General features: G+C 38.3%; 38 protein-coding genes, 5 pseudogenes and 1 riboswitch (1 of these 44 running past the window's edge). Of the genes and pseudogenes, 17 read left to right on the top strand and 26 right to left on the bottom strand.

What is annotated here, in order from left to right:
* From EJF25_RS20425 to EJF25_RS20410, 4 genes and pseudogenes are all read right to left on the bottom strand, one after another.
* Window positions 1–716 carry the 5' portion of a MalY/PatB family protein gene (locus EJF25_RS20425; protein WP_125042497.1) on the bottom strand. The gene continues 466 nt to the left of window position 1, outside the view, so only the first 716 of its 1,182 coding nucleotides appear in the window; its start codon is at window positions 714–716; its stop codon lies beyond the left edge, outside the window.
* A 110-nt stretch (window positions 717–826) separates the two neighbouring features.
* Window positions 827–2,179: a sulfatase family protein gene (locus EJF25_RS20420; RefSeq protein WP_125042496.1), complete on the bottom strand. Its 1,353-nt coding sequence runs from the start codon at window positions 2,177–2,179 to the stop codon at window positions 827–829.
* A gap of 390 nt (window positions 2,180–2,569) precedes the next feature.
* Entirely contained in the window at window positions 2,570–3,949 is a 1,380-nt protein-coding gene (locus tag EJF25_RS20415) for an arylsulfatase B (RefSeq protein ID WP_125042495.1), read from the bottom strand.
* Between the two features lie 350 nt (window positions 3,950–4,299).
* Window positions 4,300–5,277, bottom strand: a pseudogene (locus EJF25_RS20410) (IS982 family transposase).
* Window positions 5,278–5,761: 484 nt separating this feature from the next.
* Between EJF25_RS20410 and EJF25_RS20405 the strand changes: the two are divergent.
* The gene (locus tag EJF25_RS20405; protein ID WP_125042494.1) at window positions 5,762–6,196 is read left to right on the top strand and encodes an ISAs1 family transposase; all 435 of its coding nucleotides are present in this window, start codon (window positions 5,762–5,764) and stop codon (window positions 6,194–6,196) included.
* Window positions 6,197–6,753: 557 nt separating this feature from the next.
* Window positions 6,754–6,948: a helix-turn-helix transcriptional regulator gene (locus EJF25_RS24970; RefSeq protein ID WP_125042493.1), complete on the top strand. Its 195-nt coding sequence runs from the start codon at window positions 6,754–6,756 to the stop codon at window positions 6,946–6,948.
* Window positions 6,949–7,113: 165 nt separating this feature from the next.
* On the opposite strand, the gene EJF25_RS20395 is transcribed toward EJF25_RS24970, so the two are convergent.
* From EJF25_RS20395 to EJF25_RS20370, 6 genes are all read right to left on the bottom strand, one after another.
* Window positions 7,114–8,181 carry a uroporphyrinogen decarboxylase family protein gene (locus EJF25_RS20395; protein ID WP_125042492.1) on the bottom strand — a complete coding sequence of 356 codons (1,068 nt, stop codon included), beginning with the start codon at window positions 8,179–8,181 and terminating at the stop codon, window positions 7,114–7,116.
* Window positions 8,182–8,208: 27 nt separating this feature from the next.
* A complete protein-coding gene (locus EJF25_RS20390) occupies window positions 8,209–8,919 on the bottom strand; it encodes a vitamin B12 dependent-methionine synthase activation domain-containing protein (RefSeq protein WP_125042491.1) in 711 nt (236 codons plus the stop codon).
* 11 nt (window positions 8,920–8,930) lie between these two features.
* Window positions 8,931–9,932 (bottom strand): uroporphyrinogen decarboxylase family protein, encoded by a 1,002-nt coding sequence (locus EJF25_RS20385; protein ID WP_125042490.1) that lies wholly within the window; start codon window positions 9,930–9,932, stop codon window positions 8,931–8,933.
* Between the two features lie 10 nt (window positions 9,933–9,942).
* Window positions 9,943–10,611 carry a cobalamin B12-binding domain-containing protein gene (locus EJF25_RS20380; RefSeq protein WP_125042489.1) on the bottom strand — a complete coding sequence of 223 codons (669 nt, stop codon included), beginning with the start codon at window positions 10,609–10,611 and terminating at the stop codon, window positions 9,943–9,945.
* Window positions 10,612–10,640: 29 nt separating this feature from the next.
* On the bottom strand, window positions 10,641–13,127 hold the full coding sequence (locus tag EJF25_RS20375) for an alpha-L-rhamnosidase-related protein (RefSeq protein ID WP_125042488.1): 2,487 nt from the start codon (window positions 13,125–13,127) through the stop codon (window positions 10,641–10,643).
* Between the two features lie 282 nt (window positions 13,128–13,409).
* Complete coding sequence (locus EJF25_RS20370; protein WP_125042487.1) at window positions 13,410–14,801, bottom strand: FAD-dependent oxidoreductase; 1,392 nt, start codon at window positions 14,799–14,801, stop codon at window positions 13,410–13,412.
* Between the two features lie 324 nt (window positions 14,802–15,125).
* On the opposite strand from EJF25_RS20370, the gene EJF25_RS20365 reads away from it, so the two are divergent.
* From EJF25_RS20365 to EJF25_RS20340, 6 genes are all read left to right on the top strand, one after another.
* A complete protein-coding gene (locus tag EJF25_RS20365) occupies window positions 15,126–15,914 on the top strand; it encodes a Cof-type HAD-IIB family hydrolase (RefSeq protein WP_125042486.1) in 789 nt (262 codons plus the stop codon).
* 21 nt (window positions 15,915–15,935) lie between these two features.
* Window positions 15,936–17,933: a tetratricopeptide repeat protein gene (locus tag EJF25_RS20360; protein WP_125042485.1), complete on the top strand. Its 1,998-nt coding sequence runs from the start codon at window positions 15,936–15,938 to the stop codon at window positions 17,931–17,933.
* Window positions 17,934–18,021: 88 nt separating this feature from the next.
* Complete coding sequence (locus EJF25_RS20355; protein WP_125042484.1) at window positions 18,022–19,833, top strand: S8 family serine peptidase; 1,812 nt, start codon at window positions 18,022–18,024, stop codon at window positions 19,831–19,833.
* A 20-nt stretch (window positions 19,834–19,853) separates the two neighbouring features.
* Window positions 19,854–20,837: a PorV/PorQ family protein gene (locus tag EJF25_RS20350; RefSeq protein WP_125042483.1), complete on the top strand. Its 984-nt coding sequence runs from the start codon at window positions 19,854–19,856 to the stop codon at window positions 20,835–20,837.
* A 39-nt stretch (window positions 20,838–20,876) separates the two neighbouring features.
* Window positions 20,877–23,393 (top strand): AsmA-like C-terminal region-containing protein, encoded by a 2,517-nt coding sequence (locus tag EJF25_RS20345; RefSeq protein WP_125042482.1) that lies wholly within the window; start codon window positions 20,877–20,879, stop codon window positions 23,391–23,393.
* 15 nt (window positions 23,394–23,408) lie between these two features.
* Complete coding sequence (locus EJF25_RS20340; protein ID WP_125042481.1) at window positions 23,409–24,023, top strand: L-threonylcarbamoyladenylate synthase; 615 nt, start codon at window positions 23,409–23,411, stop codon at window positions 24,021–24,023.
* Window positions 24,024–24,110: 87 nt separating this feature from the next.
* Here the strand turns inward: EJF25_RS20340 and nagB are convergent, their stop codons facing one another.
* The 3 genes and pseudogenes from nagB to mnmL all read right to left on the bottom strand — a co-directional run bounded on the left by nagB (window position 24,111) and on the right by mnmL (window position 27,193).
* Window positions 24,111–24,923 carry a glucosamine-6-phosphate deaminase gene (gene nagB, locus EJF25_RS20335; RefSeq protein ID WP_125042480.1) on the bottom strand — a complete coding sequence of 271 codons (813 nt, stop codon included), beginning with the start codon at window positions 24,921–24,923 and terminating at the stop codon, window positions 24,111–24,113.
* A 32-nt stretch (window positions 24,924–24,955) separates the two neighbouring features.
* Window positions 24,956–26,163: pseudogene (locus tag EJF25_RS20330) on the bottom strand (FprA family A-type flavoprotein).
* 55 nt (window positions 26,164–26,218) lie between these two features.
* On the bottom strand, window positions 26,219–27,193 hold the full coding sequence (gene mnmL / locus EJF25_RS20325) for a tRNA modification radical SAM protein MnmL/YtqA (RefSeq protein WP_125042479.1): 975 nt from the start codon (window positions 27,191–27,193) through the stop codon (window positions 26,219–26,221).
* Between the two features lie 681 nt (window positions 27,194–27,874).
* On the opposite strand from mnmL, the gene EJF25_RS20320 reads away from it, so the two are divergent.
* Together EJF25_RS20320 and EJF25_RS26670 are read left to right on the top strand one after the other, a co-directional pair.
* Window positions 27,875–30,079, top strand: coding sequence for a glycoside hydrolase family 3 C-terminal domain-containing protein (locus tag EJF25_RS20320; RefSeq protein WP_125042478.1), 2,205 nt, complete (start codon window positions 27,875–27,877; stop codon window positions 30,077–30,079).
* Between the two features lie 574 nt (window positions 30,080–30,653).
* A complete protein-coding gene (locus EJF25_RS26670) occupies window positions 30,654–31,088 on the top strand; it encodes a WG repeat-containing protein (RefSeq protein WP_370685734.1) in 435 nt (144 codons plus the stop codon).
* 202 nt (window positions 31,089–31,290) lie between these two features.
* Here the strand turns inward: EJF25_RS26670 and EJF25_RS20305 are convergent, their stop codons facing one another.
* The 5 genes from EJF25_RS20305 to EJF25_RS20285 all read right to left on the bottom strand — a co-directional run bounded on the left by EJF25_RS20305 (window position 31,291) and on the right by EJF25_RS20285 (window position 35,772).
* A complete protein-coding gene (locus EJF25_RS20305; RefSeq protein WP_125042477.1) occupies window positions 31,291–32,103 on the bottom strand; it encodes a LytTR family DNA-binding domain-containing protein in 813 nt (270 codons plus the stop codon).
* 3 nt (window positions 32,104–32,106) lie between these two features.
* Complete coding sequence (locus EJF25_RS20300) at window positions 32,107–32,892, bottom strand: LiaF transmembrane domain-containing protein (protein WP_125042476.1); 786 nt, start codon at window positions 32,890–32,892, stop codon at window positions 32,107–32,109.
* A gap of 128 nt (window positions 32,893–33,020) precedes the next feature.
* Window positions 33,021–33,320 carry a hypothetical protein gene (locus tag EJF25_RS20295; protein WP_125042475.1) on the bottom strand — a complete coding sequence of 100 codons (300 nt, stop codon included), beginning with the start codon at window positions 33,318–33,320 and terminating at the stop codon, window positions 33,021–33,023.
* Between the two features lie 27 nt (window positions 33,321–33,347).
* Window positions 33,348–33,899 (bottom strand): energy transducer TonB, encoded by a 552-nt coding sequence (locus tag EJF25_RS20290; protein WP_125042474.1) that lies wholly within the window; start codon window positions 33,897–33,899, stop codon window positions 33,348–33,350.
* Window positions 33,900–34,299: 400 nt separating this feature from the next.
* Entirely contained in the window at window positions 34,300–35,772 is a 1,473-nt protein-coding gene (locus EJF25_RS20285) for an SUMF1/EgtB/PvdO family nonheme iron enzyme (RefSeq protein WP_160119431.1), read from the bottom strand.
* 252 nt (window positions 35,773–36,024) lie between these two features.
* A riboswitch (cobalamin riboswitch) is annotated at window positions 36,025–36,247 on the top strand.
* Between the two features lie 193 nt (window positions 36,248–36,440).
* On the opposite strand from EJF25_RS20285, the gene EJF25_RS20280 reads away from it, so the two are divergent.
* From EJF25_RS20280 to EJF25_RS26780, 6 genes and pseudogenes are all read left to right on the top strand, one after another.
* A complete protein-coding gene (locus EJF25_RS20280) occupies window positions 36,441–38,126 on the top strand; it encodes a PKD-like domain-containing protein (protein ID WP_125042472.1) in 1,686 nt (561 codons plus the stop codon).
* A gap of 17 nt (window positions 38,127–38,143) precedes the next feature.
* Window positions 38,144–40,186 (top strand): hypothetical protein, encoded by a 2,043-nt coding sequence (locus tag EJF25_RS20275; RefSeq protein WP_125042471.1) that lies wholly within the window; start codon window positions 38,144–38,146, stop codon window positions 40,184–40,186.
* Window positions 40,187–40,822: 636 nt separating this feature from the next.
* Window positions 40,823–42,229 carry a PTS galactitol transporter subunit IIC gene (locus tag EJF25_RS20270; RefSeq protein WP_125042470.1) on the top strand — a complete coding sequence of 469 codons (1,407 nt, stop codon included), beginning with the start codon at window positions 40,823–40,825 and terminating at the stop codon, window positions 42,227–42,229.
* Window positions 42,230–42,248: 19 nt separating this feature from the next.
* Window positions 42,249–43,169 carry a 5-dehydro-4-deoxy-D-glucuronate isomerase gene (kduI, locus tag EJF25_RS20265; protein WP_125042469.1) on the top strand — a complete coding sequence of 307 codons (921 nt, stop codon included), beginning with the start codon at window positions 42,249–42,251 and terminating at the stop codon, window positions 43,167–43,169.
* Between the two features lie 263 nt (window positions 43,170–43,432).
* Window positions 43,433–44,731 (top strand): annotated as a pseudogene (locus tag EJF25_RS20260) (MFS transporter); the annotation flags it as partial.
* Between the two features lie 318 nt (window positions 44,732–45,049).
* Window positions 45,050–45,187, top strand: a pseudogene (locus EJF25_RS26780) (MFS transporter); the annotation flags it as partial.
* A gap of 375 nt (window positions 45,188–45,562) precedes the next feature.
* Here EJF25_RS26780 and EJF25_RS20255 read toward each other — a convergent pair.
* From EJF25_RS20255 to EJF25_RS20220, 8 genes are all read right to left on the bottom strand, one after another.
* Complete coding sequence (locus EJF25_RS20255) at window positions 45,563–48,907, bottom strand: AAA domain-containing protein (protein WP_125042468.1); 3,345 nt, start codon at window positions 48,905–48,907, stop codon at window positions 45,563–45,565.
* A gap of 115 nt (window positions 48,908–49,022) precedes the next feature.
* A complete protein-coding gene (tatC, locus tag EJF25_RS20250) occupies window positions 49,023–49,880 on the bottom strand; it encodes a twin-arginine translocase subunit TatC (RefSeq protein WP_200832956.1) in 858 nt (285 codons plus the stop codon).
* A gap of 11 nt (window positions 49,881–49,891) precedes the next feature.
* Window positions 49,892–50,107, bottom strand: coding sequence for a Sec-independent protein translocase subunit TatA/TatB (locus EJF25_RS20245; RefSeq protein ID WP_025074964.1), 216 nt, complete (start codon window positions 50,105–50,107; stop codon window positions 49,892–49,894).
* Window positions 50,108–50,262: 155 nt separating this feature from the next.
* Window positions 50,263–52,767: a bifunctional UDP-N-acetylmuramoyl-tripeptide:D-alanyl-D-alanine ligase/alanine racemase gene (locus tag EJF25_RS20240; RefSeq protein WP_125042467.1), complete on the bottom strand. Its 2,505-nt coding sequence runs from the start codon at window positions 52,765–52,767 to the stop codon at window positions 50,263–50,265.
* On the bottom strand, window positions 52,743–53,732 hold the full coding sequence (locus EJF25_RS20235) for a GSCFA domain-containing protein (protein WP_125042466.1): 990 nt from the start codon (window positions 53,730–53,732) through the stop codon (window positions 52,743–52,745). Before EJF25_RS20235 ends, EJF25_RS20240 begins: the two co-directional genes overlap by 25 nt.
* Window positions 53,733–54,053: 321 nt before the next feature.
* A complete protein-coding gene (locus tag EJF25_RS25180) occupies window positions 54,054–55,643 on the bottom strand; it encodes an alpha/beta fold hydrolase (RefSeq protein WP_200832955.1) in 1,590 nt (529 codons plus the stop codon).
* 12 nt (window positions 55,644–55,655) lie between these two features.
* On the bottom strand, window positions 55,656–56,753 hold the full coding sequence (locus tag EJF25_RS20225) for an alpha/beta hydrolase (RefSeq protein WP_125042465.1): 1,098 nt from the start codon (window positions 56,751–56,753) through the stop codon (window positions 55,656–55,658).
* A 10-nt stretch (window positions 56,754–56,763) separates the two neighbouring features.
* Window positions 56,764–57,309: a transcriptional regulator gene (locus tag EJF25_RS20220; protein ID WP_125042464.1), complete on the bottom strand. Its 546-nt coding sequence runs from the start codon at window positions 57,307–57,309 to the stop codon at window positions 56,764–56,766.
* Window positions 57,310–57,441: 132 nt separating this feature from the next.
* Between EJF25_RS20220 and EJF25_RS20215 the strand changes: the two are divergent.
* Window positions 57,442–57,671: pseudogene (locus EJF25_RS20215) on the top strand (AraC family transcriptional regulator); the annotation flags it as partial.

Below are 57,671 nucleotides of genomic sequence, written 5' to 3'. Positions count from 1 at the left end.
GGCATATTAAATGCTTTACTTGGTGACATGAAAACAAGTGAATTCATCCGTGCCTTCTCTGAAATCAAAGCAAAAGTAGGATGCTTAAATGGTGGTAAAGTCAAGTCTGCATGAATTTCATCAGAAATGACCAAAGTACCGTTATCATAGCAAATATCAGCAATCTGTGACAACTCTTCTTTCGTCCATACACGTCCTCCGGGATTGTGAGGATTACTCAAAATAAGTAACTTACAGCCCTGTACATCTTTCCTGAATCTATCAAAATCGATATGATACTGACCATCTTTTAAAATCAACGGACTGTACACAACTTCACGTTCATTCTTCTGCGACACCAGAAAGAAAGGGTGATAAACGGGAGGCATTACCATCACTTTATCTCCTTTTTCTGTGAAACATTGGATAGCAAATGCCAATCCACGAACAATACCAGGGGTAAAGGTTAGCATTTCTTCCCGTATTGTCCATCCATGACGTTCTTTTAACCAATTAATAATAGACTCTGCCCATTCTTTGCAAGCAAATGTATAACCCAGAACTTCATGTTCCAAGCGTTCCCTCAAAGCCTCGACAACAAAAGGTGCTGTGCGAAAATCCATATCGGCTACCCACATTGGAATCAGGTCGTTGCGTCCCCAACGACCTTCCACAGCATCCCATTTTAGGGAATTTGTACCCTTACGGTCTATTATTTCATCAAAATTATAGTTCATATGACGTTATACTTTTATGTTAGATACAACAAAAGTAGCACAAATTTCTAAGTTTACAGCATCTTGTACTTATGATTGACAAAAGTATAAGATTACCTTAACTCCTAACATTATTGGCGAACTTTTCTTTTTGTAAAATACCAGTTAATCACTTTATCACTTAACTGCTTACACAATTCCGGATATTTATCCGCAATATTAGTTGTTTCATTAGGATCTTTTTTAATATCGTATAATTCCAGTCGGGTTCGGTCGGAATTTATCAATAACTTATAATCTCCTCTTCGGATAGCTAAGTGAGGACTTTGATGATGCGGTTGAGGCGGGCGACCAAAGAACCGGTTACGACCAAAATCCCACATCAGGTCCTTATGACGACACAATTCTTTAACTCCTAACAATGCCTTACTCATATCCTCGCCACTGTAATTGAATCCCTTTGGCATTTTAGCACCGGTAATAGCACAAAGTGACGGATATAGATCCACCGAAGAAACTACACTCTCATCTTCTATTTCCCCACCTTTAATCTTCTTCGGCCAACTAATGATAAATGGCATTCTCACCCCTCCCTCATACAGACTTACTTTCGAGCCACGTAAGCCATTGGTACGTACTTGTTCAAATGTAGGTAAAGCACCATTATCACTTGTAAAAATAATCAATGTATTCTCTAACATACCCAGCTTCTCCAAACCTTCAATAAAGCGTCCGATCTGCCTATCATACTCTTGCAGCACAGCTACAAAATTAGGTTTGCTAGCCCAACTCTTTTTATCATCGAAAAACTTCGTTTGCGGGATCCAAGGATCATGCATATCATCAGGCCAAAGATTTACAAAACAAGGAGAACCTTGATGCCGTGACAAGAAATCCAATGCTTTATCAACAAAATATCCGGTACGTTCCCACCGCTTAATACTGTCTTGTTTACTCCATATCCAATTAGATGCGGTGATCAGTTTATCTGGGTCGGGACTTTCATAAGTCGATACATATTCATCAAAGCCATAGCGAGGTATCTGTGGTGCATCATCCACATCGCGTCCCCCTCCCATATGCCATTTACCAATATGAGCAGTCGAATAACCTACCTCTTTTAAAGATCTCGCCATAGAAGGGGCAGAAGCATCCAGATAATCTAACTGTTCACAATTCGCATTTCCCTTTCTATCGTGTAAGAAGGTATTCACTCCCCACTCAGTAGGAAACATTCCTGTGGTTAAAGACACCCGGGAAGGTGAGCTTACCGGAGATGCTGTGTAGTAATGATTAAACTTAAGACCATTTGCAGCCAATCGATCAATATTAGGAGTCATTACCCAGCCACTATTGTAGCAAGATAAATCTCCTATCCCCATATCATCTGTATAAATAATGACGATATTAGGACGCTCAGCAGCTTGTAGGGATGTCATAGAGACTGCTCCCAAAAGACCTAAATACATTTTATTAAAAACCATAATTATCAGTGTTTTATTAATACTTTCATTAAAAGAATACGATCATAAGTTCTATTAATGACGAAATGATTGTCTCTGTCATTCAGACGGCTGAAAGGAGGAAGAATCTCTTCTTTGTGTCTACAGAAGAATAGCTCCTTCAACAAGCTCAGAATGACCAGATACTTCTTTTATATAATACTGTACAAATGTACCAATTAATTATCTTTTATCATATAAAATCTTAAACTAAAAGATCAATTTGTATTGATACTTGTATACTATCTGTCATGCAGAGCGTAGCAAAGAATCCCTTCTTTAGTATGTGCAAAGAAAAGAGATTCTTCACTTTGTTTTGAATGACAGATGCGATCAGATTATAAATAATTGGTAATGACATACTTATAATAATCAACGTATTACTTTCCATTCTTTTGGAGCCTTAAACCCTTTTTGTCCTTTATCATATGGAACTTCCGGAACTGAAGGTGTTATTGTATCATATTTTTCAGTAATCTGATACAAACGTTTCACTATCTGCTCATTATTCACACTTGCATTCTTTCTTTCATAAGGGTCTGTTTTGTAATCAACTAGAAAATCTTCTGTTAGATTAAGTTTCGGGTTACCGTCTTTCTTTATAAACTTATAATCTTTATTCACAACAGCACCACATCCCAGATAAAAATCACGGTCAATACATTTAGTATCCCCTTTCAAGACAGGGAGTATACTTATTCCGTCATACGCACGTTTAGGGATGTTTCTGTCCCCAATAATTTCTTTCACAGTCGGAACAATATCCACAAATCCCGTCACCTGCGAACTTAAATTCTTATAATTACTTTCTGCCTTTTTCCAATACACAACAGCCGGTACACGGACTCCCCCATCCCATTCTTTAAATTTACCACCACGTAATTCTCCCGAAGAAGCACCGGGTACTTGTTTAGCAGGACCGTTATCACTGAAAAAGATAAAAAGAGTATTATCCATGATCCCTTTTTCTTTTAAGGTCTCGACAATCGCTCCTACGCCTCTATCCATACAAGAAACCATTGCACGATAAGTGATTCTTTTCTGTTCCACCTTCGGAAGACTTTCAAAGTTATCACAATAGAGTTGGATATCTTTATCCTGTGCTTGCAAAGGTGTATGGGGTGCATTATAAGCTACATACAACAGGAATGGACCCTCTTTTTTATAGGTATCAATACATTTAATAGCTTCCTTCGTTATAAGTTCGGTAGAGTAACCTTCATCATAACATGTTTCCCAGCCATTATGCCAGTCCAACTTACCTTCCCTTGTATGATTGAAATAGTCTATCGCACCATTCAAGTGACCATAAAAATGAGAAAATCCTCTGTTTAAAGGATAATGTACTTTTTGGGTATGCCCTAAATGCCATTTACCGATAATAGCTCTGTTTTTATAACCATTATGTTCCAATAAATCCGCTAATGTTTCTTCATTCTCGTCCAGACCATCTTCACGCCAAGGTGGAATAACAGCAGTACGTATACCAAACCGGTTAGGATAACGTCCTGTCAATAAACCGGCACGAGTAGGTGAACTAACAGGAGCAGTATAAAACCGATCAAGTACGACACCTTCTTCAGCCAAAGCGTCCAGACAAGGAGTTTTTATTTCACTGCCATGAAATCCGACATCTCCCCAGCCTAAATCATCTGCAACCACAATCACTATATTGGGATGTTCCGACTGTGCATAGAGAAATCCTGGCACCATACTACACCCGCAAATCAAACCTAAAAACTCTTTTCTCATGATATATCTTTTATAAATTACAGATCTACATAAAATAAGGGAGTTGTCACTAAGACTCTTTCCAGTCATAAGCATCAATAGTATCAGATACAATAATTAGTTTCTTAGATATCTCTGCCAATTAATAAAGTAAAGGGAATATATTTATAGACCTTCCATTTGGCAAAAGTAAAAAATAAGCCTCTCATTTTCAAGCTTATTAACAATTAAACGTATCTGAAGATTGAAACTATTCTAATCGGGTTATTTTCTTCCCATTCTAAGTAGCACTGTATTTATTTCCCAAGGCGTACGCATTATAAATTTCCTCTACTTTTGTATTTCTTTCTTAGTAATACCCGTTGGCGGAATTACATTAGCGCATATTTAATTCTTCCAATGGGTCTTCCCTTTAGTTTGTTAATATATTGTAGGATTGTCAGTGCGCTGATTTTCCCGACAATGCGGGTGAACAATCCTTCTGTATCCTTTGCATAGTTCCTAACAATCATAAATTGATCACAAAGCTGTGAAAAAAGTGTCTCAATCCTCTTTCTGAACTTCGCAAACGGAGTGAATGTAGGTTTCCAGTCCTTCTGATTTGACCGATATGGCACTGCAAGACTGATATTTACTGTTTCAAACAAATCCAATTGTACCTCTGCACTGATATATCCCTTATCACCGATGACAGTGCAATTGTTATATTCTGTCTTTACATCCTCCAAATAATGAATATCGTGTACATTAGCCTTTGTCAGGTCAAATGAATGTACAACCCCGTTCAATCCGCAAAGAGCATGTAACTTATAACCATAGTAATATACACCTTGGGAGGCGCAATAGCCGGTTACAGGAGATTTTTCATAATTATTCTTCCCCATCTTGCATCGTCTTGCACGAGCTAAGCGACAAACCTATATCGGCTGGGAATCTATGCAAAAGTATTCTTCACATCCATCCAGACGTTGAATCATCCTATCACGAATAACTTTACAGAGTGAAGACGTGTATTTACGTCTGTCATTATATTGTCGACAGGAGACCAGATTAGGGATTTCCGTCCTATATTCCTCTAGCTTGGAAAACAGGAAGGACTCACTGTCAATACCGATCGCTTCTGATGTCAGGCTGAGGGCTATGATTTCCAAGTCCGAAAATCTGGGAACTACTCCACATCGTGGAATATTACCGGACTCATTCACCAAATTATCGGACAATTCCTTGCAGATGTCGAGAAATCTTACGAATATTGCATATAAGTTGTACATGGAATTGATTGTTATTAATAGTTTGGTCACTACTAATTTACTAAATATCAATGATATGGACAATTTTTTAATACTCATACAGTTATATATTTAATTCCGCCAACGGGTTAGTAATATGTATCTTTATGGCAAAAATATGGATTTAGTCACTTTTTGAATTGGTATTCAAGATCATCACATTGATCGTTGTAAACATCATAGTGTCGGTACTATCATGTTCGTCAGTCTAGTCGGTGTTATTTGTTGTGCGGAAACGTGGGAGAAAATAGCGGCTTTCACTTCATGAAAGTTTTTTTTGCTCGCCATCTTCCCGATTTTCAAGGCATCCCTTCTCACGATACTCTGAATCGTTGTGTTAATGTTCTTGATCCGATCTATTTTGAAGAAGAATTTCGTTTTTAGTAGAGAATTTATGCTCCAAGTATGTCGGTGTTGTAGCCATTGATGGTAAACAGATTAAAGGCGCGAGTCCTTATCATTCCACCTCTAGACCATCCCCCGATAAGCGAACTTCATCTTTTGATAAACTTCACATGGCAACGCTTAGGCATGTAATAATGGAATCAGTCCGGGGCAAGGGCAAATAAAAGTCCATAATAAATCCAATGAAATAACGGCTATTCCTAAACTTATCAAAGCTCTTGATCTGACAGATTGCGTTATCACGATTGATGCTATGAGATGTCAAAAGCAGATAACCAAGTATATTGTTGAAAACCATGCAGACTATATCTTGTGTATAAAAAAGAATCAACGCAACTTTCATGATTTTTGCCATAAAATTTTCAGTGAAGATACTCGTCTATATTTGGCGGGATACTTCTCCAGATATTTTATAACAGAGAAAAGTCATGGACGAAAAGGAACCAAAGAATGTATTGCTTACGAACCGGAGGATTGTTTATCGTATATATTTAAAGAATGGATAGGGTTACGTTCGCTTATTAAATTAACCTGTACACGAGAGATTGAAGGACAGAAGTTAGATATTATATGAATTCTTTTCATAAAGACCCTAAACTTATGGCAGAAGATATACGATTTTATTGGGGGATTGAACATAAGTTGCACTGGCAATTGGATGTCTCCTTTAGGGAAGACGCGGGCAAAAAAGAAAAAATGCGGCACAGAATTTTTCTGCTATTTATAAAATGGCATTAAGACTAATAAAGAATGATCCAAAAAGAATAGGAATTGTATCAGAAAGGAAAATTGCAGGATGAGACGAGCAGTACTTAGAAAAAATTCTTCAACGGAAATGGGAAAAGAATAGCAGAAAATTATAATGCGTACGCCTGGGCATTTCCACAGTTGAAATTGGGAAAATCAAATTGATTCGACGTTTGCTCTCACGCTCTCACTTTTCGTTTGCATCTTCCTGTTTATCGACGTTTGGGGAGTGGTAGCAACTGTTAGAGTAGAGTGAGAACAAAACTGCTACAAATATTTTATTGTAGCATTTATCTTTCTAGTAATAGCGAATATTTTGCTATTGTAACATGAATTCTGTATAACCAGCAAGTATTAGCAGGAATCGGTAATCTTATTCTGGAAATGGCTATCTATTATGAATGTAATCAACACTATACAGATGATACTGCCATAGAGAAAATCAATCAATTTCGTATAATTATGAGAGAAAATGTCATAACAGGAATATCACCAGAAGAAGTTGCCCAACAAATCAATATGGGATATTCTCGATTTAGAAAACTTTTCAAAGAGTATACTAACGTTTCACCAGCATGATTTATATCAGAATTAAAATTCCAAAAGGCTAAAAACTTATTACTTAATTCATCTATGAATGTAAAAGAGATAGGCTATATGGTCGGATATAAAGACACAGCCGATTTAGAAAACGACGACAAATAATCATTTCAAATCGGTCATACGTTCTATTATACTATTTCATCATTTTGTATAGGACTTCACTGTATCGACCATTGCCAATATATTTTCTACCGGAGTTCCGGCCTGCACGTTGTGACACGAACAACAAATATAACCTCCATCTTTACCTAAAGTATCGAGACATTTTTTAGTTTCTTCAATCACTTCGCTGACAGTTCCCATCGGCAAAGTCCGCTGATTCTCTACTCCTCCATGAAAAATCAGATTATTCCCATATTGTAGTTTCAAGTTTGCCCTGTCCATACCCGGACAAACATGCTGTATCGGATTCAATATGTCTATTCCACATTCTATCAATCCCGGAATCAAAGGAAAAACAGCCCCATCTGTATGATATAATACTTTTTTTCCGTAACTGTGGATAAGGTCACACCACTTCTTGAGCCTATGCTTAAAATGCACCTCCCATGAATCCAACGAGATCAGCATGCTATCCTGCATTCCCATATCATCACTTATAAAAACAATATCTAGTTCGTCATCCAATTCCGTAAGCATCCGTTCCAGCATTACTGTTTGAATTGCATCGATACGTTCTACTGTCGCATCCAGGAATTCCGGATTTGCCAAAGTATCCATCAAAGCGTTTTCCAAGCCACGCATCTGGCAATATATTTCAAAATGAGAAATCCAGGGACCTATCGTTGCAAAATTCCAGAAACGGGCCTCTTTTGCTAATGCTTTTGCTCCTGCATAATCAAATTTATCCGGATCAGGCCAAGAAGGATAATAAAGCAATTGGGACGGATCCATGTAATCTGCAATTGGCGGATTGATATATTCTTGGTAGGTAGCCAAACCGGCCTTTACTATTCGGGTCGGTACCCCCCACATGGTTATCTCACCACTATCATTCGGATCGAAGAAACGTCCTCCGTAACCGGGAAATATCCAAACTATTTTATCTATTCCCAACTGATGATAAACAGCCAATTCGTCTTGGACTGAAGTGTATTTGCGAAGAGAATCAAGAACTTCGGGCGTACACCAAAGATCTACTGGCGGACGATCGACGGACTGGCGGTTTATAGTTGCCCAAATACGTTCTTTAGGAGTCATGTTATCCATTATATGATTAGTTTACAAATTACTTATTCAATATTGATTATTCTTGTTTTTCACCTTGCGATATATACATGTCAGATTGTTACAAATTGCACATGAGTAACTACTTTTCTTTACCTTTTTACCAATCCCTATAATACCACTTACTGATTTTATAGGAATCATCAGGCAACTCTCCGAAAGCATAATATCACATTGATTGGAAGGTAACAATGAAAAAAGTTGTTTCTGATCATCTATAGGCCAATTACAATAACCGGGACTATAGCGATTAGTTATATTCATTCCATCCTTTTGCATCTGTTTTTCTAGTGCCGCCTGAATAAAATCCATTGATTTCTCGACTAACGCACTTCCAAAAGTATCTACAATATATCCTTTCAGATAGTCTCCTTCTTTATTATATCTCCGGGCATCTTCCGTAAATCCTTGCCCAGCGGTACAGATAAAAACAACCATCCGTTCTGCCCCTTCCATCAATTTGCAAATTTTATGTGACGTCTTTAAAATCCGGTTTTCTATCCTTATCTCGCCCGTTTCCGGAAACCTTTCGATATCTTCAAAAATGGCATACCCTCCTTTTATGTCGGAGATTTCATGTAACCTCCCATAGATGTCCGATACATCGCTCACTACCGGATTATCCGGTGAACAATCCGTTTCGTGCAGCATGTCCAGAACATCATTGGGAAGAATCCCTGTTTCCCAAATTGTGGGACTGTAATAAATAAATGTAGCCATCAAAGAGTGATCTATATTCTGTTATTAAAAAACAATAGTGCATTATAATATGCCTGAATATTTTCAATCGGGACACAAGGAGGTACATCACACCCCGTCGATAACACAAAATTCGGAAACCCCGCAGTCTGCTCCAATAAAGAGATTACTTCCCTTTCAATCTGTTGTGGTGACATCATACGAAGTACACCCACCGGATTTATATTACCCATAACCAAAACATCGGCCGGACATTGCTTCAGAACCTCAACCATCGATATCGCATTTCCAAAATGATAGGCTTTAGCACCTGTATACAACATGGCATCCGTACATTGACCGGTATTTCCACAGTTATGCAAGACCACCATAAACGAATCATCCTGTACATTATCAATAATCTCCTTTATATATAAAGAAGAGAACTGCAAACAATCTTCGTTGGACAACAATCCTGCTGCCGGCTCTGCAATTATAACACCGGAGCAACCGGTACGTTTTAGTTCCATGCAATAATTCTTTATAAAGTGGGAACACTTATCGAGTAATAAAGCAATAGCATCCGGTTCCAAATAACAAGCAATCATTATTTCGGACATTCCATACAATCTTCCAGCAAGAGAAAAAGGACCTATAACTCCTGCAAAAACAGGTTTATCGGTTATCATTTCGACAGCCCTTTTATTTGCCTGTATATATTCAGGTATTCTACCGGAAGTTAAAGAAGGAATCTGTAGCCCTTCTATTCCTGCAGAATCAACCAAACTTCCCAAGACATGTGGCATATCATTTTCCGGAAATGAAATAGAACTCCCGAAAGCCTCTGCCTCAACTGTCAAGTCCATTATCACAGTGGCTGCTTTCGAAGGATATTTTTTACCCAGTTCATGAATTGCCCGCGCATGTATCTCTCCGTTTTGAACAGCGTCCTTAACGGGAGCTCCTATCATTTCAATGCCGGGATGGGTCATAATAGGTATGGTACAACGTTCGCGTGCGCTTATTATATCCTTTATCCATTTATCAATATTCATACTGTTCCTTTTATGCGATCAACTTATCCAAAATCTCTACCAATGCCTGAGGTTCGTTAGTATAGTAATCAGCTCCTATCTTTTTTGCAAAATCATCATTCAACGGAGCACCGCCAACACAAGTTATTACTTCAGGAAACTCCGATTTAATCAACTTATTTATTTTTTCCATATTAACCATCGTGGTCGTAAGCAAAGCAGACATTCCGACAAATGCGCCCGGATTCATTTTGATGGCCTCAATAAACTTATCAGCAGTAACATCTACCCCCAAGTCTATTACTTCATAACCATTTCCTTCAGCAATCATACTCACCAAATTCTTTCCGATATCATGTAGATCACCTTCCACCGTACCAATGATTATTTTTCCCTTTCTTTTTACCGAACCATCCATAAAAAAACTTTTCAGATGTGCCATTGCTACATTCATCGCTTTGGCACTCATCAACACTTGCGGCACAAAAACCTTATTTTCACGGAATTTTGTTCCGATTCGTCCCATACCAACAATCAATCCCTTCGAAAGTACATCCGAAGGTGCAGTACCCTCTTCTAATGCCTGTAAAGTGAGTTCATCCGCACCTAATTGCCCTTTCATAGTTGGTGGATAAGGAGAACTTTGATTGATTTTCCCGTTTTCCACACATAATGCAATTTGTTCTAAAATATCATCCATTGTTTTATATCGTTAGAATGTTCATTATTTTATTTGCCATATACTCTAAAATTCATCGATGCTTTACAGTTATGTGTAAAGGAAGCTTTGCCGTCTTTTCCTATTTCTATATTTGTCGATTTATCTTGAATTACTAATTTGTATTTCAAAGCAGGATTTAATCCTTCAATCACAAACTGATAGTCGTCCGTAGAATCCATTTTCCATGAAATATCATTTTCGGAACAATGCTTCAATGTTACGCCAATCGGTAAAGACGATTTTCCACAAACTTTTAAGATTGTTTTTTCTTTATTCTGCGGATATACCATCAATCCTTCTTCAAAAGATGCACCGAAATTTTCCCGGCATTTTACTGTGAACTTATCCGTCTGCATCTCATAACCATCGACATTCAACTTGATACGATAATCAGTATTACGTAAGGTATAGTTGAATTCTGTCCCGTTAAGTATTTCAGGGATATTAGGTTCTAGCCCCATTCTGTTCCATTTTGGACGTATTCCATAAACATCTCTATAAAGAGCTGTTACACTGGTACAGATTCCCGCTAAAATATCAGAACCCTGTCCTTCTTGTGTCTTACGGCTATATCTTTGAGACGAAAGTCCGTCTTTTTTATACTGTGCCAGAATATTACGAATATATTTTAAAGCAATATGTTTATCGTATCCTACATACGCTCTAACTCCCAAATAACCCCAAGTAGGAAAGATATCTCCGTTTTCATAAGTCGGAAAAGGCCAGTTACCTGCTGAAACTTCCTCCCTTTTGAAAGAATCAAAACAAAGGGGCCAATGGAAAAGATTCTCAGCAGTAGTTCTCTTTTCAATTTGTTCCAATATTTGAGAAATTCGTTTCTTATTATCGCATAGGCCAAATGCAATCACAGCAAAATTGACCGGAGTCACTAGGTTATCTCCATGGACAGAGCCATCTTTATCCCTCCAATAAACATATTGTTTCTTCTCCGGTGACCAAAAACCGCCATCATGAATCGACTTGTTGAAGTTTTCTTTCAATTTCAAAGCTACAGTTGTATAATAATCAGCCTTTTCTTGATCTCCCAATACCCGCTCACAATCTGCCCACAGATTAAGAGCTCCGTACATCTGCGCATTGACAAATGCATTCTCAAAGCTTGCCCAAACGATATCCAGCCAATCGCTCGCTTTCTCTTCCTTTATGGAATTATTCATCATTTCGAAAATACCATTCCCATTCGAATCTCTCTTTATTAACCAATCAAGAGCTTTTTCACAACTTGCTTTATGAGATTGAAGCCATTCTTTATCGCCACACAAATCAAATTGTTCTGCTGCATTGATCACATAACCTGTTTGTGAGTCTATTGTATACCCCCACCTCGCTTCATAATATCCGGTTTTATAATTAAATGTTCCAGGAATCTGATCTTCACCTGCATTATGCCATCTGGATAACACACGTCCATCTTCTTTCATTGCATAATCTCTTTCCCGGTCCAATGTCAATGACATATTTCGTATGTAATTACCATCATTCAAAGCCATTCCAATCTGGGAAAAGAAAGGTTCATGCAGGCATTTCCAGTTAGTAGTCCATCCGTTGGCTCCGACAATACCATTATCTACCACTCCATATCTACCGGTAGTATTCATTAACTCGCGAACGGCCTCTGCATCTATACCGGGAAGGATTCCTCTTGAATATTCTACAGCATAATCTACATACTCCATTTCAAGTGTCAAGTTTACCGTTTCTTTTTGAACATCGAATGGAACAAACACATCTGATCTCTGATTGACAAAGCGATTTAAATTATATCGAGGTTCCAGTTCTTCACCTGTCACAAAATGGGTACAAACAAATTCATTCTTATCACTCTGTGAATATTTCGCCGCAATATGTTTACCTTCTGAAATGGCTTTGATTCGCAATGCATTTCCTGTATCAGGATTCCAAAAAGTGACTCCTCCGGTATGTATGCCATATGTATCATTCACCCCTCTCAAATATTTGCACCAGACCATTCCACCATTATCCAAGATTCCTCCTTTCCAAATGGAAAGGTTAGCAAAATTCCATTGAGGAAAAGCTGTTTCCTCCAATTTTGCCAGATTACTATATTTACGACTAATTTTCCATACTATTTTATTACCGACTAATTCAAAGTTCCATGACTCATTCACGTTTATCGACTGATCTCCATAAATGATATTTTTTATAGAAATCTTATTATCTGACTTCTCAACTTTTACTTCTTCTACACTGATAGTTGAATTAAATAGCCCACCTTTTGTACTAAAGCCGGTAAATATGCCTGATGCAGACAAAACGTTTTTACCTTTTACATTCAATTGCGTTATTTTACAACCATTTGAATAGTCAAGTTGCAAAACAAGCTTTTGTTCAGGATCAGAAATAGTTATTTTCTTTAATGCCGGATCATGAGACATGTCATTCCGGGCATAAGATTTTAGAGTAAACACAAATATCGCCAATAGAGAAAAGGTCAATAGTAGTCTCGTATTCATGAATTAAATTAATTAAGTTAGTAATGAAAACGCTAATATAACAAATCAGAGACAAAGGTCCATATATTTTTTTTCTTTGAAACATGAGGATTTGCTTTTTATACATGACAATATGATACAATCTACAAAAAAGTTATAAGATTGTTTTCTGAAGTTGAAAAGTCTTATGAAATGATTCTTTTTTTTAAAAGGTAAATGAAAAAGAATTGCTTTCCCACCGGAATTTAAATACCGGCAGCAAAGCAATTCTTCTAATGTAAACTTATTAAAATATTAGTATATTTATAGAAAATACTGTCCTTCTTCCTTCAGTCTCTTGCGTAAGAAATTAACATCAATCTTGTGGACATCATTTTTTGTTTGTTTGATAGCGTGCACAGCAGCCATTCCCGCAGCTTCACCAGTCACCAGACATGGTGGCATTACTCGTAAGCTACCAAAAGCTTCTTCGTCGGTAGATATGCAACGTCCCGCTGTCAAAACATTTTTCAAGCCCTTAGGAGTCAGACAACGATAAGGTATTCCATGAGATTCTCCTTTATTGTAACGTGTAGCTTTATGACCGGGTTTATGAACATCAATATAATAACTATTACGGCCAATCTCGTCCTCAAATGTTTTACGGTCCATCCAGTCTTGGACAGTAAAGATATAATCACCCTCAATTCGACGACTATCTCTAACTCCTAGCAAAGAAGCTGTTTTCACGACAAAAGAACTACCAAAAGTTTGCGGTTGGAATTCCTTCATTGCTCCCAAATATTGTCCGGCTATCTGTCTACCCTTAATCATAGCTTGGGTAGTAGCCCAAGGATCTGTCGAGTCCACATTCACAAGATGTCCCGCATTAAACTGCACGACATCAGGGCTTATCAGATTACTACACAAATGGCTATCTATCAAAGGATATTTACCAGATGCAATAGCCGCATAGACCGGACTGTTTTTATTACTTGTATGCAGTGAGGGACCTGTCATATAACGATAGCTATCTACATTTGCCAATGAGAAACATAACGTAGAACTTTGTACATTCCCTTCATCATCTCCTCTTTTAAATGAAGCACCGGCCCAAGCCGCCAAATCCCCATCACCCGTTGCATCGATAAATACCTTTGCCTTAAAAGCAACAAGTCCAGACTTATTTGCCACAATAATGGCATCCACTTTATCATTGGCATCCATTTCCACAGCCGCTACACGTGAGAAGAAAAGTACTTGTGCTCCTGATTCTGTAACCATCTGGTCATAAACCGTCATCAAATGTTCCGGATTTATATTGACCCAGTTCAAATTCTGTTTTTTCTCATGCGGTACACCGGCTTTTGAAGCATTAAATATCTTCTCTGCCAAACCTCTATAAATGATCTTTTCGCCATCAGAAAACGGACACCATGCGGGCACCATCCCGGCTGTCCCCATTCCACCAAGTTGCCCCATAGCTTCAATAAGTAAGGTTTTAGCCCCTTCTCTTGCGGCTGAAATCGCTGCAGTACAACCTCCCGGTCCTCCACCAACTACAATAACGTCCCATCGGTCATCTACTGCAACTTTAGCATTCTTCAAATTCATTTTGCGTTGTGGCATTTCTTCTCCTTGTGCATTGAGAGCTGGAGCAGCGAAAGCTGCCGTAATGAGTCCGGCTCTTTTAAAAAAATCTCTTCTTGAAGTCATAATAATCTGTTTTTCATTATATTTATGGTATCTATATGTAACTTATTTATAGTTGATGTTCTTAAACTATAGACCATAGGTTCTCCTTTATTTATTAAACTGCTAATGTAATTTTTTTATTTTTAATATCAATCATATTTTTCGATACTTTTGCAATTTAGGACAGTATAACTCTTGTCAAAATGTTTGTTATAGCAGGTTAATCCTAATAAATAGTTTACAATGAAACTCTAAAATCACTTTATGTACTAGGTTTATAGTGGTAAAACAATTATCTTTGCTACATGTTTATTAGGAGTGTATACTCATTTCAAAAAGAATTTTATGACAAAAGCTTTATTTTTTGATATAGACGGAACGTTAGTTAGTTTTGAGACTCATCGTATCCCGACATCTACCATTAAAGCATTGGAAGAAGCCCATGCTAAAGGTAATAAGATTTTTATTGCTACCGGACGTCCCAAAGCTATCATCAATAATCTTTCTGAATTACAAGATCGTAACCTGATTGATGGATATATAACGATGAACGGTGCTTATTGCTTTGTCGGTAATGAAGTTATTTATAAAAGCGACATTCCGCATGATGAAGTAGAAGCAATGGCGACATTCTGCGAAAAGAAAGGAGTTCCCTGCATTTTTGTAGAAGAACATCATATTTCAGTTTGCCAACCTAATGAATTGGTAAAGCAAATTTTCTATGATTTTCTACATGTAAATACAATCCCAACTGTTTCTTTTGAAGAGGCAACCAGCAAAGAAATCATCCAAATGACTCCTTTTATCACTGAAGAGGAAGAGAAGGAGGTGCGTCCCTATATTCCAACTTGCGAAGTAGGACGTTGGTATCATGCCTTTGCCGATATTACAGCCAAAGGTGTTACCAAACAAAAGGGTATTGACGAAATAATCCGCTTCTTTGGAATAAAACTGGAAGATACAATGGCTTTCGGAGACGGAGGCAACGATACCAGTATGCTACGCCATGCAGCTATCGGAGTAGCCATGGGACAAGCAAAGGAAGATGTAAAAACTGCAGCAGATTATATCACGACTCCTGTTGATGAAGATGGAATCAGTAACGCAATGAAACATTTTGGAATTATTGATTAATCGGAGTTGTAGCATCAAAAAATGAGCATAGATACCAGCAATGCAGCTTTTCAGGATGCTCTCAACCTGATCCAATATACCCGCCAATCGGTTTTTCTTACTGGGAAAGCGGGTACTGGAAAATCAACATTCCTGCGTCATATCTGCGAACAGACCAAAAAGAAACACGTGGTTCTCGCACCGACCGGTATTGCCGCGATCAATGCCGGAGGGAGTACTATGCACAGTTTTTTTAAACTGCCATTTTATCCTTTATTACCAGATGATCCGAATTTAAGTTTGCAACGCGGACGTATCCACGAATTTTTCAAATATACCAAGCCACACCGCAAACTGTTGGAACAGATTGAACTCGTGATTATCGACGAGATTTCAATGGTACGGGCGGATATCATTGATGCGATTGATCGTATTCTACGTGTATATTCTCACAATTTACGGGAACCTTTCGGGGGAAAACAAATCTTGTTGGTAGGAGACATATTCCAATTGGAACCTGTCGTAAAGAATGACGAACGGGAAATATTATACCGTTCCTACCCTACTCCTTATTTTTTCTCTGCACGTGTATTCAACCAAATTGATCTTGTATCCATCGAGCTTCAAAAAGTATATCGTCAGACTGACCAGGTGTTTGTCAATGTCCTCAATCATATTCGTACCAATAATGCCGGAGCTGCCGACTTGCAACTTCTAAATACTCGTTACGGAACCCAGATTGAAGAATCGGAAGTTGATATGTATATTACTCTGGCTACCCGAAAGGATACGGTCGCTTCTATTAACGACAAGAAGTTAGCCGAACTTCCGGGAGAGTCGATCACTTTTGAAGGAAGTATTGAAGGGGATTTTCCTGAAAGCAGTCTTCCAACTTCACAAGAACTCGTATTAAAACCCGGAGCGCAGATCATTTTTATCAAGAATGATTTCGACCGCCGATGGGTAAATGGCACTATTGGAGTCATTGCCGGTATTGACGAAGAGGAAGAAACGATTTACGTCATAACCGATGATGGCAAAGAGTGTGACGTGAAGCGGGAGTCATGGCGCAATATTCGTTATCGTTACAACGAGAAAACAAAAGAGATAGAAGAAGAAGTATTGGGTAGTTTCACACAATACCCGATTCGTCTGGCATGGGCTATTACTGTCCATAAAAGCCAGGGATTAACCTTTAGCCGGGTAGTTATAGATTTTACAGGGGGGGTGTTTGCAGGAGGACAAGCTTATGTAGCTCTCAGCCGTTGTACCTCACTAAATGGTATTCAATTGAAAAAGCCCATTAATCGGGCAGATATCTTTGTCCGACCGGAAATAGTAAATTTTGCCAGACGCTTCAATGACCGACAAGCGATTGATAAAGCTTTGAAACAGGCACAAGCCGATGTGCAATATGCTGCTGCCGGTCGTGCTTTCGATAAGGGAGACATGGAAGAGTGTCTGGAACAATTCTTTCTTGCCATTCATTCACGGTATGATATCGAGAAACCCGTTGCCCGTCGTTTGATCCGCCGTAAACTTGGTATTATCAATACCTTAAAAGAGCAAAACAAAAATCTCAAAGAACAAATGAAAAAACAACAGGAACAATTGCGCGAATATGCTCATGAATATGTTTTGATGGGAAATGAATGTATCACCCAGGCACATGATGAACGAGCTGCTCTTGCCAACTACGACAAAGCTCTTAGTCTCGATCCCAATTATCTGGATGCATGGATTAGAAAAGGGATTACCCTTTTCAACCAAAAACAATATTTCGATGCCGAAAATTGTTTTAATACGGCTGTCAATCTGAGACCTACTGAATTTAAAGCTGTGTATAATCGGGGAAAACTCCGACTGAAACTTGACAACACAGAAGGTGCTATTGCCGATCTGGACAAAGCAACTTCACTGAAACCGGAACATGCAGGTGCTCATGAACTCTTTGGTGATGCCCTGCTGAAAGTTGGAAAAGAAGAGGAAGCTGCCTTACAATGGCGCATTGCTGAAGAAATCAGAAAGAAGAAACCATAAAAATCATTTGGTTTTTACAATTGAAAACGTAACTTTGTGCAACTCTTCGTTGTTTAATAGCTGATTAGATAGATTTAATACTTGTTATATGAAGAAATTTATTTTATTGTTTCTTTCCATCTGCTGGCTGACTGCCTGTAGTGACGATACAGATTTCAATATCTCCTCGGAAGAGGAAGTTGTAATAGATAACACGACACCTGACTTTTCAGAAGGTGATGTTGTGAAAGGTCTAATGAGAATCAAACTAAAAGAAGAACCGAAAGAACAGGTTACTGTCAGAAGTATCAACGGCAAAGTTTCCACCGGAATACGGGCTTTGGATGGTTCTGCTTCTATCCTGAAGGTTACCCGAATGGAACGCACTTTCCCTTATTCAGAGAATTACGAAGAACGTACACGCAGGGAAGGATTACATCTTTGGTATGACGTATGGTATTCAGAAGAAGTAGCAACGACTCGTGCTGTAAATAATATCAAAATATTGGATGGAATAGAGATCGCTTGTCCTGTTCATAAAGTTTCAACCAGAGCTGCTGTACTTCCCTGGGATGACCCGTATATTGATAAACAATGGAACTTTTATAACCCGGGAACTGAGGATTGGCAAGTAGCCGGTGCAGATATCCGGTTGGCAGATGTATGGAAACAATACAACGGAAATCCAAACATCATCGTAGCAGTAGTAGACGAAGGTGTGGATGTAACTCATCCGGATTTATATGATAATTTATGGATAAATCCGAATGAAATCCCAGGAAATGATCTAGATGATGATGGGAATGGATATATAGATGATATATATGGTTACAATTTTGCAGCTAATAGTTCTCATATAAGCCCTTATAGCCATGCTACACATGTAGCAGGAATTATAGGAGCCGTTAATAATAACGGAAAAGGAGTATGTGGAATTGCAGGCGGAAACGGTACTCCAAACAGTGGAGTAAAGATCATGTGTTGCCAAATGCTTGATGGTTACCGTGATCCGAAAGGTGCTACTGCCATCAAATACGCAGCAGACAACGGAGCTATCATTTGCCAAAACAGTTGGGGATATGACAATAACAGTTCATTAGATCCTGTCGATAAAGAAGCTATTGATTATTTTATTAAATATGCTGGCTGTGACAATGATGGCAACCAATTACCTGACAGCCCTATGAAGGGAGGCCTTGTTCTTTTTGCTACGAATAACAACAATAGTTCCAATCCTAAAAATGCGACTCCGGCAGACTATGAAAAAGTGATAGGAGTGGCAGCGATAGGTGCTGATTATAAAAAAGGTTCTTACTCTAATTACGGTGACTATATAGATATATGTGCTCCGGGCGGAGAAAACAAAAAGTTGAATCCTAACAATATTGTACTTGATAAAGAAATATATAGTACATTCTCATATGGTACATACAACTATCTATATGGAGCTTCTATGGCATGTCCCCATGTTTCCGGTGTAGCTGCCCTTGTTATAGAAAAGTATGGAGTTGGGAAAAAGGGCTTTACAGCAGAACAACTAAAAGAAATTCTGTTAAGCACTGCTTATGACGTAGATTCTTACAACCCGAACTATATCGGTCAATTAGGTAATGGATGTGTGAATGCAAAGGCAGCTCTACAAGCAGAACTACCCAATATTGAAACCAACAGTAAAAACTTTCTTTTAAAATCGAACCCAGTTACCAATGGAATGTTATTATTCCGTGTTAATTATGAATTGGGAGGAAATGCAACTGTTACAATTTATAATAATCTGGGCAACAAAGTATTCCGTAAAAGTATTACTGCTAAACAGTATATGACTACTTCGCTGGATATAAGTAAATTAGCGGGAGGATATTATACGATGGAATACGAATGTAATGGCAAAAACATTAAAGAGAGGTTCATTAAATATTAAATTAAACCGAATATATACATATGAAAAAAATAGTGCTCAGTATCCTTATCCTTACTTTCACATGGTATGTAAAAGCACAGGATGATTTAGCTCCCATCAATACTGGAGCAGTCAATTTCCTTACTATTACCCCTGATGCACGTAGTGCAGGAATGGGAGGTGCAAGTGTTGCACTACCCGGCAACAATAATGCAGTCTTTTATAACGGAGCAACATCTATTATCAGCCTTGAAAATGGAGGTATCACTTATACCTTTGCACCTATCATGCGCGATTATGATTCCGAACATTCTTTAAACAGTTTTGGCGGTTTTTATAAAGTCAATCAACGCAATGTCATTTTGGGTGGATTCCGTTATTACAATTATCCCTCTTTGGATGTATTAAATAGTAATAATGGAAAATACGAAAGTATAAGTCCTAAAGAATGGGTGATTGATTTGGGATACGCACGCGAAATAATTCCTAACTTAGCTGTATCGGCAACAGCCAAACTGATCCATTCTGATATGGGTCGTTTTGGAGGCGCTAAAAGTGCTAATGCCTTTGCTGTTGATTTTGGTGCTATTTATCGAAGAAGTTTTAAATTTCTGGATGATGCAAGTTGGACAGCCGGAGTTCAATTTAGTAATCTTGGTTCAAAAGTCAAGTATCTGAATACGAAAGAAAGTCTGCCTGCTTTTGTTAAAGCCGGCGGTTCGGTCGATTTATCTTTTAATCAGAACCACCGATTGATAGTGGCTGCCGATTTAGGTTACAGAATGATTCCTTCTGATGTACGGTCGCTCGGAGTCAGTGCAGGAGCTGAATATACTTTAGTGGAACATTTCAAATTCCGCGGAGGATATCATTATGGAGACAAAAAGAAAGGAGATGCAAGTTATGCTACAGCAGGCTTAGGAGTACATTATCTTGGGGGAAAAGTCGACTTTTCATGGTTGTTTGCAGAGAAGAATATTCCTATGAGAAACTCTTACTGGTTATCTTTAGGTTACACTTTCTAACAGAAGTTATTATTTACTCAACAATAAAAAAGTCGTTTTATGAAAAAAGGTTTGAAAATCGCAGCTATCACAGTAGGAGTCATTATTATACTTATGCTCCTCATTCCCTTTGCCTTCCAGGGTAAAATAGCAGGGATTGTAAAAACAGAAGGCAATAAAATGCTTAATGCACAATTTGATTTTAAAGACCTAAGTATTAGCTTATTCCGAGATTTTCCACAGGCTTCTGTCATTCTGGAAGATTTCTGGCTGAAAGGTATAGGTGAATTTGCTAATGATACTCTTGTACAAGCAGGAAAAGTAACTGCTGCTATCAATCTGTTTTCTCTTTTTGGAGATAGCGGATACGATATTTCAAAAATTTCCATTGAAAATACTCGTCTACATGCTATTGTTCTTCCCGACGGACGTACCAATTGGGAGATTATGAAACCCGATTCAACGGAAAACTTAAATACATCTGAGGAAAATGCAGAAGAATCCTCTCCTTTCAAAGTTAAATTACAACGTTTTGTAATCAAGAATATGGACTTGATTTATGATGACCAACAAGGCAAAATGTATGCGGATATCCGCAAGTTCAATGCTCTATGTGCCGGAGATTTAAGTAGTGATCACACCACTCTGAAGTTGGAAGCTGCCACTGAAGCACTAACTTATCAAATGAATGGAATTCCTTTTCTTGTTAATGCTAAGATTTCTACAAAAATGGACGTAGATGCAAATCTGGCCAATAATAAATACGCATTAAAAAATAATACCTTCCAGCTTAATGCTATTAAAGCAGGTATCGATGGATGGATTGCTTTAGAAGATCCGGCAATCGACATGGATTTGAAACTTAATACCAATGATATAGGGTTCAAAGAGATTCTGTCACTAATTCCTGCCATCTATGCAACAGAATTTTCCAGCTTAAAGACAGATGGAACTGCCACACTTACCGCATCTGCTAAAGGTATTTTACAGGGAGACACTGTTCCTTCATTCAACATTGATATGCAAGTCAAAAACGCCATGTTCCGTTATCCTGCTTTACCGGCAGGTGTAGACCAAATCAATATCAGTGCCAATGTACAGAATCCGGGAGGTAATATTGACCTGACCACTATCAACATCAATCCTTTCAGTTTTAATCTGGCAGGCAATCCGTTTAAACTGATAGCTGACGTAAAGACGCCGATCAGTGATCCGGACTTCAAAGCAGAAGCGAAAGGTATACTCAACCTGGGGATGATCAAACAGGTTTATCCAATGAATGACATGGCTCTGAATGGCACGATTAATGCTGATATGCAGATGTCCGGACGACTTTCTTATATAGAAAAGGAACTATATGATAATTTCAAAGCATCCGGTACGATCAATCTGACGGATATGAAACTCAAAATGAAAGATATGCCGGATGTAGAAATAAAGAAATCACTCTTTACTTTTACTCCTCAATATCTCCAACTGAGCGAAACGACCGTCAATATGGGCAAGAATGACATTACGGCCGACAGCCGTCTTGAAAACTATATAGGCTACGCATTGAAAGGTACTACTTTAAAAGGCAATCTTAATATTCATTCGAATTATTTTAATCTGAACGATTTTATGACTGCGTCCACTGATAGTACAGCTACTGCCTCTACTGCGGGAGAGATCTCCGCAACTGATTCCATTCCGGCAAAAGGCATTTTCGAAGTTCCCCGCAATCTTGATCTTCAAATGGATGCAAACTTAAAGCAAGTCTTGCTTGATAAAATGGCATTCAACAATATGAACGGCAAACTTATCATTAAGGATGGAAAAGTAGATATGAAGAACCTCTCCATGAATACAATGGGAGGTAATGCAGTTATGAATGGTTACTACTCTACTGCCAACGTGAAGAAACCGGAAGTAAAAGCTGGTTTCAAACTCACAGATATCAGCTTTTCGCAAGCATACAAAGAGCTGGATATGATACAGAAACTCGCTCCTATTTTTGAGGAGCTGAAAGGTAATTTCTCCGGTGATATCAATATACTGACTGATTTGGATGCAACTATGAGTCCGGTATTAAATACTCTACAAGGAGATGGTAGCTTATCTGTACGTGACCTTAGCCTTAGCGGAGTAAAATCCATTGATCAGATTGCCGATGCCATCAAACAACCAAGCCTTAAAGATATGAAGGTGAAAGATATGAAAATAGATTTCACAATCAAAGATGGTAGAGTCAATACCCAACCTTTCGATATCAAAATGGGAGATTATACATTGAATCTTTCCGGTAGCACTGGTCTGGATCAAACGATTGATTATACAGGTAAGATCAAACTTCCCGCTTCTGCTAGCTTTGCTAAAATATCGACGGTAAATCTGAAAATAGGTGGTTTATTTAGTTCTCCCAAAGTCAGTGTCGATATGAAGAGTATGGCGAATCAAGCCATTGAATCTGCAGCCGAAGAAGCAATCGATCAATTAGGTAAAAAGCTAGGTCTAAACAGTGGCTCCAATGTGAATAAAGATTCTGTCAAACAAAAAGCGACAGAGAAAGCTTTAGATCTCTTGAAGAAGTTAAAATAGATAAAAAGTAAACTTATGCTTTTAAAACTATATGATAAAAATAATAATCTGCAAGATTTGCAACATGTTATTGACATCTTAAATGATGGCGGACTTATCATTTATCCTACTGATACGACGTATGCCATTGGTTGCCACGGACTGAAAGAACGTGCTATCGAACGTATCTGCCGAATCAAAGATATCGATCCGCGCAAAAACAATTTATCTATCATCTGTTATGATTTAAGCAGTATCAGTGAATACGCCAAAGTGGACAATAGCGTATTCAAACTGATGAAACATAATCTTCCCGGTCCGTTCACATTTATTCTGAATGGAACAAACCGTTTGCCCAAAATCTTCCGTAACCGGAAAGAAGTAGGTATTCGTATGCCGAACAACAATATTATACGTGAAATAGCTCGCCTATTGGATGCTCCCATTATGACTACTACTCTTCCTTACGAGGAGCATGAGGAACTGGAATATATGACTGATCCGGAATTAATAGATGAAAAATTCGGAGATATCGTAGATCTGGTAATTGATGGAGGTATCGGAGGAATAGAATCATCAACAATTGTAAAATGTACAGATGATGAACCGGAAATAGTCCGACAAGGTAAAGGCTGGTTGGAAGAAATCTAAGAGACATGAAATAATTATTAATAAAAAATGGGCTGCCATCATCAAACGCAAGGCAGCCCATTTCTTATTTCAATTAAGAATTATCGACTACTTAATTAATGATTCCGGATCCAAATGCCCAGCTTCAATATCTTTGAAATAACGGTAAGTACCCACCCGCAGTTCTTCAGTAGCAGCATCATCACAAACGATGATTCCTTTTTCATGCATCTGTAAAGCACTAATTGTCCACATTTGAGTGATTGGTCCCTCTACTGCTTGATACAATGCACGAGCCTTGTTATGACCATTTACGATAATCATCACTTCCTTAGCAGAAAGTACAGTACCTACACCTACAGTTAAAGCTGTTTTAGGAACTTTATTAATATCATTATCAAAGAAACGGGAATTGGCAATAATCGTATCTGTAGTCAGCGTTTTTTGACGGGTACGTGAAGTTAAAGAAGATCCCGGTTCATTGAAAGCAATATGTCCGTCAGGGCCGATACCACCCATGAAAAGGTCGATACCACCATAAGACTTAATTTTTTCTTCATAACGTGCACATTCTGCATCCAAATCAGGAGCATTACCATTCAGAATATTAGTATTCTCCGGTTTGATATTAATGTGGCTAAAGAAATTATTCCACATAAATGAATAATAACTTTCCGGATGTTCTTTCGGTAATCCTACATATTCATCCATGTTGAATGTTACAACATTCTTGAAAGAAACGATTCCTTTTTTATTCAGGTCGATCAAAGCTTTATACATACCTAAAGGAGAAGATCCGGTAGGGCAGCCCAATACAAATGGTTCATCGGGAGTTGGATTGGCAGCTTTTATTTTTGCAGCAACATAATGTGCAGCCCACAGAGATACGGACTGATAGTCCGGCTGAATAATAAGTCTCATAAGTCGATTATTTTATAGGTTAGTCAATAAATTTATCTATCACTATTAACGTTTTTCTTCAAACGGTCCGCCATGGCACGAGCCAAATTCTCACATTGAGTATAGGTAATATCCTGCATTGCCTGTTTCATTTCCACCGGATTGCCTACCAACTCAAATTTACTTTTTTCAGCAAATTCAGCCATACGCTTCACAGCAGCACCTGCCCATGTGAAAGATCCGAACATTCCCAAATAACGTCCTTTAAGCTCACGCACTAAAATCTTAGATAATAGAGATTCCACTTCTGGGAAAATCTGATTGCTATAAGTAGGAGAACCAATAATTAATCCCTTATACCGGAAAATATCCGCTATAATATAAGATGGGTGACTCTTCGTCACATTGTGCATTACAATATTTTTAATACCTTGTGCAGAAAGTTCTGCAGCAATTGCTTCAGCCATTTGTTCCGTATTTCCGTACATGCTACCATAAGCTATCACTACGCCTTCGTCAGCATCATAACGGCTCAAACGGTCATAAATGCCAATCACTTTCGCTATATTCTCCGTCCAAACAGGTCCATGTGTAGAACAAATAGTAGATATAGGAAGTCCTCCCAATTTCTGCAAAGCTTTTTGAACGGGACTACCATATTTCCCTACAATATTAGAATAATAACGAATCATCTCTCCCCAATATTTATCCAGATTCATACGGGTATCCAAGAAACCGCCATCCAGCGTACCGAAACAACCGAATCCATCGCCAGAAAAGAGAACACCGTCTGTCTCATCAAATGTCATCATCGTTTCCGGCCAATGCACCATAGGAGTCATATAAAAACGAAGTTTATGATGACCTAAAGCAAGGAAATCTCCGTCTTTTACCAGATATTGTTCACCAGTCACTCCATAGAAACCTTCAATCATACCGAATGTTTGTTTATTACCTACGATAATAATATTCGGATAATGTGCTTAATCAATCGGATAGATCCTGAATGATCCGGTTCCATGTGATTTATAATCAAATAATCTATAGGACGTTCGCCGATCACTTGTTTGATTTTCCGCAGATATACCTCAAAATAACAAACATCAACTGTATCAATCAATGCAATCATTTCATCATCAATCAGATAAGAGTTATACGAAACTCCGTAGGGTAAAGGCCACATTGATTCAAAACGATGTTTGCTACGGTCATTCACTCCCACATAGTGGATATTTCCTTTAATTCTTGTTTTCTGTTCCATTCTTCAACTTTAATTAATTTAGCCTCACCACTTGATATCTGTTAAAGTCTGATATCTATTCAATGGTGAACTTATCATCTGCAAAAATAACTCTTTTTTCTGAATCCTTATATCTCTTCCCCTGATAAGCCCCCCTTTCTTTCATTCTTTTTTGCAAACGAGTTACAAATTCATAATTTTTTAATCCCCAATCCGGAGCAATCAACAATTCTTTAGGAGATTGAGAAATAAAACGCTCTATTACCAAATCAGGACGTAAATGTTCCACATAGTCAATTACCAGATCAATATACTCATCAACCTTCATAAATAAATGAAAGTCAGATGGATTATCCATATATTCCTTCGCCATACGAGTTCCACGTATCAACTGTAATTGATGAATTTTTAAAGTTGAGATTGGCAACTCTGAAAGAACTTCTGCTTGCATTACCATTGTATCATGAGTTTCGACGGGAAGTCCCAGAATTATATGTCCCCCGGTTAAAATGCCACAATCAGCAGTACGCCGAACTGCTTCAACTGTATCCTTATAAGTATGTCCCCTGTTAATGCGCTGCAAAGTCTCATCAAAAGTACTTTCCATTCCATATTCTACCATTAGAAAAGTATGTCGGTTCAGTTCTTCCAAATACCGCAGTAAATCTTCCGTCATACAATCCGGTCGCGTACCAATAACCAGACCGACTACCCCTTCAACTTCCAAAGCCTCTTCATATTTTCGTTTCAATCCTTCCAACTCCGCATACGTATTCGTATAAGCTTGAAAATATGCCAAATATTTCATTTCCGGATATTTATAAGCAAAAAAGCGTTTCCCTTCTTCCAACTGAACAGCAATGGATTTTTCTGTCCGACAATAGTCCGGATTGAACGTCTGATTATTACAATAAGTACACCCTCCCCAGCCTTTTGTACCATCACGATTGGGACATGTAAAACCTGCATTCAATGATATTTTTTGTACCTTGTAAGAAAAATACTTCTTTAGAAAAGTTGGGAAGTCATTATATAAAAGATTCTCATTCATATACTTCTGGATTACTTCTTAGTTGAATTGACAAAGGTAGTAAAAATCGATAAGTCCTAAAAATCATTCCAAAATATATTCAATATATCAAAATATTCATAAAGTTTATAAGATATTTTAATATATGTAGCCGATTATAAAAATTATTAATTAATTTTGCCTAGATTTTAGGCAATGATGAGAGGACACTTGTGAAAGTATTGTGCAATTTATTCCCCAATTATGATTTCATCTCACCATACCCCATGCAACTCTCGTCAAAAAATTTCCTCTTTATATCCTAGATAAGGACGTAAAGAGGATTTTTTAAGGCTTTGTATTAAGACTCATTATGATATATAAATAATCAACTGTCAATAAAGAGCATACACTTTATTAGATATAAAAATACAGATAAAAACTTTTTTTTATTCAAATTTCTATTTAAGCTTTTAATTCCGTATTGTTTTCCTTATTTTTGCTTAAACATTAAAACAATTACTATGAAACGACTAATTATTTTGTGCTTTCCAAAAATTTCTGAACAGCTCGTCGCTAACCGGAAATTCTAATAAAAAATTATTTTTTATTAGTAACATCACTCTAAATGAATCACTAATAGTAAAATGTTGGAATAAGTACTCTTTTCCCGATATTTAAAGAGAATCGAATCAGTTAAACAAAATCTAAAGCTATAAAGTAATGATAAAACAGTGGATAATAGCATGTTTTGCAGTAACCTGTACATTCCAAACACAGGCACAGAACAATACATCAGAACAGTATCCTTATCAGGATATCAAACTCTCAGCCGAACAACGGGCAGATGACTTACTCCAACGACTAACGTTGGAAGAAAAAGTATCTTTAATGCAAAATGCGTCGCCAGCCATTCCACGTTTTGGAATTAAGCCATATGAGTGGTGGAGCGAAGCTCTTCATGGCATAGCACGTGCCGGACGGGCTACTGTTTTTCCTCAATCTATCGGTATGGCCGCCTCTTTCGATGATGTTTTGCTTTATGAGGTTTTCAATGCTGTATCAGATGAAGCACGTGCCAAGAATCGCAATTTTAATGAGAAAGGACAATATGATCGTTATCAAGGCCTAACAGTATGGACTCCTAATATCAATATCTTCCGTGACCCGCGCTGGGGACGTGGACAAGAAACCTACGGAGAAGATCCTTACCTGACAGGGCGAATGGGTATGGCCGTAGTCAGAGGTTTACAAGGACCGGAAGATGCCAAATATAATAAACTTCATGCCTGTGCCAAACATTATGCCGTACATTCCGGTCCGGAATGGAACCGCCATAACTTCAATGCTGAAAATATAGATCCCAGAGATTTATGGGAAACTTATCTTCGGGCGTTTAAAGACTTGGTACAAAAAGCTGGAGTAAAAGAAGTGATGTGTGCTTACAACCGTTTTGAAGGTGATCCATGTTGTGGAAACAAACATCTGCTCACGCAGATTCTTCGTAACGAATGGGGATACAAAGGGATTGTTGTTTCTGACTGTGGAGCAATTGGAGATTTCTTCCAACCTCACCATCACAATACTCACCCGGATGCGGCACATGCTTCTGCAGATGCTGTTCTGAGTGGTACTGATCTTGAGTGTGGAGATAACTACAGGAGTATTACAGAAGCTGCAAAACAAGGATTAATTTCAGAAGAAAAAATCAATACTTCTGTCAGAAGGTTATTAAAAGCACGTTTCGAATTAGGAGAAATGAATCCAACTCATCCCTGGTCGGAGATACCTTATTCAGTAGTTGATTGCCCCAAACATAAAGAATTGGCGCTAAAAATGGCACGTGAAAGTTTAGTGCTGTTACAAAACAAAAATAATCTACTCCCATTAAACCGTCAGATGAAAATCGCTGTGATCGGCCCAAATGCTAATGATTCTGTCATGCAATGGGGTAATTACAATGGTTTCCCGTCACATACTGTCACTTTATTGGAAGGAATCAGAGCTAAACTACCTCAGGCACAAATTATTTATGAACTTATATGTGGACTGACAGATGCTATCCATTCAAAAGATAATACTGCACAGAAATCTGTTCTGAACGAACAAGCACTTATGGACAAAGTGAAAGATGCGGACGTTATCATTTTTGCCGGAGGTATCTCGCCACAATTGGAAGGAGAAGAAATGGATGTATCAGTTACCGGATTCAAAGGTGGTGACCGCACAGACATCGAATTGCCGGCTATTCAACGTGAAGTTCTTTCTCTTCTAAAGAATAATGGAAAGAAAGTTGTATTCATTAATTTCTCAGGTTCGGCAATGGCAATTGTCCCCGAGAGTCAGAACTGTGACGCTATTCTGCAAGCTTGGTATCCCGGTCAGGCAGGTGGATCAGCTATTGCAGATGTACTTTTTGGAGATTATAACCCATCCGGACGTCTTCCTATTACATTCTATAAAAATTTGGAACAATTACCGGATTATGAAAATTATTCGATGAAAGGACGTACTTACCGTTATATGACTGAGGAACCGCTATTTCCTTTCGGCTATGGATTGAGTTATACACGCTTTTCTTACGGAAAGGTTAAGTTGAATCAATCAAAACTACATAAAGGAGAAAAAGTTATTCTCACTATTCCGATAAAGAATGTCGGACAACAGAATGGAGAAGAAGTTGTACAAGTTTACATTAGTCGCCCAGACGATAAGGAAGGACCACAAAAGACTCTTCGGGCTTTCCAGCGAGTGAATATAGCTAAAGGTGAAAAACAGAATGTAAATATTGAGCTTCCTTATGATTCATTCGAATGGTTTGATTCAACTACCAATACTATGTATCCCATTGATGGAACATATAAAATATATTATGGGAGCAGTTCGAAGGCAAAAGATTTACAATCCATTAATATTCATATTCAATAAAATAGGTAGCCTAAATTTAAAAAATAATTGACCAAATTAAATTCAGGCTAGTTTACCTGTTTTTGAATCTAAATAGGATTAGCAGAATCTATAGTTATAGTTTGAAATAAAAAACATAGTTCAAAATAAAGAAGTAAATCGTAATTTAATTTATCTATCAAACGGTGAAACACTATGTCTACAATCCTACAAGACATTAACAAGATAAAACAAAGTTTATTGACCGAGTTAAATATACATTGACTTAATTCTGCCAATAGGAAACTAATAGTTAAATTATATGGAAAAGAGATTTTTCTTTATTAGCATGATTATGTTATTCACCATTTCTTCATTCTTAAAAACTCAAAAAATTGATGTTAATTCGGAAAAAGGGAAATATGATCTTATTGTCAATCAAAAAAAGGCTACCGAACACATCTATGACGTGATCTATAAGTTAAAAAAATAATATAGCAAAAGTAGCTTAACACGGTACATGGAGAAAAACAGAAAGTGACAATAGTTCTCTGATTTTTCCTTTGATTAATTTGGAACATAAAAAAGAACAATATGAGAGTGGAAATATGGAGCAATAGATATTAATGGTAAAATTGTTATCCTTCTAGAGTATTCTCATATCGGAAATCTCGAGAACAACCGAGCCCGAGCTTATAAAGACAGTAAATTAGGAATTATCAATTCTGAAGGAAAGGTTATTATTCCGATTGAATATACTAATATCGGGAATTTTGAGAACAACCGACCCCAGGCTTATAAAGACGGAAAAATTGGAATTATTAATTCTGAAGGAAAAGTTATTATTCCAATAGAATACACTAATATCGGAAATTTTGAAAACAATCGTTCCCACGTACATAAAGGTAAGAAACAAGGAATCATTAATTCTAAAGGAAAGGTTATTGTTCCGGTTGAATATAACTATATCGGAAGATTTCATAATGGCCATGCTAAAGCACAAAGAAATAATAAAATGATATTTATTGATGAGATGGGTAATGAAGTTTAATAATTCACTCAATGAATAATGATCAATGGGAGTACATTTTCTGTATCTCCCATTGTAATATTATTATCAGAGTTGAAGAAAGACAAAATTAAGCGTTTACACATATGACTTAAGAAGACAATATCCCTATACTTTTACTAATGTACTCGAAAAAATAAGGTTTCAAAACAGAATGAGAGAAGGGGGCACTCAGCACTTAAAACTATAATCCCAATCGTTCTTTCAACAATCTATATCCCGAAAGGCTCACCCGAAGTTTTATTCCATTTTTCAACAGCAATTGATAAGTTTCTTTTCCAAAAAGTTCTACACGTAAAATCTGTGTCACATTGACAATCGTTGAACGATGAACACGAACAAATATTTCTTGTGGCAAATGAGTCTCAAAATATTTCATCGTTTGCTCCTTCACGTATTCGCCTGAAGGAGTAATCAACATTACGTAGTCTCCACAAGCTTGGATATAAATTAATTCATCAGTCGTGATCAGGTGAATACGAGAACCATCTTTGACTGTAATACGATCTATCAACTCAACTTTAGGTGGCTCAAGTTCTTCTTCCAATTGTGAAACAATAGTCTCCTTTGTCATTTTCTGATTTTGAACTTCTTCATTTGCCACTATCAAACGATACCGAAGAAGAATTACCATCCAAGTAGGAATACCAAATAATAAACGAAAAGGGATTGTCGGTACAAAAGAGGTATAAGTAATACCCATAATGCGTTCCATCACATCGCAAACCATGAAACTGCCAGCCAACCAAATCAGAATACCTGTAACTAACACAATCACTTCAGCCTGCAACACAGAAACAAATCCCACGACAAACCATGCCAGATAACCTAATGCCATCAACCAACCAATTGTTGCAATAGCATCTATCACAGCAGGCACATAATCGGCTCCGGCATATCCGGACATCATAACCACTTGAATAATTACAAGAATCAGTCCCAGTGCCAATATAGGAATCCAACGGTAAGGATAATCTATAATCGGATGTACTTTCATATTTTAGTCTTTAACCTCAATGCCTCCGAAAGAAAGTGTTCCCCGAATCACCAATATACATTCTTTATTTATTTTCCCCCCCTGCCAACGTTTATCATCACATCCTCCAAAGAAAGTGTTGCATTTGAACACAACTTTCCAATCAGAAGGAACATAAATCTCAACTCCTCCCCAGCTACAGTCCAAGTCAATGTAGGTTTCTCCCGGTGCAATATGCGTATGCCGTAAATCAATCGTTGTCCCCCCAAAAGAGGTGTGTACTGCCGCTCCTTTGAAAAGTTCATCAAGTACAGCATGTCGTGCTGTCCCCCAAACATTTTCGGAATGGAGGAAACCATCAACCGATTCACTTTGCTGTTGATTCTCCATAAAATTCATCCCCGGTCTTCTCTTATGTCTCATCCATTCTCTATGATGATGTGCCATAGGTCCATGTCCCCAAGGTCCCATGCGATGAGATTTGAAAAGCAAAAGAATACCTGCTATGATCAATGCCACAGGCCATACCATTGCCTGAGCATTTTCCGGTAGACACGAAAGTCCTCCAAGCAAAAAGTAAACTCCTATCAGCAATAAAATTAATCCGCTAATAATATGGCAGCGAAACATCGAATAAATACCTAGTATAATTAATAAGGAGTACCAGGATACGATAATATCGAATAAATCAGTAGTGATCCATCCTACATTACGAGCAAACAACAATATTCCCGAAATAATAAAAAGGGAAGCTATCAGAATTTTACCGGAAAAGCCTGCATCAGAAGATTTTTTTTGTATTGGTTCCATACTTTCTATGTTTATTGATTGATGGCTCAAAGATACATCATTTCTCTACTCTTCTACAGGTTTTTCTGTTGATTTACGGTCAATAAACCGATGAATGCCGGATAAAGATCGGCAAATAAAGAATGCAACTATCTGATATAAAAGGAACTGTTATTTTTTAACGTTACATATGCAACTCCTTTTTTTATTTCTTTTATTGCTATAAAATCCGTCTTCTCATTGTATTCGTTTTTTGATATAATTTCAGAAACTTCAGGGGGTAATTGATTTTCGTCTAAACAATACACTATCTGTGTTTTCTTACTGATCCCTTTATCCTTTAACATTTCGGTAACCTTCTTGGCCACAGTCATTCCTTTCATCTCCTTTACGGATTTAAGCTTAATCAAGACAACTCCATTTTTACCTTTCTCACCATAAAGCTCCAAAGCCTCTCTTCCTTTCAGGACTTTAAATTATTTAATGCTTTCAATGTTCATATAATCTATTCTGAAATCAGAGCCAACATCCACATTATCAATGATCAGTAATGCTCCTCTATCTGATCTTCCTCCTGTCCTTTCATATTTTTTATTCCTTTCCAGTTCCTCCAGTTTCAAGCTACTTTTGGAAACGGTAAAAACAGGAACTGACATGCGTACTCTAACTTTCTTTCCTTTTTGTTCACCAGGAATCCATGCAGGCATATCCTCTACTAATTCCAATACAGCTTCATCTATCGAAGGGTCCACTGAACGTACAACCTTAGCATTAGTTATCTTTCCTTCTTTATCCACAATAAACTGGATAATGGGATGTTGCTGCACTCCACCTGCCATAGATGTTACTTCCGAAACCGGAATCCTTAAATATTGCATCATTTTGGAATTTCCTCCAGGAAATAAAGGCATAACTTCCGCAGAATCAAGAACCAGTTCATCTATTTTTTGAGCAAATGTACAAGTCACAGTAAACAAGAAAAGCAGCAAGAACAACCACTTTGAACTATTGGAAATCTGTTTATTCATAGTCTTCTTTTTTTAATTTATACAATAATACAAAAAACTTTAAAGAAAACAGTCTTTACCCCCTAAAATAATTGTTCTATAGTAATTCCTGTAGCAAATTCGTATACATTTCCAACATATTAACTTCACGTAATAATAAAAAACGATCAATAGATGAAGAGATTGCTACTAATCTATAAGATACAATAATAATTATTATTTGAAATCATATAAATCAATACTTGAGATTTTGGGTAACAGTACATAAAAGAAGGAACCTATTTAACATTTTTATTGATCATATCATTTCGTATTATTCATGTAAATTTTCAATCTAAACTTACCTTATCATATAAATTTATCTCTATTCCACAAAATATCCAATCTTTGTCTTATCATTGAAAAATAAACGTTTGAACAATCAGTTCTCCAAGCAATCAAGCGCCAACCTAAAACCATGCCACTCTCTCCTCTCATCTGGTTTAAAACGACTTCTAAAAGTCACACGACAACAATTAGAATTATCTCTCCAACTACCCCCTCGCCGAACGCGTTTATCTCCTGTTCCTGTCTCTACCGGATCAGTAACTTTTTCAGCAGAATAAGATACATATCTATCCTGACACCATTCCCAAAGATTCCCACTCATATCATATATCCCAAGTTTATTAGGCTTTTTACTTCTTACTGCATGTGTACCTTCATCTCCTGTTTCTTTATACCACCCCACATAAGATAAGGTATCATTGCCACTATACACAGGCTTTACTTTTATAATTGTATCAATTAGAATTTCAGGATTATCAAGATCTTCAGATCCACCACCTGCAGCATATTCCCATTCAGCCTCAGTTGGCAAACGGAATTTTCTATTCGTAGATAAATTTAAACGAGTAATAAACTTTATACAATCTTCCCAAGAAACATTATCAACGGGATAATCATTACCTTTAAATTTCGAAGGATTACTGCCCATAACGGTTTTCCACAATTCCTGTGTTACCTCAGTTTGACCTATATAATAATCTTTTGTCAAAGTAACCTCATGCTGAATAGCATCCGGATCATTATCCCCCATCAAAAAAGTACCAGCTTGAACTTTTATCATAGGAAACTTAACTCCATTTACTTCAAACCATTTAACATCATAAATACCTTCATCATGATATACATGACTTATGGTTTTGTGAAAATGTTGTAAATACCGATTAATAAACTTAGTGCAAACAAATACTACTACAATTAGAAGAGACATACCAATTATCACTAGATAAACCTTTTTTATTTTAAGCAAATCTAAAATTGTTCTTTTCTTCGTTGCTGCTTCTTTCCTCTTATCCCCGTTATTCAAATTTCGATCTATCTTAGCATTGAATTCAGTTCTGTCTGTACATTCATTCACAGCAGTATCACTTTTTTCCATATGAGTTGCGTCATCATACCTAAACTGAGAATTAACCTTTACATATGCCAAGTAATCCTTAATAGACAAAACTAATCTAGAGAATGCTTTTTGAGGATTCTTCTGATAACTAACATAATCCAAATCAGCAATATGCAACATGACAGCATCATTATATGGTGTATCATCATATCGGAAAGGTAAAATTTTCTTTTTAAAATGATTTGCAGTCGCAATTTCTTTACTTGTCCATTGTGACGCATTGGAATTTTTAGTCGATATAAAAAGGAAAATACTTGCTTTCTTTATGTTTTGTACAATTACCTTTGCAAATTCATCTCCCGAATACACGCCTTCTTCATCAAACCAAAAAGAGATATCATTATTCATCAAGACATCTTTTATTTGTGACACAATATTGCCCGGAATAACTGTCCCTTCTTCCGTAACGTAATCTTTTCTCGCATAACTAATAAAAACATCATATTCCATAAGCAACATCTATTACATGTTTGTTGAGTGCAAAATTAAATAATTTACATTATTTAATAGACTATTCTTGTAGAAAATAATTCTGTATTAATAAAACGGTTTCTTACATTCTACCAATACTCTGCCGGTCCCATCCTCACCCATACTTCGAAAAACTCATTGAAATAACAAAAATCATTTATTACAAGATAATAAAATGAGATTTTATCTAATGGAATAATTGCTTAATTGAATTATTTTATTCTAAAAACATTATCTTTGCTGCGTGAAGATTTTCTAATTATCCCTAAACGGGCATAAAGCGAAATGAAAAAGGGAATACCGTGTAAATCGGTAGCAGTTTCCGCTGCTGTAAGTTCTCCGTTACCTCAAACAGGTAAACAGGTTTTGACAATCTTTGCCACTGGTATAAATAAACCGGGAAGGCGTCAAAACTAGAACAAGCCAGAAGACCTATCTCCACACTTCGAACAATTTTGCACTTGCGGAAAACGGGAGCAAATTACAGAATAGGCTAACTCATTGTGAAACCTGTATTGTCATTCAATTTATCCAATCCTGAAGAGGACTAGGTAGCGTGCAGATTGTTCCGAACAACCACGTGGTAGAATAAGATCTTTACCATGTTGTAAAAGTCATAGTATTAATTATTTAATATAAATGTATATATGAGAAAACTATTACTTTTATTCGGAATTATGGCAATTGTGTCCTCTTGCGGCAACAACCATGATGAAAATTGGGATTCACAAATGGCTCCCAAAGTTACACTAGATAACGAAACCGGCATCTACACCGTGAAAAATGGACGTGAATTAACCATTAGTCCAAGTTATAAACATGCAAACGAAGCTCTATTCGTTTGGAGTATTGATGGCAAGATTGTTAGTCGAGAATCTCATCTGACTTATAAGGCAGAAAAAACAGGAGAAGTTTTTGTTCTTTTGAGTGTATCCAACCGTAATGGTACAACAGAAGAAGAATTACGTATTGATGTGGTCGATAAAGAAATCCCTACAATTTCTTTGGCAGGAGCGGAAAGCGGATATAAAATTCTAATCGGGAAAGAACTGGTTTTCAATCCGATTGTCACCCAGACTGCTATTCCCACCACTTATAAATGGACTGTGAACGGAGAAGTAGTATCTACCGAAAAAGATTATACTTTTAAATCACAGGAAAAAGGTACTTTCAATCTTAAGTTTGCAACTGAGAATGAAGATGGTAGTGATAATATCGAATTCACTGTTGAAAATTGTACGGTAGACGAGCTTCCTTTTAGCTGGACCTTCGACCAAACTGAATATAACATGGCCATTGGACGCTCACTTCGTTTAATGCCTTTAGATATCACGAACGCAATTGATGTTATTTATAAATGGACCATGGAAGGACAAGAAGGTGCTTTGCAAGAAGGTAGTGATCCGGTTCTTATCTTTACTCCAACAAAAACGGGTACTTATAAACTTACGATTACCGTGAAAAGCCAACACATCGGGGAACTATCGCAAACGATGACCATAAATATATGTGCGCCGGAAGGAAGTTATTATCATGTGGCTAACGGATCAAGTAAAGCAGATTTTTCAAAGATATACGAGATAGTAGCTGCACCCGGACAATTCGTCGGACAAATTACAAGTGGTACTACTATGGAAACAGCTTGCTCGGCAGCAGAAACGACTTTAAAAAACAGCGGTTATGTTTCCTTAGGCGGATTTGGTGGATATATAATTGTCGGTTTCGACCACAGTATAGATAATAAAGGTAACTACGATTTTGCAGTGCGGGGTAATTCTTTCTCAAATTCTTCAGAACCGGGGATTGTTTGGGTTATGCAAGATGAAAATGGGGACGGACTACCTAATGACACTTGGTATGAACTCAAAGGTTCGGAATATGGAAAAGCGGAAACAATTCAGGATTACGCTGTGACTTATTATCGTCCAAAGAGTCTTGGTATGCCTATCACATGGAAAGATAACCAAGGAAAGAAAGGAAACCTCAATCTCAATCCCCAATATCCAACTTGGATAACAGGAGATAGCTATACATTACGTGGAAGCTGTCTTCAAGCTCGTAATGAAGATACTTCCGGAAGCGGAACTTATTGGGAGAACCGGGATTATGACTGGGGATATGCTGATAATTACAGCAAGATTGACATGATAACCAATGACGGTAATAACTATTTCAAAATCTCAGACGCAGTTACCTACGATGGAAAACCTGCCAATCTAAAATATATCGACTTTATTAAAGTACAAGTAGGTGTTAATGCTCAAAGCGGATGGCTCGGTGAAATCTCAACCGAGGTACTTGGATTCACTGATTATAATCTGACTAAAAAATAAACATAAAATACAGAACAATGAAAAATATATTCAATTTAGGAACTTTCTTATTCCTTTTCACCCTTTGCGGATGCGACAATGATTCGAAAGAAATTTTCGAAGGAGTTGATAACCATATCAATTCCTTCACATTAACTTCTATCGGTGGGAGCAGATATGAAGCAGCAATTATTGGTAACCAAATCGTCATGACTATACCACAAAACGAATCTCTACAAGATGCCAAAGTAGAATATTCAGTCTGCGAGCAAACAGATTTATTCCCTTCACCAGCAAACATTAAAGATTGGAATAGCGAACATGTATTTCGTGTTGTGTCACACAATCAGACACTCAAAGATTATATATATACAGTAAAACGTACAGATGTGAATAGCGAAGGTACCATAGAATTACTTACACAGGCAGATGTGAATGCTTTCGCCAAAACAGGTATTAATACGATCGAAGGTAACCTCATACTCGGCTCTATTAATGGGACAACGGATGATCCTGTCAAAGATCTATCACCATTATCCGGTTTAACAAATGTTCGATATAACATTGTTATTAATAACTCATTTGCAGGTTCTTCTCTTGCCGGATTAGAAAATATTGTCTCTGCAGGAGGTCTGACGATTGGTTCGGCAACTACTCCAACCACACCTAAAGAAGGAATTGCAGTTGTTTTATCATCTCTAGAGTCTTTAGGACAATTACAAATTAACTCATCGCAGGTTACAGCACTTATCTTTCCTAAACTGAAAACTGTGGGTGATACCTATATTGATGCCAATATGCTCGCCATGACAGATTTTTCTTCTTTGGAAACTTGTGATGAGAACTTCATTATGAAAGCCTCTTCCGGTAATACTTATCTCACCACTTTGGCTTTGCCTGTATTCAATCATGTACGGTGTAATATGCAAATTGAGAAATATACAAAGATCGAAACCCTGTCATTACCTAAATTAGAAAAAGTTGGTGGAAATGTGACTCTGTCTACCTTAGGCTCCATTACAGAACTTTCACTTCCCCAATTTACACAATGTGGGGGGAATTTCTCTAGTGCCAATTTAGATAAAGCAACTAAAATCAGTCTTCCTAAACTAGTTTCTGTACCCACCCTTTCATTGACAGGAAATACGTCTAATTCTTCTACTGAAGAAATAGAATTACCTCTATTAGAAAATGTAAGCAATGATTTAACGATCAAAATGGGAGCATTAAGTATTGAAACTCTTTCTCTTCCTGCACTAAAGAACGTAGGTGGAAAATTAGATATCGAATATCTAAAGTCCTTAACTTCTTTGGAAATCCCTTCTCTTTCATCGGTCGGCACTTCGATTTATCTATATTATCTCGTTGTATTATCAACTCTTGATATTAACAAAGTAGAAAATCTGCCTTCATTAGAGATTGTTGCTTGTTACCAGCTTGCAGACATTAAAGCAAACGCAGAATTATCGAATGTGAAATTTAATGCAGGTTCACAAGTAGGAGCTGTTGTCCCCACATTCGTTGTTCCAACTAAAATTAACGGCAAACTAGAAGTATCCAATTACAGATATTTATCAGAAGATGACTGGATATTGAAAAATGTCACTTATATCGGAACATTCACTTATTCGGGTAACGGAATTGCGGGAACAGTAAATGCGATCTTTGAAGATCTAAAGGAAATCGGGACATTTGATGTTTCAAATGGTTATTACTTTAAATCAATTTCATTTCCTAAATTGAAAGAAGTCACGGAAAAGTTCACCCTGAATTATTCTCAGAACATAAAAAATGGAGGGATAAACATGCCAGTATTGAAAAAGATCAAAAGTTTGACTTTTAATGGTTCTTCTTATGCAAGTGGAGCAAGTTCTTTTAAACTCCGTACAAATCTGGAAGATTTCAGCAACGTGGAAGAGATTGGTGATGTAACGATTAAATGGTGGGGAGCTATTAGCGATTTTTCTGGGTTGAAAAAAGCAGTTCCGTCTCTTACTTCCACCACTTGGAATGTTTTAGAAAATTTGGTTTATAACCCAACCTACCAAGATATGGTAGATGGGAAATATACAAAAGAATAAATTTCGGGATTTCTTTATTTATCCTCATTTAAACGGAAACATTTAAATGTAAAAACGGAAGTGTTTCAATAATAATTAATCCATATAAAAAAAAGGGGTAATTTGCTTAGGCTGATACCCCTTTTCTTACTTTACGACCAACAGATTGCAATTAACAGCCTCTATTCATAAAAATAATTCTACTTCGATAGATAATTGAGCTACCAAGATTACGAACAACGAATCATCATCTATTCAGTTACTCTCACTCCCCCAAAAAGTCGGTTTTCCACTCATCATATCTACCATAAATAAATGTTTACCACTCACTTTAACATTTCAAAAAAACTGAAAGAAAGTATTGTCATACAATTCATTATTTTAAGGTTTATCCATACAGATTCTCCTACTATATAAATAATATATTCCCTCAAAATTTTAGTTTAATAACTGTATTTTTAATTTTTCGTGCACGAAAACAATCATTTTTGTGCACGTAAACGTCAAAAATGCACTTTTTTGATGCAACAACGTATAAATTAAGAGTTTCGTCTTGGAAGGAATCAGAAAAGGTCGTATTTTTGGCACGGTCTACAAGTAACGCCCTCTGGGGAAACACAGTAATTTATCATTAAAAACAGAAAAAAATAGGACAAAATGGAAGAAGTTTTTAAGTACATTATCGGTTTGGGAGCGGCAGTGATGATGCCGGTCATTTTCACAATCTTAGGAGTATGTATCCGTATTAAATTCGCTAAAGCACTTAAAAGCGGCTTATTAGTAGGAGTCGGCTTCGTTGGTTTGTCTGTAGTAACAGCTTTATTGACGAGCAGTCTTGGTCCTGCATTAACTAAAATGGTTGAAATATACGGGTTAGAATTAGGTATCTTCGATATGGGATGGCCTTCTGCTGCTGCAGTTGCCTACAATACTTCAGTTGGCGCATTAATTATTCCAGTCTGCCTGGGAGTTAATCTATTAATGTTACTTACTAAAACAACCCGTACCGTAAATATTGACCTTTGGAACTACTGGCATTTTGCATTTATTGGTGCAATTGTTTATTTTGCTTCCGACAGTATTCTTTTGGGGTTTTTCGCAGCTATCATCTGCTATATCATCACACTTGTAATGGCAGATATGACTGCACATGTATTCCAAAAGTTCTATGATAAGATGGACGGTATCTCAATTCCACAACCTTTTTGTCAGAGCTTTGTTCCCTTTGCTATTGTCATTAATAAGTTATTAAATATGATTCCGGGATTTGATAAACTGAATATTGACTCGGAAGGGATGAAGAAAAAATTCGGTTTGATGGGCGAACCATTATTTCTGGGTATCGTAATTGGTTGTGGCATCGGCGCATTAGGGTGTAGTAACTGGAAAGAAATGGTAGACAATATTCCAAGCATATTAGGATTAGGAATTAAAATGGGTGCAGTAATGGAGCTGATCCCACGTATCACCAGCCTGTTTATTGAAGGTTTAAAACCTATTTCCGATGCTACACGTGAGTTAATCGCTAAAAAATATAAGAATAGTACCGGACTTAGTATCGGTATGAGTCCCGCATTGGTAATTGGACATCCGACTACTTTAGTTGTATCTCTTCTGCTGATTCCCGTTACTATTTTCCTTGCAGTCATTCTGCCCGGTAACCGGTTCTTGCCTTTAGCTTCTCTGGCAGGTATGTTCTATTTGTTTCCGATGATTCTTCCTATTACAAAAGGTAATGTGGTAAAATCATTCATTATCGGATTGGTTGCACTGATTATCGGTCTGTATTTTGTAACAGGGTTGGCAGGATATTTCACTTTGGCCGCCAAAGACGTATACGCAGCTACCGGAGATCCGACTGTGAATATTCCGGAAGGTTTCCAGGGAGGTGCTCTCGACTTTGCTTCCAGCCTCTTTTGCTGGGGTATTTTCCATCTGACTTACAGTATTAAGATCATCGGTCCGGCAATCCTCGTTGTCATTGCACTTGGAATGGCAATTTATAACCGCATCCGTATAACTAAGAAAGACGCTTTAATGAATAAAAACAACTTAATTATATAATTCATTTAAATTTCGAAATATGAAAAAATTAGCAATTGCAATGATGTTAGGTATCGCAGCTATCTCAGCTTCTGCCCAAGTAAATTACAAGATGCAAGTAGCTTGCAACCCGCAAGATGTAAAAACGTATGATACCAACCGTTTGCGTAATAGCTTCCTGATGGAAAAAGTAATGGTTCCAGATGAAATCAACGTTACTTATTCTATGTACGATCGTTTTATCTTTGGTGGTGCCGTTCCTGTAACTAAAGAATTGGTACTGGAAACAATTGATCCTTTGAAAGCTAAATATTTTCTTGAACGCCGCGAATTAGGTGTTATTAATGTAGGTGGCGAAGGTATCGTAACAGTGGACGGTAAAGAATATGTCCTGAATTTCAGAGACGCTTTATATGTAGGTAGAGGTAATCAGAAAGTTACATTCAAGAGCAAAAATTCAAACAAACCAGCTAAATTTTATATCAATTCAGCTCCTGCTCACAAAGAATACAAAACTCAGTTAATCACCATCGACGGTCGTAAAGGCTCATTGAAAGCCAATTCATTCCCGGCAGGAAAAACGGAAGAAAGTAATGACCGCGTTATCAATCAACTAATCGTTAATAATGTATTGAAAGAAGGTCCTTGCCAATTACAGATGGGACTGACAGAATTGAAACCAGGTAGTGTATGGAATACGATGCCAGCACATACACATAGCCGCCGTATTGAGGCTTACTTCTATTTCAATGTACCGGAAAGCAATGCTATCTGTCATTTTATGGGCGAACCGCAGGAAGAACGAATTATCTGGATGCAGAATGAACAAGCTATTATGTCACCGGAATGGTCGATTCACGCAGCAGCCGGAACCAGCAACTATATGTTTATCTGGGGAATGGCAGGTGAAAACCTTGACTATGGAGACATGGACAAGATCAAATATATAGAAATGCGATAATATCGCGCAAATCATATTATCACATATCAATTAGTTCCAAAACTTCACTCCCTTTTCTGAGCGGAAAAAAAGGAGTAAAGCTTTTCGAGTTTATTAGGTTTCTCCCCCAAGAAACACAACTTATATAGATTTGGTACATAATATCATGAAATTTCTAGTAAATACAACTATATATTCATATTTTTGACCAAATATTCCATTATAAAAAACAGATAAAACGCCGACCTTTGTAAACGTACTAAAAACCATTTAAATCCATTATCATGAACGCATTTCAAAAACCAAGTGAAAAGATGACAAACTACAGATGGACAATATGTGCCATGTTGTTCTTCGCCACCACAGTTAATTATCTCGATCGCCAAGTTCTTTCACTTACTTGGGACGAATTTATCAAGCCCGAATTCCATTGGGACGAATCACACTATGGCACTATAACTTCCGTATTCTCTATTGTATATGCTGTCTGTATGCTTTTCGCCGGTCGTTTTGTCGATTGGTTGGGTACTAAGAAAGGATATCTTTGGGCAATTGGAATATGGTCAGCAGGCGCTTGTTTACACGCATTTTGTGGTGTTATAACGGAGCATTTCGTAGGTTTGCACAGTGCAGCCGAACTGATGGGGGCTACAGGAGATGTTATTGTAACAATCGCAACTATCAGTATGTATTGTTTTCTGGCAGCCCGTTGCGTACTGGCAATAGGTGAAGCCGGTAACTTCCCAGCAGCTATTAAAGTAACTGCTGAGTATTTCCCCAAAAAAGATCGTGCTTATGCAACTTCTATATTCAATGCCGGTGCTTCCATCGGTGCATTGGTAGCCCCGCTTAGTATCCCTTTATTGGCAAAAGCCTGGGGATGGGAAATGGCATTTATCGTTATCGGTGCTCTTGGATTCATTTGGATGGGATTCTGGATATTCATGTATACAGCTCCCTCTAAAAGTAAACACGTAAACAAGGCGGAAGTTGAATATATTGAGCAAGACAATGAGAAAGATGGCATTATAGTTGCTACAGACGAGAAAGAAGAGAAGAAAATGGGATTCTGGCAATGCTTCACATACAGACAAACTTGGGCTTTTGTTGTTGGTAAGTTCATGACCGACGGAGTATGGTGGTTCTTCCTTTTCTGGACTCCTTCCTATCTGAACACCCAATTCGGAATTAAAACTTCCGAAGGACTAGGAATCGCGTTGATCTTTACCTTATATGCCATCACGATGTTATCCATTTACGGAGGTAAATTACCAACCATTTTCATCAATCGTACAGGTATGAACCCCTATGCTGCACGTATGAAGGCAATGCTTATCTTCGCATTCTTCCCATTGCTAGTCCTATTGGCACAGCCATTAGGAACCTTCTCTCCATGGTTCCCGGTTATCCTGATTGGTATTGGTGGTGCTGCTCATCAATCATGGTCAGCGAATATATTTTCTACAGTGGGTGATATGTTCCCCAAATCTGCGATTGCAAGTATCACAGGAATAGGTGGTATGGCAGGTGGAGTAAGTTCTATGATCCTTCAGTATTGTGCCGGAATCTTGTTTGTATTCGCAGCAGGACAAGGAGAAATGCCTGTCATCAACAAAGCTTTACTTGATAAAGATTATCAAATCACTATTGCTAAAGCAGATCAAGCTGTTCTCAATGGAAAAATAGTAGCTAAAGGACATGAGGGAGCAGAAAACATCCCAGCCGGTTGGGCTTTATATAAAGGCGAAGCCATGCCTTTACAAAAAGCAGTAGAAAAGGCAGGTCTTAGTCAGATTCCGATGATCGTAGAAACACTTGAATTACCTGTAGCCGAAAAAGAAGCTGAAATGATGTTGAATAATAAGATTATCACTCAAAAAGATATTACTATTATTCAAGAGCCAATGACCTTCTTTGGTTTTGTTGGTAAACCAGCCGGATACTTTATTATTTTCTGTATCTGTTCGGTTGCATACCTTCTCGGTTGGATCATGATGAAGTTATTAGTTCCGAAATATAAACCAATCGTATTAGAATAATAATCTGATAAATAACAAAAAATTAGAAAGAGGAGAAAAGTTCATTTTCGAACTATTCTCCTTTTTTTTCTACCAATTATTCAAAAGTATTTAAAATAAAAAAGCCTCTTCTCCCGAAGATGGCTTTTTGGGTTTACTTATTCTGCATGTTCATTCTGTACTCAACAAAAAACGATACATTCAGAAAATGAAGAATAGCAAACGTTAAGAAGAAAAAAAGGGAAGTCTCACGACTTCCACATTTCTTCTAACCTTAAATCTAAATCTCTATGAAAAAAACGTGTTGCAAATATAGGCGTTTGTTCAATATTTAGGTGTTAATGAATTGCATAAAGAGAGAATAAAGACTAACATCTGCAAAAATATTCCAATGCTTCAAGATCGTTTTATTAAATTTATTAAACTTTCATAAAGAGGATTACGTTCCAAAAGAGTTGGTACCCCCGTTATCATCATTTGTTTTCGAGCCCGCGTCAAAGCTACATTGAGTTTGCGGTCAATCAGAATGCCATCTTCTTCTGTCAGGTTTGATAAGAACTTCAACTGATATGGATAATTGATACAAAACGAATAAATAATCACATCTCTTTCACTTCCTTGAAAACGTTCTACCGTATCAATCAAAATACGATTCAGTACTGGAACACCTAATGCCTCAATATATTTTTTGATCAATGCAATCTGACTCCGATAAGGAGTTATAATTCCTAACGTACGAACTTCATCAAAATCATCTGCATGCTCCTTATAAATCTGTGCAACCAAATCGGTAACAATACGGGCTTCCGAATGGTTAATCTTTGCAGATGTACCGGCTTTCTCCGGTAAAGAAGGATAAAAAGCAAGCCGACAAACTTTTTCAGAACTTTCTATTTGGTGGGGAAGCCCTACAGGAAGTAAACGTCCTCCATAAAAAGCATGGTTGGCAAACAAGGCCACATCAGGATGCATACGCCCTTGACGGCAAAGCATATCATATGAACGATGTACTGACGAATTACGTGCATTATGATAAAGACGTTCAAACAGGGAATCCTTCAAGTTAGTCAATCCTATTGCTTTCAACGTTTCATCATAAATAGCCGACTGTTCGGTATTCTGTAACACAACAGCAGGAAGCTGTTTATGATCTCCGATTAGAATAAATTTATCAATCGCATTCCTCCCATCCTCTCCTCGTGCACAGAGAGTACCCAGTAGCTGAGGTTCCAATATCTGAGTAGATTCATCAATGATTGCTACTTCAAAGTGTTTCAAACGGAAAAGTTCCAGCTTGCCAGATATAGATGCGACCGTTCCTACAAAAATACGACAGTCCCTGATACGTTCATACACTTCCGAACGGCGAATACAAGAAGACAGTTCGTTCTCAATTAAATGTGTACGATAAGCCTCATCACAAGATAGTTCACTTCCTACACGAATGAAATCAACTTCCGGATGAATGCTACTGATTGCTTTACAGATTTCATCCACAGCTCGATTTGTATAGGAGAGTAACAGTATTTGAGTATCCTTTTCTGCATGAAAGGTTTCAACCATCTTTTTCAGCGCACAAGAGGTCTTTCCTGTTCCGGGAGGCCCTACTAAAAGAAAATAATCCTTGGCAGCTTTTGCCTTCAATGCAATGCGGATAAAGTCATTGGTCGACTGAGAGATCAAATGATCCAAAGATTCGTCAAACTCCGGCAATCGTTGTGACAACAACAAATCACGACGACTTTGTGTTGCAGATAAATAGGCATAAAGTCCTTGATACATAAAACGGAAAGTAGTATCCATTGTATCATGTTCAATGGCATAAAGGCTATCCTCCGAAAGTACAGAAGTATTTTGTTGGGTAGCCCGAAGACGAATACAAATTTCGTATTCTGTCAGATATTCAATATTTCCCTTAAATACCATTTTATTGGTTACATTATCCGTTTCATGTTTCCGTTCGTAGAGAATAATAGCGTCACCCTGACGAAAATTCGGCAAGAAGTCTTCTTTCGCCATCGCTGACTGAGACAGGATGAGATGAGCCTTATGTTCATCTGCTGCATGATTCTCTTTAATACGGAGATCATAAATTATTTCACCCGACTCACATTTTTCCACCAATGTAGAAAGCCATAGAGAAGCTGCCCCTGTACGTCCTTCATAATCCACATCACCTGATTTGGACGTATAAAGTTCCTTCGTTATGAAATTATACAATGCATAAAAATAGTTCTTTTCCAACAGAGAGAGAGTTTTCAGTTTCGACTGAAAATTATCAATGGAAGGACGCAAATATGTTTCCCAAAAATGTCCGGACAGTTTACGTTCATTCAGGTTAGAAGAATTTATCTCAGCCAGCTTTTGTGCAGTGTATTCCAAGCTATTCCGCAATTGAACACCATACTCATCGGCAACAATCCGGTTACGCAAATCAATCACTCTACGAACCATTGCCCAGGACGGACGGGAAGGATAAAGAAGCGGATAACGGGTATATAGCAAATAGGCTCTTACTTTCCGGTGATCCATCCCCATAGAATATTGTAAAACAGCTTGATAGAGCAACATTTGTACCTTATTATTTTCTTTCGGTTCTACCTTACCGCGAATTGCATATTCATCAGCTTTGCCCGATTTCATTTCTATAAACGAAGACATATCCCGTTGCATATAGTCAAGACGTCCTTGCAAACCAAGCGCTTCACAGATATAAGAAGGTTCCAACACTGCATCTGTCTTTTCCAGTTCATAACCCGGTGCATGGAATGTATCCTTCACCGTTTCGCGTATATGTTCAAAATGAAGTTTGCAGTCATCAAAAAATTGCCGTTCTTTCTCACGATCACGTAAATCCGAGCAAGCAGCCAACTCAATAGGATAACGACGAAAAGCCTTTTGCATACAAATGCGATAATCGATCTCCTCTTCCTGAGCATGAATCCATTCATCCAAAAAAAGATTAGCTATATTTCCTAATAACAAAGGACGAGCATTTTCAATCGGCTGAAGGCGGGATAGAAAATAGTTTGCCGGATGATGACCGTATTCGCGAAAACATTCTGCCAATGCACTAATATCAATCAAATAATCTGGTTCGAGAACAATAAATGAAGGGGTAAGTATCCCTGCTTCATCGATAGCCACATCTAATAAGTTGATTTGTGCATGTCTCCAAAGAAGTCGGCAAGTTTCCGTAAATTCTTCGTTTATCTGAGGAATATTATAGCGAACAAGATATGGCTTTTCGGAGATTTCTTCCAATGGCGTCACATACAAATATTGTTCATCGGCATACTGAAAACAAACTCGCATCCGTTGCACCCGTTCACGAGCCGGAGGTGCTACCAGATAAGTAGCATCTGCACGTGGCAACAACTGATAAAGCTCCTGAGGTATATCTTCACCAGAAAGTTTTCGAACCAGAAAGGATAATGTCTTCGCATCTCTCAATAAATGATCGCGGACAGGTTCAATACGTCGGTTCAATATTTGATTAGAGGTTAGCCGGAAGGTATGCAACCGATTTTGCTCTACTACAGACAGACCAAGTTTAGCAGCTACAAAACTTATACGTGCCGATAAATCAGTCATCTGCAAACTTACATTCTGCATCTGCATACGACAGATTCGTTCCAGTAAGTCACGCATCTGTTTGTATCCTACAGCAAGCAATTCATCTTCGGTTTTACATACTGCCAGAAGTAATTCGTATGATTCTCTTCCTTCCTTCTTATCCATATTGCAAAGGTAGTGGTAAAACAAGAATGCGCCAAAAGAGACAGCAAAATCTGATGTTCTCTTTTGGCGCATATAACAAGAAAAATATTTACATATCCTCTCCTTGTATTTCTTGTTATGAGGTTACTTGTTCAGTCTCTTCTTTTATCTCTTCTTCTGATTCATCTCCAGACTCATCTTCACCTTCTTCCTCTTTCTTCTTATCTTTTATCATCAGAATACTCATCTCATACAACAGATAAAGTGGAATAGCTACCACACTCAATGTAAATGGATCACCTGTCGGAGTAATAATGGCAGACGCTATCACAATGATAACAACTGCATGGCGACGATATTTTCGCAGGAACGATTTATTAACCAATCCAAGCAATGAAAGCAACCATGTCACCAACGGAAGTTCAAAAGCCAATCCCATACATAGTACCAACATCATAAAGTTGTCGATATATGAATTAAGAGACAGTACATTCTCAACTTGCGAACTCAACTCATAAGTAGAAAGAAAACGAAGTGCCAATGGATAAACCATGAAATACCCCAACAGAACGCCAATAAAAAACATCACCGTTCCTAAAATCAAGGCTTTTAACACTCCTCTCCGTTCTTTGGGATAAAGGGCGGGACTGATAAAACGCCAGATCTCGAAAAAGAGATAAGGCATTGCAGTCACTACCGACATCCAAAAGGCAGTAGACATATGAATGAAAAAGGGAGCCGCCAAATTAATATTAATCATCTTTACTTCAAAATGTTGAGTAAAGAATTCATCATCCAAGTTTAAGCTCTCTCCAATGTGCCGTAATAAATCATAGAATACGAAATCATTATGGGTAGGGCCAAGTATTACATTATCGAATATATAAGGCATAGCGATAAAATAACCTACCGCTAAAACAAGCCAAAGCCCTATAACCCGAAAAAGTACCCAGCGCAATTCTTCCAAATGATCCCAAAAGGTCATTTCCGCCATTGTATTCTTCTTTACTTAGCTGAATCTGTCTTGTCTAGTTCATCTTTTGCTTTATTCAATTCGTCTTTTGCGTCGTTTACACCGTCCTTGAAGCTTTTAACGCCTTTACCTAAACCGCGCATCAATTCAGGGATTTTCTTTCCACCAAAAAGAAGAAGAATAACTAAAGCAATAATAATCCATTCAGAACCGCTAGGCAAAAAGCCTAATAATAATAAGTTTGTCATAGGTGTTATTTAATTAATTAAGAAGTTTTATTTCTCTTTGTCCGCGCAAAGATAAGTATTTAAATGGATAATGGACGATGGATAATTGATAATTTGTGTTATGAATAACCGCATAAACGCATTATCTATCATCCACTTTCCATTTTCTATTCAATCTAATCTTGATAATATACTCGTTTTACCCGGGTTGAAATACTGGTCAGTACTTCATAAGGTATGGTATCCAACTTATCTGATAATACAGTGATTGGCAAATCGTCTCCAAAGATAATGGCTTGGTCACCTTCCCGACAATCGATATCAGTTACATCGATCATACAGACATCCATACAGATATTACCTACATAAGGGGCTTTCTTTCCGTTCACTAAACAGTAAGCATTGCCACGCCCTAAATGCCGGTTCAGTCCGTCGGCATAACCAATAGGAATGGCCGCTATACGCGATGGTCGATTCAAATGTCCCATACGACTGTAACCTACCGTATCTTCTTCCGGCACATCCCGTATCTGCAAAATAGTTGTTTTAAGCGTACTTACATTATTTATAATAGAATTGTCTATCGGGCTCACTCCATAAAGTCCGATACCTAAGCGTACCATATCAAATTGTGCGCCTGGGAAACGCTCAATACCTGCCGTATTGCAAATATGACGTAGAATCTTATGTGAAAAAGCATCCTGCAATTCCTGCGAACCTTTCTCAAACAGTTCGATCTGCTGACGAGTGAATGCATCAAATTGAGGCGAATCACTCCCCACAAAATGAGAAAAGACAGAACGGGGAATAACTGCATTCTGATTCTTCAGCCGACGTATCAATAACGGAATTTCGTCGATCTCAAATCCTAAACGGTGCATACCCGTATCAAGTTTCACATGAATTGGAAAATTAGTAATTCCTTCCTTTTCCGCTGCTTTGATCAGTGCATCCAACAGATGAAAGTTATATACTTCCGGCTCTAATTTATGATCGAACATCGTTTTAAATGCAGTAAGTTCAGGATCCATTATAATAATAGAAGAGGTAATTCCAGCCTTCCGAAGCTCGGATCCTTCATCCGCCACAGCTACCGCCAAATAATCGACATGATGTTCTTGCAATGTCTTTGCTATTTCATAGGATCCTGCTCCATAAGCAGAAGCTTTCACCATACAAACCACTTTAGTCTCCGGATGGCGAAGCATGGAACGATAATGATTTAAATTAGCAACCATCGCTCCAAGATTTACTTCCAAAATCGTTTCATGAACTTTCAACTCCAATTCATCCGATACCAGATCAAAATTAAAGATACGGGACCCTTTCACCAGAATTACTTCCGAATGAAGAGATTTTAAAATATCCGATCCCAGCAACGCCTCTGTATTCGGAAAGAAATAACATTCCGGCGTGCCATCCAAGCGGGCAGCACAAGAAGATATCTCAGGCCCTACCCCAATCAATTTATTAATTTTACGGCTTTGCACCAATTGTGCTACACGACGATAAAGTGTCGCAGTACTTTGTCCTGTTTCCAGAATATCCGATAAAATAAGCGTTCGATTCAATCCTTTCTTTTCCGAACGACGTACCAGGAAATCAAGTGCAATATCTAATGAGGCTAAATCAGAATTGTAGCTATCATTGATTAATACACATCCATTCTTTCCTTCTTTTACTTCCAACCGCATTGCTACCGGTTCCAAACGTGCCATACGTTCCGTAATTTGGTCGGCCGGTGTCATCAAATAAAGGCAGGCAGCCAGACAATTCAATGCATTTTCGATAGAAGCATCGTCAATGAAGGGAATACAGAACGTATTGTCCATATCCAGATAACGGTATGAAACAACTGTATGATCTTCTTTCTTGATAATCCGGTTTATATATAAAGGACGCTCGATATCTTTACGGCTCCATGCAATCTCACGTGCTGTCAGCATAGACTTTGCTACACAATTGCTGATAAGTTCATTATCTCCATCGTAAATCACGACATCGCAATCTTTGAAAAGTGTCAGCTTTTCCATACACTTTTCCTGCAAAGAGAAAAAGTTTTCCTGATGGGCACCACCAATATTCGTTAGAATACCAATGGTAGGCTGTATAATCTTTTTCAAAGCTCCCATTTCTCCCATCTCAGATATTCCAGCTTCAAAGATACCTAATTCGGCCTCATCACTCAATTGCCAGACAGACAGAGGAACACCAATTTGAGAATTATAACTACGCGGAGAACGTACAATGCAACGATCCGGACTCAGCAGTTGATGAAGCCACTCCTTTACAATCGTTTTTCCATTACTACCTGTAATACCAATTACAGGTATTTTAAAATTCTCCCGATGTATCTCTGCCAACTTTTGCAGAGCTTTCAGAGGATTAGCTACAATTAAATAATTAACAGAGGATGATTGTGCATCATCCAGTATCCATTCTCCCTTATCTATTGTCTTAAAATCCTCTTCGGAAACTACAAAATTGCGCACTCCCCGATCATACAATTCAGGGATATAACGAGAACCATTACTTCGTTTCGTTGTTAAAGCAAAGAATAGAGTTTCTTCGGGGAAGCTCAAAGAGCGGCTATCTGTTAGCAGCCAATCAATAGTAGTTTCATGTTTTCCCACACGACGGGCACCGATATATTCGGCTACGGATTCAATCGTATACGGCATAGTTCTTTTTCTTTTTGAAAATCTAAGTACGGGTATTTTCCGTTAAGTCGTTCTATTTTTAACACTATTTGTCCTAAAAAGCGTTGATACGCCTCTGAACCCGGATGGAAAGGCTTATGTGCCAGATCCTGACAGATGTCTTTTACAGCCGTTATTATTTGTTTTGTTTCCGTAGAGAAGAAAGTTTCCGAAAAGCGTTCCCACAAGTAACGGACTGTCAATGAAGACGGATGCAGCATATCATCAGCATAAAAACGGTAGTCACGCAGTTCGTCCAACACGATCTCGTAAGAAGGGAAGTAGAAAACATACTCCGGGAATTGTTGCTGCAAACGTTCGATAGCTAACAACAAAGTAGCTTTGCTCAACTGGTTCGCATGCAACCCATCACGTATATGCCGGATAGGACTAACTGTAAACAGTATCTTCAAATTCGAATTTCGTGCTGTCATACTGGCAATGAGTGAAACATATGCACTCACAATTTCATCTACCGAAAGTAGCCTGCGAGTAAAATTGTTCTCCGGTTGCTTATGGCAGTTAGACACTACTTTTCCTGTACCTTTCTGCTCGTAAACATAGGCAGTCCCGAAAGTCAATATCAACCAATCAAGTTTGTAAATAAATTGATGAGCTTGTTGCAAACGGGTATTTATATTCCGAAGAGCCTCTTCCTGTGTAGAAGCAGAAAAAGAGCCGTGATGCATCGGGCTATGCCAATAGTCCTTATACATAAAGAGGTCATCTTGCTGATACTCCTTCCCCTTTAATACTTCAATCAAAGCAGCAAAAACGGAAAGAGGATTATAAAGAATACCGAAAGGATTCACATCTACCCTAAATTTGCTTTCGGCCAGTTGCAAACCCATATTTTCCGCAAAACATGATCCCATTAAGAGTATTTGTCTGGCATGAGTGACAGGAGGTAAACCTACGGGAAGTTCAACCTTCGTTTGAAAATCCATCTTACTTATTTCTTTTAAATTCTTTATCGTAGGACAAAAGTATAATAAAGATACGATTCTACCTACATTATATACAACTAAAATAAACACATAGCAAAATTGTAAATTGGGGTAAAGCGTAGCGAATTAATTGAAATAGCTTACATTTTGTTTCTTATGAAAAAGCCAAAGAGAACCACGTTAAAGCCCCTAAAATTAAGAGTAACTATCAGGCAACCGATTCAGACAAAAAAAGAGAAAGGTATTTACGTTACAGAAAAATATATAAATAGCATCGCCAACCGTTTATGGTTGACGATATTGTATTAATTTATAGCATAATCATTTTACAATTCCTATTCTACGAAGCCATGCTTCCACACCGTTCGCATTATCCGGCAGGTCAATGCCGTCATCATCATCCCGTCCCGGTGTAGTGATGTCGTCCGCATCAAGATCTTCGGGCAGGACTTCGGGGATATAGTCACCGAAATAAAGTATGATAGGTATTTTTGTCAGTCTTAGAAACTCGTCCATAGGTACTCCCACTCCTTGCAATGTTCCGGTCAGGCTAGGCATCGATTCGGGTACTTCCCCTTCGGGGAAAATGTAGTTGCCCGGTTCATACGATACAACTGCACGAACATCCGGGTTCTTTGCCGCCACAAGCCAACCGGGAAATCCACCGGCGGAATGAGTGACGAGTATACCTTGCCCGATACGGTCAAAAAGCGAATGAAGTGAACTCGTTACCAACTCGTTGGAGTGATTACTCAAATCAGGTGTCATCTGGCGGAAAAACTGATTCATTGAGGCCGAATCGGTGGGGAACTGCACGCCTGCATTGAAACGGGGATATTCGCCCATACGCCAAATGTCGAACCACAGAGCTTCATCAGCAAGAGGAGTCACATTCGATTCGGTAGTTGTCCGTCCGGCACGTCCCCGACCGGGTAGGTCTATCAAGTAAGTACCGTAGTCGTGACGCAACATCAAGGTTTGGAAACCATCACGCCCGTCGGGAGTGGTCTGCCAACAACGTGCAGACTGTCCGTAACCATGAACGAAAACAAGCGGCAGAGGTTGTGCATCGACAGGTATCTGATAATCCGCTACTGCATGGTCGGCATGATAAGTCTGCCCCTCTTCAATTGGATTGCCGAAGCCTGCAAATTTGGAATTATCATACGTACCGGGACGTTTCTGCACCGTTCCGCCTATGGCAAAGCTGCCTTGTTCTTTGAGGAGAATCGGGTTTCCAACAGAATGGTTTCCTGTTTCTTGTTTTACGATGGCCAGCATTTGTTCTAATTGCCCTTGTGTGATACCAAGATTTCGGCAGATACCCATGTGTGAACGCAGCATAGGCTCCACGCCGCCCATTGCCGCCAACACGGACACGGTAGTCAGTTCACGTTCGGCATAGGTCAGCACATCGCGCTCAAAAAGGTCGGCAAATAGGTGTTCTTTGAGAAAACGCTCGATGACAGGAGCAAGCTCAGCATACCTGGCTTTGGGCATATCAGCAGGAACACCGGAAATTTCCGCCAACACGTCACGGCCTCGCTCATAGCGACTACGCTTATCCTTGATGGGGGAAGCGTCCCGACCGATAGTATCTTCTATGCCTTGTGCTTTCCTTTCGTCAAGCACAGCGATAAAGGTCTGTAAAGCACGGAGACTGCGAGGAAAGCCGCAGTAGGCGTATGCGTGTACAAGCACTTCGCAGATTTCATTCACAGTCAATCCGCCATCAAGTCCTGCGGCAAGGGCAGGCTTCAGATTCTCCAGATCGCCTTTACCCGTATAGGCGGCAATTTCAATGATATGTTGTTGGCGCATGGTCAATACGTTATCAAGTGATACGGCTTGCGCCATCAAGTTTACGGTCATCATCACGCAAAAGCAAATCGTTATATATATTCGTTTCATATTTCTCCTGTATTATAGTTTCGTATTAAAAAAATCCGTCAGCTTGCCTACTGCCAACCCCACATATTCCGGCACGTAGTAGGTCTTGATATGCGTTGCACCGGGAATGAGAAACAGCTCTTTGTCCTGCGTACCTGTGGCACGACTGAAACATTGCTCGGTCAGGTAGAACGTATCGGCAATGCTTCCGGCTATCATCAGAAGCGGCTGGTTAATGAGATACATATCCGCAGAAGCATCGAAAGCGAAGAGATCGATAAGACTACTTTTTGTATAACGGAATGTGGAGTTAGGATGCGCGTGACTTTGCAGATAATATCCATATCCCTCACGATAGAGATCGAACGGCAGTCGTGCGGCTTCTTCGGGTGTCACGCCGCTCATGTCACCGATATATTCAGGTTCGCCTCCGGCAACTTCACGCTGACGGGCGGTACAGGCATCAGCAAGCCTTTCCTGCACACTGTTTATCTGCGAATCGAGGAAACCGTTTCGGCGCACCAATCCCGAATTGAACATACTTAGCGTGGCCACCGCTTTAAAACGCTTATCGGTCTGTGCGGCTTTCAACGTATAACCGCCACCGCCACAGATACCGAAAATTCCCATACGTTCCACATCCACACCGGGATATTGCGACAAGATGTCGGCAGCACGACGGATGTCCTCTATGCGGTTAGCAGGCTTGTCTGTATTACGGGGTTCTCCCTCGCTTGCTCCCTGATAGGCAGCATCGAAAACCAGACAGATATAGCCCTGTTCTGCCATGCGCTGGCTATAAAGTCCTGCAACTTGCTTTTTTACTCCGCCATTGGGGTGTGCCACCACAAGAGCCGGATAGTTTTTTACGGCATCATATCCGGCAGGAGTATACACGTTGGCGGCAATTTTCAAGCCGTTCAGCGTGTAGGTAATGGGGTGAATATTTACTTTGCCTGTTTCGTTTTTGGTAATAGCTTCATTATATACCAATCCCCATGGGTTACTGTTATGGCTGCGGATTTCCTTTGCATCCACTTCATTGAAAACCGGTTTCATCTTTTCTTGCGCTTTTAGTGTGCCGGACAGGGTTATCGTCATGCCCAACACGAGGGTAAATACTTGTTTCATTGTTCTCTTGTTATAATTGTTTTACTTTTTCTTTCTCGTAGCTGCAAAACCTTGTACAGTAATTCAGCAACAGTTCAATATGTGCAACTATAATGTTGCTACTATGGCGGTCTATTGCATGGCGGAGTTCTTTTTCTATCTCATGCAAACATCCGGTGATGGTCTGCCGTTCCCGTTCGGACAAGACACTGTGGCAGCGGCAACGCATGGGATATGTGCCTATGGACTGTTCCAACGGTGTATCACAAAGCAGGTCGGGATGGAAAAGCACTCCGGTATATTCACGAGACTGTATATGGCGAGCTGACGGAATTTCGAATATTTCTCCCGGCTTGACCAACCACAGCATCGGCTGGGCAGACATTTGACTGTCTTCGTTTCCTTGTCTGTAAATAAGGGCATAGAAGTTACACGGCATCCACAAATCCTCCTGCAACCTATCACCGGACAAATCGGCAAGTGTCACTAACGGGTGCAGCGTTTCCTGCCCCATAAGTTTATTAAACAAGTCTATTGTAATGCTATTATTCATTATTACATTCTTCGTAATTTTCATTGTTTTTTAATTCACAATGCAAAATTACCCCTATTCCAAGAAAAAGAGTTATCCAAATTACAGTTATCCGTATAACTTTTACTGATTACAAAGAAATATATTACTTTTGTTCTTGGAATACAAATATTTGATATGGAAAAGATTATCATACTGAACACCGTTAAAGACTACAATGAATTTTTAGGCATCGACACAATCCATCCACAGGTCTGTGTCATAAACGCCTCTATGATTAAACCATTGCACCATATACGGAAAAATATCGGATTCTATGTAATCTATTTGAAAGACATTAATGTGCCGACCTTATCAAGTATGGGCGTAAACATTATGATTTTCAGGAAGAAACGCTGGTTTTCGCT

It is taken from the genome of Bacteroides faecalis (assembly GCF_003865075.1).
Lineage (GTDB): Bacteria > Bacteroidota > Bacteroidia > Bacteroidales > Bacteroidaceae > Bacteroides > Bacteroides faecalis.
The sequence above is the reverse complement of the archived record's forward strand: the minus strand, read 5'-3'. Positions and strand labels throughout refer to the sequence as shown.

What these genes read in the sequence shown, in the direction of transcription:
- EJF25_RS20420 (WP_125042496.1), bottom strand. Translation starts at nt 2,179, where the DNA reads ATGGTTTTTAATAAAATGTATTTAGGTCTTTTGGGAGCAGTCTCTATG.
- EJF25_RS20415 (WP_125042495.1), bottom strand. Translation starts at nt 3,949, where the DNA reads ATGAGAAAAGAGTTTTTAGGTTTGATTTGCGGGTGTAGTATGGTGCCA.
- EJF25_RS24970 (WP_125042493.1), top strand. Translation starts at nt 6,754, where the DNA reads ATGGCTATCTATTATGAATGTAATCAACACTATACAGATGATACTGCC.
- EJF25_RS20395 (WP_125042492.1), bottom strand. Translation starts at nt 8,181, where the DNA reads ATGGATAACATGACTCCTAAAGAACGTATTTGGGCAACTATAAACCGC.
- EJF25_RS20390 (WP_125042491.1), bottom strand. Translation starts at nt 8,919, where the DNA reads ATGGCTACATTTATTTATTACAGTCCCACAATTTGGGAAACAGGGATT.
- EJF25_RS20385 (WP_125042490.1), bottom strand. Translation starts at nt 9,932, where the DNA reads ATGAATATTGATAAATGGATAAAGGATATAATAAGCGCACGCGAACGT.
- EJF25_RS20380 (WP_125042489.1), bottom strand. Translation starts at nt 10,611, where the DNA reads ATGGATGATATTTTAGAACAAATTGCATTATGTGTGGAAAACGGGAAA.
- EJF25_RS20375 (WP_125042488.1), bottom strand. Translation starts at nt 13,127, where the DNA reads ATGAATACGAGACTACTATTGACCTTTTCTCTATTGGCGATATTTGTG.
- EJF25_RS20370 (WP_125042487.1), bottom strand. Translation starts at nt 14,801, where the DNA reads ATGACTTCAAGAAGAGATTTTTTTAAAAGAGCCGGACTCATTACGGCA.
- EJF25_RS20365 (WP_125042486.1), top strand. Translation starts at nt 15,126, where the DNA reads ATGACAAAAGCTTTATTTTTTGATATAGACGGAACGTTAGTTAGTTTT.
- EJF25_RS20360 (WP_125042485.1), top strand. Translation starts at nt 15,936, where the DNA reads ATGAGCATAGATACCAGCAATGCAGCTTTTCAGGATGCTCTCAACCTG.
- EJF25_RS20355 (WP_125042484.1), top strand. Translation starts at nt 18,022, where the DNA reads ATGAAGAAATTTATTTTATTGTTTCTTTCCATCTGCTGGCTGACTGCC.
- EJF25_RS20350 (WP_125042483.1), top strand. Translation starts at nt 19,854, where the DNA reads ATGAAAAAAATAGTGCTCAGTATCCTTATCCTTACTTTCACATGGTAT.
- EJF25_RS20345 (WP_125042482.1), top strand. Translation starts at nt 20,877, where the DNA reads ATGAAAAAAGGTTTGAAAATCGCAGCTATCACAGTAGGAGTCATTATT.
- EJF25_RS20340 (WP_125042481.1), top strand. Translation starts at nt 23,409, where the DNA reads ATGCTTTTAAAACTATATGATAAAAATAATAATCTGCAAGATTTGCAA.
- nagB (WP_125042480.1), bottom strand. Translation starts at nt 24,923, where the DNA reads ATGAGACTTATTATTCAGCCGGACTATCAGTCCGTATCTCTGTGGGCT.
- mnmL (WP_125042479.1), bottom strand. Translation starts at nt 27,193, where the DNA reads ATGAATGAGAATCTTTTATATAATGACTTCCCAACTTTTCTAAAGAAG.
- EJF25_RS20320 (WP_125042478.1), top strand. Translation starts at nt 27,875, where the DNA reads ATGATAAAACAGTGGATAATAGCATGTTTTGCAGTAACCTGTACATTC.
- EJF25_RS20305 (WP_125042477.1), bottom strand. Translation starts at nt 32,103, where the DNA reads ATGAAAGTACATCCGATTATAGATTATCCTTACCGTTGGATTCCTATA.
- EJF25_RS20300 (WP_125042476.1), bottom strand. Translation starts at nt 32,892, where the DNA reads ATGGAACCAATACAAAAAAAATCTTCTGATGCAGGCTTTTCCGGTAAA.
- EJF25_RS20290 (WP_125042474.1), bottom strand. Translation starts at nt 33,899, where the DNA reads ATGAATAAACAGATTTCCAATAGTTCAAAGTGGTTGTTCTTGCTGCTT.
- EJF25_RS20285 (WP_160119431.1), bottom strand. Translation starts at nt 35,772, where the DNA reads ATGGAATATGATGTTTTTATTAGTTATGCGAGAAAAGATTACGTTACG.
- EJF25_RS20280 (WP_125042472.1), top strand. Translation starts at nt 36,441, where the DNA reads ATGAGAAAACTATTACTTTTATTCGGAATTATGGCAATTGTGTCCTCT.
- EJF25_RS20275 (WP_125042471.1), top strand. Translation starts at nt 38,144, where the DNA reads ATGAAAAATATATTCAATTTAGGAACTTTCTTATTCCTTTTCACCCTT.
- EJF25_RS20270 (WP_125042470.1), top strand. Translation starts at nt 40,823, where the DNA reads ATGGAAGAAGTTTTTAAGTACATTATCGGTTTGGGAGCGGCAGTGATG.
- kduI (WP_125042469.1), top strand. Translation starts at nt 42,249, where the DNA reads ATGAAAAAATTAGCAATTGCAATGATGTTAGGTATCGCAGCTATCTCA.
- EJF25_RS20255 (WP_125042468.1), bottom strand. Translation starts at nt 48,907, where the DNA reads ATGGATAAGAAGGAAGGAAGAGAATCATACGAATTACTTCTGGCAGTA.
- tatC (WP_200832956.1), bottom strand. Translation starts at nt 49,880, where the DNA reads ATGGCGGAAATGACCTTTTGGGATCATTTGGAAGAATTGCGCTGGGTA.
- EJF25_RS20245 (WP_025074964.1), bottom strand. Translation starts at nt 50,107, where the DNA reads ATGACAAACTTATTATTATTAGGCTTTTTGCCTAGCGGTTCTGAATGG.
- EJF25_RS20240 (WP_125042467.1), bottom strand. Translation starts at nt 52,767, where the DNA reads ATGCCGTATACGATTGAATCCGTAGCCGAATATATCGGTGCCCGTCGT.
- EJF25_RS20235 (WP_125042466.1), bottom strand. Translation starts at nt 53,732, where the DNA reads ATGGATTTTCAAACGAAGGTTGAACTTCCCGTAGGTTTACCTCCTGTC.
- EJF25_RS25180 (WP_200832955.1), bottom strand. Translation starts at nt 55,643, where the DNA reads ATGAAACGAATATATATAACGATTTGCTTTTGCGTGATGATGACCGTA.
- EJF25_RS20225 (WP_125042465.1), bottom strand. Translation starts at nt 56,753, where the DNA reads ATGAAACAAGTATTTACCCTCGTGTTGGGCATGACGATAACCCTGTCC.
- EJF25_RS20220 (WP_125042464.1), bottom strand. Translation starts at nt 57,309, where the DNA reads ATGAAAATTACGAAGAATGTAATAATGAATAATAGCATTACAATAGAC.